Here is a 57,233-nt window from a genome sequence, read left to right as displayed (position 1 = left end):
GGCGTGATCTTCGAATCGATGAACCTTGCGTCGGTGTGGCGGCTGCCCGCGATCTTCGTCGCCGAAAACAACGGCTATGCGGAAGCGACGTCGTCGAGCTGGTCGGTCGCGACCGACAACATCGCGGATCGCGCGAACGGCTTCGGGATGCCGGGCGTGATCGTCGACGGCTTCGACTTCTTCGCGGTGCACGAAGCGCTCGGCGAAGCCGTGGAGCGCGCACGCAACGGCGGCGGCCCGACGCTCGTCGAGGTGAAGTTCACGCGCTATTTCGGTCACTTCGAAGGCGATGCGCAAACCTACCGCGCGCCGGGCGAGGTGCAGAAGCTGCGCGACGAGAAGGACTGCCTGAAGCATTTCGAAACGCGCGTCGTGCGCGCCGAGGCGCTGACGACGGCCGACCTGCGCGCGGTCGACGCGCAGGTGAAGGCGCTGATCGACGACGCGGTCGCGCAGGCGAAGGCCGCGCCGGTGCCGGATGCCGCCGACCTGCTGACCGACGTCTACGTGTCGTATCCGTGAGCGCGGCCTGACACCGCAACCGGCACGGCGAACCGAACATTCCAGGAGACAGACATGGCAAGGAAGATCACTTATTCGCAGGCGATCAACGAAGCGCTCGCGCAGGAAATGGCGCGCGACGACAGCGTGATCGTGATGGGCGAGGACAACGCGGGCGGCGCGGGTGCGCCGGGCGAGGACGACGCATGGGGCGGCGTGCTCGGCGTGACGAAAGGGCTGTTCCACAAGTTTCCGGGCCGCGTGCTCGATACGCCGCTGTCCGAGGGCGGCTACATCGGCGCGGCGGTAGGAGCTGCCGCATGCGGGATGCGGCCCGTCGCGGAGCTGATGTTCATCGATTTCATGGGCGTGTGCTTCGACCAGATCTTCAACCAGGCCGCGAAATTCCGCTACATGTTCGGCGGCAAGGCCGTGACGCCGGTCGTGATCCGCGCGATGTACGGCGCTGGCTTGCGCGCGGCCGCACAGCACTCGCAGATGCTCACGTCGCTGTTCACGCACATTCCGGGGCTGAAGGTCGTGTGCCCGGCGACGCCGTACGACGCAAAGGGGCTGCTGATCCAGGCGATCCGCGACAACGATCCCGTGATCTTCCTCGAGCACAAGCTGCTCTATACGCGTGAAGGCGACGTGCCGGAGGAATCCTATGCCATTCCGTTCGGCGAGGCGAACGTCGTGCGCGACGGTGACGACGTGACGATCGTCACGTACGGCCGGATGGTGCATCTCGCGACGGACGCGGCCGCGAAGCTCGCGAAGGACGGCATCCAGTGCGACGTGATCGACCTGCGCACGACGTCGCCGCTCGACGAGGAAACGATTCTCGAAAGCGCGGAGCGCACCGGGCGCGTGGTGGTCGTCGACGAAGCGAACCCGCGCTGCTCGATCGCGACCGACATCGCCGCGCTCGTCGCGCAGCGCGCGTTCCGGTCGCTCAAGGCGCCGATCGAGCTCGTCACCGCGCCGCATACGCCCACGCCGTTCGCGAGCGTGCTGGAAGACCTGTACATCCCGACCGCCGATGCGATTGCGCAGGCGGCCCTGAAGACGAGGAGCTGACACGATGTCGATTCACATGATCACGATGCCCAAGTGGGGGCTGTCGATGGAGCAGGGGCAGGTCAATGGCTGGCTGAAGGCGATCGGCGAACGCGTGACGAAGGGTGACGAAGTGCTCGACGTCGAGACCGACAAGATTTCGTCGGGCGTCGAATGCGCGTTCGACGGCACGCTGCGCCGACAGGTCGCGCAGGAGGGCGAGACGCTGCCGGTCGGCGCGCTGCTCGGCGTCGTCGCGGCAGCCGAGGCGAGCGAGGCCGACATCGATGCGGCAATCGCCGATTTCCAGCGCGATTTCGTACCTGCCGCGGCGTCCGAAGAAGCGGCGGGCCCGCAGCCCGAGAAGGCGCAGATCGGCGGCCGCACGATGCGCTTCCTGAAGCTCGGCGACGGCACGGGCACACCGGCCGTGCTGATCCACGGCTTCGGCGGCGACCTGAACAACTGGCTGTTCAATCACGCGGACCTCGCCGCGCACCGGCCGGTGTGGGCGCTCGACCTGCCTGGGCACGGCGAATCGGGCAAGGCGGTCGATACGGGCAGCCTCGACGAACTCGCCGATGCGGTGCTCGCGTTGCTCGACGCGCAGCACATCGAGCGCGCGCACCTGATCGGCCATTCGATGGGCGGCGCGGTTGCGATGGCCGCAGCCGAGCGCGCACCGCAACGCGTCGCGTCGCTGACGCTGATCGCGAGCGCGGGGCTCGGCACCGACATCAACCGTGCGTACATCGACGGTTTCGTCGCCGGCAACAGCCGCAACACGCTGAAGCCGCACCTCGGCGCGCTGTTCGCGGACAACGCGCTGGTGACGCGGCAGCTCGTCGAGGATCTCGTCAAGTACAAGCGGCTCGAGGGCGTGCAGGCCGCGCTGGAGAAGATCGCGAACGCCGCGTTCGACGGGGCGGCACAGCGGCGCGTGTTCCGCGACCGGCTCGCGACGCTCGCGCCGCGCACGCTCGTGATCTGGGGCGAGCACGACCAGGTGATCCCCGCGCAGCATGCGCAGGGCTTGCCCGACGGCGTGCGGGCCGAGGTGATCGCCGGCAGCGGGCACATGGTGCAGATGGAAGCGGCCGCCGACGTGAACCGCCTGATCGTCGCGTTTCTCGGAGACTGACGATGGCCGCCGCGCTCGAACGACCCAGCCTCACGGCGCTCGGCCAGCCGGGCGCGCGCAGCCGCGACAAGCTCGCGCGCATTCCGGTGCGCGTCGAGCCCGCGGCCGGCGCGGCGCTGCCGAAGCCGCCGTGGCTGCGCGCGCGGCCGATGATGAGCGCGGCGGTGGCCGACATGGCCGCCGTGCTGCGCGAGCATCGGCTGCATTCCGTCTGCGAGGAGGCGATGTGTCCGAACATCGGCGAATGCTTCGCGCAGCGCACCGCGACCTTCATGATCATGGGCGGCCTGTGCACGCGGCGCTGCCCGTTCTGCGATGTCGCGCACGGCCGCCCCGATCCGCTCGATCCCGACGAGCCCGCGCGGCTGGCCGGCGCGGCCGCGGCGCTCGGGCTGCGCTACGTCGTGATCACGTCGGTCGACCGCGACGACCTGCGCGACGGCGGCGCCGCGCATTTCGCCGCGTGCATCGCGGCGGTGCGCGCGAGCGTGCCCGGCATCGGCGTCGAAGTCCTGACGCCGGACTTCCGCGGTCGCGTGACGCGTGCGCTCGATGCGCTGTCTGCGGCCTGGCCGGACGTGTTCAACCACAACATCGAGACGGTGCCGTCGCTGTATCGCGCGGCGCGGCCGGGCGCCGACTATCGCGGTTCGCTTGAATTGCTCGCGCAGGCGAAGCAGGCACGGCCGGGGCTGGTGACGAAATCGGGGTTGATGCTCGGGCTCGGCGAGCGCGACGACGAACTGCGCGACACGTTGCGCGACCTGCGCGCGCACGACGTCGACGTGCTGACGCTCGGCCAGTACCTCGCGCCGTCGGCGCACCATTTGCCGGTGCGACGCTACGTGAGCCCGGAGGCGTTCGCCGCGTGGCGCGACGAGGCACTCGAACTCGGCTTCAGGGAAGTCGTCGCCGGCCCGCTCGTGCGGTCGTCGTATCACGCGGCCGACGTGCTGGAGGACGCGTAGCGGGCCGTGCGTCAGGCGGTGGCGGAGGTGGCGGAGGCGTGCGCGCGGCTCACGCGACGCAGGTACAGCACGAGCCCTGCGCCCGCGAGCATCAGGCTGACCGTGTTCGCGAACCAGAAGCCGCGCGCGCCCGTCAGCCACGCGGGGGCGATGCCGCCGACGTCGAAGCCGAGCACGTAGCCGCCGCTGAGGCCGACGCCCCACAGCGCGACGGCATAGATCACGGTCGGCACGACGGCCACCTTGTACGCACGCAGCACGAACGCCGACGTGACCTGCAGCGCATCGAAGCAGTGGTAGCACGCGACGATCGCGACGAGCGGCATCGCGGCCGCGGCGACGTCCGGGTTCGGCGTATAGCCGCCGATGATCAGTGGGCGCAGCGCGAACACGAGCACGCCGTAGGCGGCGGCCACGCCGCACGCGAACATCACGCTGTGCCGGCCGAGCAGCCGCGCTTCTTCCGGACGTCCGGCGCCGAGCGCGCGCGCGACCAGCGTCGATGCCGCCACGCCGATCGACAGCGGCGTCATGTACAGCACTGCGCCGATGTTGCCGGCGATCTGGTGACCGGCGAGCGACGTCGTGCCGAACTGCGCGATGAACAGCGCCATGCACGTGTACGACGTCACCTCGATCAGGTACGACAGGCCCATCGGCACGCCGAGTTTCAGGATCGCCTTCTGGCGTTCCCAGACGGGCCAGCAGAAGCGCGAGAAGATCGCGAGCGGCGCGAACACGTCGAGCTTCGCGAGCAGCGTGTAGCCGATCAGCGCGAGCGCCCAGTTGATCAGCGTGCTGGCGAGCCCGCAGCCCGGGCCGCCGAGGGCCGGTACGCCGAACCCGCCGAAGATGAACCACACGTTGAGCGGAAACTTGAGCAGCAGCGCGCCGATCTGCAGGATCATCGCGAGCCGCGGCTTGCCGGCTGCGTTGGTCAGTGCGTTGTAGATGCGGAAGACGAGGCTCGCGGGCAGCCCGTACGACAGGATGCGCAGGTAGTCGACGGTGCGGTCGTGCAGCGCGGCGGGCGCGTGCGCGACGCGCAGCAGCGGCTCGGGAAAGTGCAGCAGCAGGAAGCCGGGAATCGCGAGCAGCAGCGCGAGCCACAGCGCCTGGCGGACTTCCTCGCCGATTTCGGCATAGCGCCGCGCGCCGTACAGCTGCCCGGTGATCGGCTGCAGCGCGGACAGGATGCCCGTCAGGCCGATATAGATCGACACGTAGATCGACGAGCCGAGCCCGAGCGCGGCGAGATCGACGGCCGAGTAGCGGCCGACCATCGCGGTGTCGATCACGCCGAATGCGATGATCGCGAGCTGGCCGACGAGCACCGGCCACGCGAGACCGACGATCCGGCGGATGTCGCCGAACATCGTCAATCGGCCGCCTGGCGGCGCGGCGGGCGCTTCTTGACGGGCGTCTTCGGCCGTTCGATGCGCTCGTACAGGCGGAAGCGTTCGTCACGGTCGGCGACGCGGCGGCCTTCCCACACGAGACGCCACACGTATTGCGACATCGCGCTCGGCTCGCCGAAGTCGGCGCGGTCCTGGCGCAGGATCACGTCGCAGTCGCCGGAGAAATCGAAATGCATGTTGCCGAAGTACGCGAAGGTCGCGATCTGCGCATCGCCGAGCCGCACGGGCGAGATGCATTCGTAGTCGGACGGCAGGTGTACGGCGATCTGTTGCGCGACATCGCGATAGGTCCGGCCGTAGTTGACGATCGGCAGCCACAGCGTCATCAGCAGCACCCACATCAGCGTGGTGCCGGCGCCGGACAGCACGACGCTGCGCCACAACACCTTCGGCTGTCGCGAGATGCGCCAGCGCACGAGAAAGCACCAGCACACCGTGACGATCACCGCGCAGATGAACGACAGGATCTTGAAATGCGGCTCGTAGCCGGGCACGAGGCGCGCGAGGTTGCGTGCGAGCGGATGCGGGAAGCCGGTGAGCGACGCGAGCCAGACGAGCCACACGAAGGTGCCGAGGATCGTGAAACTCAGCACCGCGAACCAGTCGATCGCGTTGATCGCGCCGCGCTTGAGGGTCGGCAGCGCGAACGTCGCGAGCACCGCGAGCGGCGGCATCAGCAGCATGTACATGCGGTTCGACTGCTGGCTCTGCAGGATCACGAGTGCGACGAGCGGCACCGCAACCGACAGCGGAATCGCGATGTGCGCGCGGCGGCGCATGCCGGCCCAGCTCCACCAGGCCCAGATCGCGAGCGGCCACGCGGGCCACGTGAACAGCGGCAGGTTCTTCGCTGCATAGCCGAGCACGGCCGTCGGCGGGCCCGAAAAGCGCATCAGGCTGCCGTGGATCCACTGGTTGAAGAACCAGGCGGCGTCGTCGGGTGCCGCGACGAAGGCGGCGATCGGCCACAGTGCGAAGATCGCGGCCGCGAGCGGCACGCCGATCAGCGGCAGGCGCAGGTTGCGCATCTCGGGTGTGACGAGCCACAGCGCGGCCGTGCCGGCGAGCAGCGCGACGACCAGCACGGGATTGCCGGACAGCCCGACGAGGCCGATCGCGAGGCCCCACCACAGCGCGCCCTGCAGCGGCTTGTCGATGCCGCGCACGATCCCGTATACGAGCATCGCGATCCACGCGAACTGCGCGAGCTGCGGCGTCGTTTCATGGCCGCGTTCCGCGAGGCCGAAGCACGCGACCAGCACCAGCAGCGCGCCGTCGGCGAGCGTGCGGCCGTAGTCGCGCGGCTCCGGTTCGCCGCCGAATGCGTATTTGAACGGCTGGACCTCGGCGCGCCGGCCGAGCAGGTAGGCCGCGTACCAGACGAATGCGCACGCGACGCAGAACAGCACGCCCGTATCGACACGCGACGCGTTGCTGGCATCGACCCACGGGCCGAGGCCGCGGATCGACAGTGCGCCGAGCCAGTAGCCGAGCGGCCCGTCGGTCGTGATGAACTTGCCGACCAGGTTCGGCAGCAGCCAGTCGTGCCAGCCGCCCTTGGCCATCGTCCACATCACGCCGAAGCCCGCCGCGTCCTCGTTCTTCCACGGGTCGCGGCCGAACAGGCCGAACGCCGCGTAGACGAGGCAGAGCGTGAGCAGCAGCCAGCGCGGTAGCGCACGCGTGGCGGAGGCGGTGAGACGGACGACAGGCTTCATGCAGATGAGCGTTTTGTTATGGGCGGGCGTCCGGCGCGGTCGCGCGCGGACGAGCCGGTTTCGAGCATCCGGCATTGTAGACGCGCCGGCGCTGGCGCGTCAGGTCGATGCCCGGACGCCGGCCGGCCGTTTCCGGGCGAGCAGAGACAAAAAAGGGCAGCCTGGGCTGCCCTTTTGTGCGATACCGGTGCGTTGCAGCCACCGGATGCGGTGCGAAGCTTACTTCGCCTTGCCGTTGGCGCGGACGCCGAACTTGTTCTTGAACTTCTCGACACGGCCGGCCGTGTCCATGATCTTTTGCTGACCCGTGTAGAACGAGTGCGATTCCGACGACACTTCGATCTTGGCGAGCGGGTAGGTCTTGCCGTCGAGTTCGATGTTTTCGCGCGTCTGGATCGTCGAGCGCGTGATGAACTTGAAGCCGTTCGACATGTCTTGGAAGACGACTTCGCGGTAGTTCGGGTGGATGCCTTCTTTCATGGTCTTTCCTTGGTGAGAGCGGTAGCCAACCCGCCGCTTGCCGTACCGGTTGGCGCACATTGCGCAATACCGGAGGACGCCAAGCCCGGCGCGAGCCACTTGCCTAAGGTCGAAAAACGGCGATTATGCCAGAAAATCAGATGGTTGACGAATAATTTTCATGGTGCGTCGAGCGCGCCGGTACCGGCCGGATCCTGCCGGTAATAGCGCGCGAGCAGCCGGTACAGCTCCGGAAATTCGGACTCGAACGCTTTCGGCCGGACGAACAGCGCCTCGCTGCATACCGCGAAGAATTCCGACGGGTGGTCGGCCGCATACGGATCGATCAGCGAATCCCGCTCGAAGCGCGCCCACGCACGGTCCGGCACCGCGTCGACGCGTGCGCAGAACTGGTCGTACGCATGTTCGAACACGTCGGCCCACGCCTGCGCGTCGAGGTGCGGCGCGTGCCAGCGGCGAAACAGGGGCGGATAGCCGTCGGCGGCGCCGTTGACCATGTCGATCTTGTGCGCGAATTCGTGGATCACGACGTTGTACGCGTCCCGGCCGTCCGTCATCTGCGCGTCTTCCCACGACAGGATCACCGGGCCGCCTTCCCAGGCCTCGCCGCTCGCGTCCTGCTCGACCTCGTGGACGACGCCGTCCTCGTCCTGCACGGTCTTGCGGATCACGAATTCGCCCGGATACACGACGACGCCGACCCAGCCGTCGTACAGCGACAGGTCGAGATTCAGCACGGGGAGGCAGGCCTGCGCGGCGATCGCGACGATCATCTCGTCGGTCAGTTCGAGCCCGTGCGCGGTCGAGAACGACTTCTTCGCGACGAACAGGCTCGTCAGGTTGCGCAGCCGGCCGAGCGCGTCGGGCGCGAGCGCCGCGAGGAACGGCAGGCGCTCGACGGTGTCCTGCCACAGCGCGTCGGAGATCGGGTGGCTGCGCAGCGCGCGGTCGCGGCGACGGTCGTCGAGCCAGCGGGTGAGTTTCGAGAGCATGGAGACGGCGGACGATGATCCAAAGCCTGTCTTTTAACTCAATCGATCTCTTTTTGCCATGCTGCGAAGACGCCGCCGACGAGCGCGACGCCCGCCAGGAAGTAAAAGCCGTCGAGCGACGCGAGGAACGACGCCTGTTGTGCGACCATCCGCGCGATCGACGCGATCGCCAGGGCGTGCGCGTCGTTCAGCGCGTGACCGGCCGCGGCGTAGCTGCGCGTCAGCAGGTCGACGGTCTGCTGGAACAGCGGGTCGAACGCGTTCGCGCGCTCGACGAGCCGCGTCTGGTGCACGGCCACGCGATGCTGCTCGACGATGATCACCGACGACGTGGCGAACGAGATCGTCAGTTGCCGCACGATGTTCTTCAGCCGGTAGCCGTGCGTGTATTCGTCGATCGCGAAGATCCGGAACGTCAGGTTGGCGACCGGCAGCACGATGAAGAGTAGCAGCAGCCCGCGCAGCAGCAGCGGGACGATCAGCGCGGCTTCGCCGACCTGCGGCGTCATGCGCGTCATCCACAGCGCCGCCGTGACGGCAATCGCGAAGCCCGGCGCGACGAACCACTTCTTGTGCGTGACGAACTTCGCATAACGCAGGTATGCGAACAGCGCGGTGGCCGAAATCAGCGACATCGTGCCTACCAGGCGCCCGGCGTTCTCGACCGGGTAGCCGAGCCCGCTTTCGAGAAACCGCGACGTCAGGTAGCTGAAACCCGTCGACTCGTAGTAATAGAACATGTAGAGCAGCAGCCCGACCTGGAAGGTCCGCTCGCGAAACGCATGCAGCCGCACGAGCGGCGTCGGGTGGTGCCACTGGTGATAGGCGAACCCTGCGAGCGCGCCGATCCCCGCGATCGTCAGCAGGATCAGCATCGGCGAGCCGCTGTAGAGCTGGTAATGCACCTGTTGCAGCACGATCTGCAGCGCGCCTTGCGCGAGCGCGAACACGACATACGGCCAGAAGTGCCCGGAGCCGCGAGCATCGTCGGGCGTGCGGCCCGAGTCGGGCAGCGTGAGCAGCGCGAGGATCGCGAATGCGATGCCGGCCGGCGCCGTGCACGCAAACAGTGCGCGCCATGTCGAATGCGCGACGAGCAGCCCGCCGACGATCGGCGCGAGCGCGCTGCCGAGCAGGATCATGACCAGGAACGCGCGCGTCGCGGGCGGTCGTTCCTGCGGCTTGAAGCTGATCTGGATCAGGATCCGGCACGCACCCATCATCGGCCCGATGAAGTACCCCTGGAAGCCGCGCGCGAACGCGAGTTGCAGCGACGTATCGGCGAGCGCGGCCGCGATCGCGCCGAATGAGAACATCAGCATGCAGCTGGCGACGTAGCGGCGATGGCCGAGCCGGTCGACCCACCATTGCTGCTGCAGGATGCCGAGCACGGCCGTGATCGCATATGCGCTCGACGACCAGACGAGCTCGTCGGGCGACGCGTTGATGCCGCCCGCGATATAGCTGGCGAAGAACGAGAAGACCGCGTTGTCGAAGTAGTCGACGCCGGTGACGAGTGCGAGTGCCCACGGGAACAGGTCGGTGCGCAGGTTCGCACGGCTCCACAGCGGCGGGCGACCGGGCACCGCGTTCATTCGCGATCCTTGCGCGCGCGTCGCGCGCCGGCTTCGGCCTGTCGCTGCGCGATGAGCGTATCGGCGTTTTCGCCGGCAAGCCGCCGTTCGACGTAGTCGATGTCGTGCTGCAGCTCCTTGCGCAGCGCGACGGCTTCCTTCAGTTCGCGCTGGACGGCCGCGATCCGCCGGTCGAGCGTGTCGATCTGTTCGGCGAGCCCGGTGCGGATGTCGCGCAGCGACGCGTCCGAATAGCGGCGCCGGCCGTCGCCCGTTTCTTCCAGCGGGCGCTTCAGCATTTCGGTGATGCCGTGCAGCGAGAAGCCGAGCGCGCGTAGCCGCAGGATGCGCGCGAAGCGCTCGAGGTCGGCTTCGTCGTAGAGGCGGTAGCGGCCCTCGCTGCGCGACGGCGTGACGAGCCCGCGCTCTTCGTAATACTTCAGCGTGCGCGGCGTGACGCCGAGCCGCGACGCGGCGTCGCTCACGGTCAGCCGGGCGGTGGAGGCGTCGTTCGGCATCGGGAGGATGGCTCGGTCGGGGCGATGACGCGATTATAGATCAACCTGTACGTTCACGTTCAGGTTGGGGCCGAAAAACGGCCGCCGGGCAAGCTGCGCGGGCGGCCGTCTTGCGGGGCGGAGGCGATCAGCCGCCGCGGCGCATCAGGTCGAAGAACTCGGAATTGCTCTTCGTCTGGCGGATCTTGTCGAGCAGGAATTCCATGGCCTCGACTTCGTCCATGTCGTGGATGAACTTGCGCAGCACCCAGATCTTCTGAAGGATCTCGGGCTTGATCAGCATTTCTTCGCGACGCGTGCCCGACTTGTTCAGGTTGATCGACGGGTAGACGCGCTTTTCCGCGAGACGTCGCTCCAGGTGCACTTCCATGTTGCCGGTGCCCTTGAACTCTTCGTAGATCACGTCGTCCATGCGGCTGCCGGTCTCGATCAGCGCGGTGCCGATGATCGTCAGCGAACCGCCTTCCTCGATGTTGCGCGCCGCGCCGAAGAAGCGCTTCGGACGCTGCAGTGCGTTCGCGTCGACACCGCCCGTCAGCACCTTGCCCGACGCCGGGATCACGGTGTTGTACGCACGCGCGAGACGCGTGATCGAGTCGAGCAGGATCACGACGTCGTGCTTCATTTCGACGAGGCGCTTGGCCTTTTCGATCACCATTTCGGCGACCTGGACGTGGCGCGTGGCCGGTTCGTCGAACGTCGAGGCGATCACTTCGCCGGCGACCGAGCGCTGCATTTCGGTCACTTCTTCAGGGCGTTCGTCGATCAGCAGCACGAACAGGATGACATCCGGGTGGTTCTGCTTGATCGCGTGTGCGATGTGCTGGAGCATCACGGTCTTGCCCGACTTCGGCGACGCGACGAGCAGGCCGCGCTGGCCTTTGCCGATCGGCGCGATCATGTCGATAATGCGGCCCGTGACGTTCTCTTCGCCGCGCATTTCGCGTTCGAGCGACAGCGGCTTGTTCGGGTGCAGCGGCGTGAGGTTCTCGAACATGATCTTGTGTTTCGAGGCCTCGGGCGGCTGCCCGTTGACTTTGTCGACCTTCACCAGCGCGAAGTAGCGCTCGCCGTCCTTCGGCGTGCGGACTTCACCTTCGATGGTGTCGCCGGTGTGCAGGTTGAAGCGGCGGATCTGCGACGGGCTGATGTAGATGTCGTCGGTGCTCGCGAGGTACGACATTTCCGGCGAGCGCAGGAAACCGAAGCCGTCCGGCAGCACTTCGAGCGTGCCGTCGCCGAAGATCGTCTCTCCCGTCTTGGCGCGCTTTTTGAGGATGGCAAACATCAACTCCTGCTTGCGCAGGCGGTTCGCGTTTTCGATCTCCAGGCCATTGGCCATTTCGATCAGTTCGGAGACGTGCAGAGACTTGAGCTCGGATAAATGCATACGGAGAACCCGCCAGGGAGGAGAAGCGACGAAAGAAAATAAGGGAGGAGGGCGAGCGGAAGCGCTCAGAGACTTAAATGCGTCTTGTCGACGTTTTTTAATTCTAGCATAGGCCGATTCGCGCTTGAGCGAGCGATCGGCGGCTCGACGACGGACGTGTTGCCGGCTGACAACACGTCCGTGGAACTGCCGGTATTACAGGTGGCTGTCCAGGAATGCGGTGAGCTGCGACTTCGACAGCGCGCCGACCTTTTGCGCGGCGGCCGCGCCGTTCTTGAACAGGATCAGCGTCGGGATGCCGCGCACGCCGAACTTCGCGGGCGTGGCCTGGTTGTCATCGACGTTGATTTTCGCGATCTGCAGCTTGTCGCCGTAATCCTTCGCGACTTCGTCGAGGATCGGGGCGATCATCTTGCACGGGCCGCACCATTCGGCCCAGAAATCGACGAGCACGGGCTTGTCGGATTTGACGACGTCCTGTTCGAACGATGCGTCGCTGATGTGTTTGATCTGTTCGCTCATTGGGTCAATACCTCTTACGGTTCGGGGACTGCCTGCTTGCGCGTTGCAGCGTACCGGCCGCCGTAGGCTGCCGGCCGCTGCGGCAGGTCACTCCGCTCCGGAAAGGAGGGGCGTAAGCGCTGCGTGCCGCGGCTCGCGGGTCGTTCGGGCGTCATATTAGCCTAAATTGCTATCTGCTGCGGGCGGCGATAGTAGCCGCTACGCGAGTAGGGGTACGACGCGACGTTCGACCGTTGTGCCATGCAGGTGGAGGCCGGCCTGCAAATTACAAGGGGCGGGCACGCATGCGCGTCGCGCGAACGGGCGGCGCGCCGGTTTGTCCGGTGATATGCGCATTGATGCGAACAAACGGTCGCATTCGTCCGGAAGCGGTGATAGAATATGCCGTGACGGGCCTCCTCGCATGGTGGGGCGGTGAACCTGGTCAGGTCGGGAACGAAGCAGCCACAATCGTTTTCCGCCAGTGCCGAGGGTTGGGCTCGTCACCTTCCTTCTCGCCCCGTTCGTAGGGCGTTTTTTATTTCTGCATCACACTCCGCTCGACCCGCACCTTGCCCGTTCTCCGCACCGTTTCGCGTGTCGGCGCGACGCAGCGTTACTGATACAATTTCCCGATGACCTATCAAGTTCTCGCACGCAAGTGGCGTCCGAAGGATTTCGCTTCGCTCGTCGGCCAGGAGCACGTCGTCAGGGCGCTCACGCACGCGCTCGACGGCGGGCGTCTCCATCACGCCTATCTGTTTACCGGAACCCGCGGTGTCGGCAAGACGACGCTGTCGCGGATCTTCGCCAAGGCACTCAACTGTGAAACCGGCGTCACGTCGCAGCCGTGCGGCGTGTGTCGCGCCTGTCGCGAGATCGACGAGGGCCGTTTCGTCGATTACGTCGAGATGGATGCCGCGAGCAACCGCGGCGTCGACGAGATGGCCGCGCTGCTCGAGCGCGCGGTGTACGCGCCCGTCGATGCGCGCTTCAAGGTCTACATGATCGACGAAGTGCACATGCTGACGAACCACGCGTTCAACGCGATGCTGAAGACGCTCGAAGAGCCGCCGCCGCACGTCAAGTTCATCCTCGCGACGACCGATCCGCAGAAGATTCCTGTCACCGTGCTGTCGCGCTGCCTGCAGTTCAACCTGAAGCAGATGCCGGCCGGGCACATCGTGTCGCATCTCGAGCGGATCCTCGGCGAAGAGCGGATCACGTTCGAGCCGCAGGCGCTGCGGCTGCTCGCGCGCGCGGCGCAGGGCAGCATGCGCGATGCGCTGTCGCTCACCGACCAGGCGATCGCCTATTCGGCGAACGAAGTGACCGAGTCGGCCGTGTCGGGCATGCTCGGCGCGCTCGACCAGACTTACATGGTGCGCCTGCTCGACGCGCTCGCGGCCGGCAGCGGCCCCGAAATCCTCGCGATCGCCGACGAAATGTCGCTGCGCAGCCTGTCGTTCTCGACCGCGCTGCAGGATCTCGCGAGCCTGCTGCACCGGATCGCGTGGGCGCAGTTCGCCCCGGGATCGGTACTCGACGAGTGGCCGGAAGCAGCCGACCTGCGCCGCTTTGCGGAGACGCTGAGCCCCGAACAGGTGCAACTGTTCTATCAGATCGCGACGGTCGGCCGCGCGGAACTCGGTCTCGCGCCGGACGAGTACGCCGGTTTCACGATGACGCTGCTGCGGATGCTCGCGTTCGAGCCGGCCGTTGCCGCCGGCAGTGCGCCGGGCGGTCAGCCGTCCGTGCCGCGTGCCGTGCCGGCGCCGCGCGCTGCCGCGGCATCGGCCGCCGCGGCGAAGCCGGTAGCGGCTGCGCCCGTCGAGGCGGCGCGTCCGCAGGCGGCCGCACCGATCGCACCTGCCGTGCGTTCGGCGCCTGCCCGGCCCGACGACGAAGCCAGCCCGCCGGCCGCGAAGCCGGCTGCCGTTCAGGCGCCTGAGCCGGTGCCGGCTGACGCAACCGTCATTGAAACGACGCGGCCGGCAACGGATGGCGCGCAGCAAGCGGTGCCGACCGGCGATACGCCGGCTCCTGCCCGCAACGAACCCGAGCCGCCCGCGGCGGCTGCTGCGGTTGCGCCGCGAATCGAAGAACCTGCGGCACCGGCCGCACCGGTGCCGCGCGTTGCGCCGCCGGAGCCGGCTGCACGTCCGGCCGCGCGCGCCGGCGGCGCCGCTGCCGCGCTCGACGTGCTGCGCAATGCCGGGATGCGCGTGTCGTCCGATCGCGGGCGCGCAGGCGCGGCGCCGAAACCGGCGGCCCAGCCGGTCGCCGAGAAGCCGGCCGCACTGCGTCCCGCCGTGCAGGTGCCGGCGCCGCGTGCTGCGGCCCGTGCGCCGCAGGCTGCCGATTCGCGCCAGGCCTCGCCGCCGTGGGAAGACATTCCGCCCGACGACTACGTGCCGCTCAGCGCCGACGAAATGTTCGGCGGCTCCGACGACGGCTTCGTGCCGGTGTTCGACAGCGGTCCCGACGATGTGCGCGTGACGCCGAAGCCGGTGGAAGCGCGTGCGTCCGCACCGGTCGACTCGCGCCCATTGCCGCCCGCGATCGCGCTGGATCCGGTCGGTTTCGACGGCGAATGGCCGGCGCTGGCCGCGCGGTTGCCGCTGAAGGGCGTCGCGTACCAGCTCGCATTCAACAGCGAACTGACGGCCGTCGATGCGACCACGCTGAAGCTGTCGGTGCCAGTGCCGCAGTATGCGGACGCCGCGCAGGTGGCGAAGCTGAAGGCGGCGCTGGCCGACGCGCTCGGCAAGCCGGTCGAGGTGGCCGTCGAGGTCGGGCCTGCACGGCGCACCGCGGCGGCGCTCGATGCGGCCGCGCGCGCGGCGCGCCAGCGCGAGGCCGAGCAGGAGATTCACGGCGATCCGTTCGTCCAGCAGCTCGTGCGCGACTTCGGTGCGCGCATCGTCGAGGGTTCGGTCCGTCCGCTCGCCGATTCGGCGCCGGACGGCGTGCCGCCGACGCTGCATTGAACTGACCGCCCCGCGACAGGCACAATCACGCCCCGCACACTTTGGCCGGCACGCGCCGCGAGCCGGTTTTCACACGATCAAGAAGGAGTATTCCCATGTTGAAAGGCAACCTCGCCGGACTGATGAAGCAAGCGCAGCAAATGCAGGAAAACATGAAGAAGATGCAGGAGCAGCTTGCGCTGATCGAAGTCGAAGGGCAGTCGGGCGCCGGCCTCGTCAAGGTGACGATGACGTGCCGCAACGAAGTGCGCCGCGTCGCGATCGACCCGAGCCTGCTCGCGGACGACAAGGACATGCTCGAGGATCTCGTCGCCGCAGCGTTCAACGACGCCGTGCGCAAGGCCGAGGCGACGTCGCAGGAAAAGATGAGCGGCATGACCTCGGGCCTGCCGCTGCCCCCGGGCTTCAAGCTGCCGTTCTGAGCGCAGCGTCCTTGCCACTGTTTGCCGCCGTATGAAACAGCCGTCCGCCCTGTCCGCTCTCGTCGAAGCGTTGCGCGTGCTGCCCGGCGTCGGGCCGAAATCCGCGCAGCGCATGGCGGTCCACCTGATGCAGCACGACCGCGAGGGCGCGGAGCGGCTTGGCCGGTCGCTGCTGTTCGCGACCGAGCACCTGCAGCATTGCGAAAAGTGCAACACGTTCACCGAAGCGCAGATCTGCGAGGTCTGCAGCGACGAGGAGCGTGATCCGACGCTGCTGTGCGTCGTCGAGACGCCTGCCGACCAGATCATGCTCGAACAGACGATGACGTACCGCGGGCTGTATTTCGTGTTGATGGGGCGATTGAGCCCGCTCGACGGGATCGGCCCGAAGGAAATCCATTTCGACCGGCTCGTGCGGCGCGCGTCCGACGGTGTCGTCAAGGAGGTCGTGCTCGCGACCAACTTCACGAACGAGGGCGAAGCCACCGCGCATTACCTCGGCCAGACGCTGAAGGCGCGCGGCCTGGCGGTCACGCGCCTTGCGCGCGGCGTGCCGGTGGGCGGCGAACTCGAATACGTCGACGCGGGCACCATCGCCCGCGCGATGCTCGACCGCCGCACGATGTAAGCCGGGCGCCGCCGCTCGGCGGCGCCGTTCCTCATGCAAGGGAGACACATGAGCACCAGCCAGGGCCCGCTCGCGGGCGTCAAAGTGCTCGAATTCGGAACGCTGATCGCGGGGCCGTTCGCGTCGCGGCTGTTCGCCGAATTCGGCGCGGAAGTGATCAAGATCGAGGATCCGAACGGCGGCGACCCGCTGCGCAAGTGGCGCAAGCTCCACCCGGAGCAGGGCGGCACGTCGCTGTGGTGGTCCGTCCAGGCGCGCAACAAGAAATCGGTCACGCTGAACCTGAAAGCCGACGCCGGCAAGGCGATCGCGCGGCAGCTCGCGAGCGAGGCCGACATCGTGATCGAGAACTTCCGTCCCGGCCTGCTCGAGAAGCTCGGGCTCGGCTACGACGTGCTGTCGGCCGACAACCCGGGTCTCGTGATGGTGCGCCTGTCCGGCTACGGTCAGACGGGCCCGTATCGCGACCGGCCCGGCTTCGGCGCGATCGCCGAATCGATGGGCGGGCTGCGCCACATCACCGGCTATCCCGATCTGCCGCCGCCGCGCATCGGCATCTCGATCGGCGACTCGATCGCCGCGCTGCACGGCGTGATCGGCGCGCTGATGGCGCTGCATCACCGCAAGGTCAACGGCGGCGCAGGGCAGGTGGTCGACGTTGCACTGTATGAAGCCGTCTTCAACATGATGGAAAGCGTGGTGCCCGAATACGGCGTGTACGGGATGGTGCGCGAGCGCACCGGCGCGTCGCTGCCGGGTATCGTGCCGTCGAATACCTATGCGTGCCGCGACGGCAGCATCGTGATCGGCGGCAACAGCGACCCGATCTTCAAGCGGCTGATGAAGGCGATCGAGCGCGACGACCTCGCCGACGATCCCGCGCTCGCACAAAACGACGGGCGCGTGCCGCGCACGCAGGAGATCGACGACGCGATCGCCGCATGGCTCGCGCCGCGCACGATCGACGAGGCGCTGGTCGTGCTCAATGCGGCCGACGTGCCGGCCGGGCGCATCTACAGCGCCGCCGACATGTTCACCGATCCGCAGTTTGTCGCCCGGCAGATGATCCAGCGTTTCAAGCTGGCCGACGGTACCGACATTCCGCTGCCGAACATCACGCCGAAGCTGTCGGACACGCCGGGCGAAACGCGCTGGCTCGGGCCCGAACTCGGCGAGCATACGGACGAGGTGCTGCGCGGCCTCGGCTACGACGCGCAGGCGATTGCCGCGCTGCGCGAAGCGGGCGCCATCTGAGGGCAGCGCTCGCGGACCCGTCGCTTCGCGCCAGGTCCGCGACGCAGGCATCCGCCGACGGGGCCGCTTTCGACGCGGGAAGCCCGGCGCGGCATGGCGTTTTCCCGAGTGTGCAGAAGGCCGCCGCGCCATGCGGCGGCGCACCGTGCGCACCTGCGCGCACGCGTGCGTCCGCGCCCGCCGGACTGTCGCTCTCGCGCCATCTTTCCTCGGTTACAATCGCCGGATGCGAATCCTACTCAGCAACGACGACGGCTACCTCGCCCCCGGTCTCGCCGCGCTCAGCGAAGCGCTGCAGCCGCTGGGCGAGCTCACGGTGATCGCGCCCGAGCAGAACTGCAGCGGCGCGTCGAATTCCCTCACGCTGTCGCGGCCGCTGTCGGTGCAGCGTGCGGCGGGTACGGGTTTCTTCTACGTGAACGGCACGCCGACCGATTCGGTGCACGTCGCGTTGACGGGGATGACCGATGCGAAGCCGGATCTCGTCGTTTCCGGGATCAACAACGGCCAGAACATGGGCGAAGACACGCTCTATTCAGGGACAGTTGCGGCCGCCACCGAAGGCATCATGTTCGGCGTTCCGGCCATCGCATTCTCGCTGGCCGACAAGGGCTGGGCCCATCTGGCGGACGCCGCGCGCGTCGCCGCGGAGATCGCCGAGCACTACCTCGCGCATCCGCTGCCGGGCAACCCGCTGCTGAACGTCAATATTCCGAACCTGCCGTACGACGAGCTGAAGGGCTGGAAGGTCACGCGGCTCGGCAAGCGTCATCCGTCGCAGCCGGTGATTCGCCAGACCGACCCGCGCGGCGAGCCGATCTACTGGATCGGCGCGACGGGCGCGGCGCTCGATGCGAGCGACGGCACCGATTTCCACGCCGTCGCAAACGGTTTCGTGTCGATCACGCCGCTGCAGCTCGATCTCACGCATACGCAGATGCTGCCCGCGACGCGCGAATGGGCGCGCGCCGGAGGGCGGGCTTCATGAGCGGCGAGCGCGCGAAGCGGTTCCCGCTCGCGCTCGAAGATCTCAAGCGAGCGCCACGCAAATCGGAAGGTCGGGCCGGTGAACGCCATGCGGCGGTCGCGGTGTCGAAGGCTGCCGACAAGCCCGCTGCCGTGCTGAAACCGGTTGCGGTGAAGCCGGCCGTCGTGCGTGCGCCGCTACCCGGCAGCGTCGCCGCGAAGCCTGCAACTGCGCCGAAGCCGACGGCGCTTAAGCCCGCGATGCCGAAACCGGCTGCGCCGAGCGTCGCGCCGGCCGGCGCGTTCGCGCTCACGTCGGAACGCGTGCGCGAGCGGATGGTCGAACGACTGCGCGCGAACGGCGTGACCGACGCGCGCGTGCTGGACGCAATGGCCGCGGTGCCGCGCCACCTGTTCGTGGATCCGGGGCTCGCGACGCAGGCCTACGAGGATTCGGCGCTGCCGATCGGCCACCAGCAAACCATTTCCAAGCCGTCGGTTGTCGCGCGCATGATCGAGCTCGCGATGGCCGGCCGCACACTCGAGCGCGTCCTCGAGATCGGCACGGGTTGCGGCTATCAGGCCGCCGTGCTGAGCCACGTGGCACGCGACGTGTATTCGATTGAACGCATCAAGCCGCTCTATGAGCGCGCGAAGCTGAACCTGCGGCCGCTACGCGTGCCGAACATCCGTCTGCACTACGGCGACGGGCGTATCGGCCTGCCGTCCGCGGCCCCGTTCGACGCGATCGTGATCGCGGCGGCGGGGCTCGACGTGCCGCAGGCGCTGCTCGAGCAGCTCGCGATCGGCGGGCGGCTCGTCGCGCCGGTCGGCGCGCAGAGCGGGCAGCACCAGGTGCTCACGCTCGTCGAGCGCGTCGCGCACGCGCAATGGCGAGAGTCACGGCTTGATCGCGTTTTCTTTGTCCCTTTAAAATCCGGAGTGATTTGAAACCGATGAGTATGTTGCGCGCGATGCAAAACAACCGATCCAGGGAACCGCTCACGCTCGCCCAGCGCGCGATCTGTGTGGCTGCGTTCTCCACGCTACTGGCCGCCTGTGCGACGCGGCTCGACAACGCGCCTGTCGTCGATCGCTCCGGCTCGCTCGGCACGACCGGTACCGCGCAGCCCGCGGCGCCGCTGCCGCCGGCGCCGCCGGGTTACTACCGGGTGAAGCCGGGCGACACGCTGTACCGGATCGCACTCGAGAACGGGCAGAACTATCGCGACATCGCGGCGTGGAACAATCTGGCGAACCCGAATCAGATCGAAGTCGACCAGCTGCTGCGCGTTTCGCCGCAGGCCGGTGCCGCCGTCGCGGGTACGCAGGCCGCCGCGCCGATCGCGGGCGCCGCCGTAGCGACCGCGCCGCTGAGCAGCGGCCCTGCAACGCCGGCTGCCGGTACGTCGTCGTCGAGCGCGACGCCGCCTGCCGCGGCAGCCGCATCGAGCGATACGGCTGCCGCGCCGGGCGGCCCCGTGACGTTCGCCTGGCCTGCGCGCGGCCCTGTGCTGAACGGGTTCGACGACGCGAAGAACAAGGGTGTCAACATCGGCGGCACGGCCGGCGAAACCGTGAAGGCGGCGGCCGACGGTCGCGTCGTCTACTCCGGTAACGGCCTGCGCGGCTACGGCAACCTCATTATCATCAAACACGATGCAACTTACCTCACGGCGTATGCACACAATCGCGCTTTGATGGTAAAAGAGGGGGACGCGGTAACGAAGGGGCAGAAGATCGCCGAGATGGGTAACAGCGATGCCGACCGCGTGATGCTGCATTTCGAGGTTCGCCGGCAGGGTAAGCCTGTCGATCCGCTGAAGTATTTGCCGCCTCAATAACCGAGACGACCATGCCGAAATCGAAGCGCCACGAGCCGCAAGCCGAATCTGAGAAGATCAGTCGTGCCACGCAAGCATCGGTGGGGCGAACGGGTGCTTCGACGGACGACGAGGACGATATCGCGGACAACGAACGCGATATCGAGGCACGCGACTCGGAGGCCGACGGCGGCGACGACGAGCGCGAAGGCCGCTCGGAAGCGGTGCCCGACGTCGACGATTTCCGCACGATACTGCAGGCCGAGCTCACGGCCGACACGATCCAGCATTACCTGAACCGAATCAGCGTGAAGCCGTTGCTGACCGTCGAGGAGGAGCAGCGCTATTCCCGCCTGGCGAAGGCTGGCGAATTCGAGGCGCGGCAGGTGATGATCGAGCGCAACCTGCGTCTCGTCGTCAGTATCGCGAAGGGGTATCTGAACCGCGGCGTGCCGCTGCTCGACCTGATCGAGGAAGGCAACCTCGGCCTGATGCACGCGATCGAGAAGTTCGACCCGACGCGCGGGTTCCGTTTCTCGACCTATGCGACATGGTGGATCCGGCAGAGCATCGAGCGGGCGATCATGAACCAGGCCCGCACGGTGCGCTTGCCCGTGCACGTGATCCGCGAACTGAACCAGGTGTTGCGCGCGAAGCGCCACCTCGAAAAGAATTCGATGTCGACGGGCGAGGCGGCCGAGCGCCGCGAAGCCAGCATCGACGACATCGCCTATCTCACCGGCAAGACCGCCGAGGAAGTCACCGACATCCTCGCGCTCAACGAGCACACGGCGTCGCTCGACGCGCCGCTCGACCTCGATCCCGCGAGCAGCCTGCTCGACCTGCTGCCCGACGACCAGAGCCAGTCGCCCGACGCCGAGGTGCAGCACCGCGAGCTCGAAACGCTGACGCGCGCGTGGCTGTCGCGGCTGTCCGACAAGCATCGGCACGTGATCGAGCGCCGCTTCGGCCTGAATCACATCGAACCGGCGACGCTCGAGGAGCTCGCCGACGAGATGGGGCTCACGCGCGAGCGCGTGCGGCAGATCCAGCAGGAAGCGCTGGTGCGCCTCAAGCGGTTCTTTGCCTCCAACGGCGTGCGCAAGGACGCCGTTCTGTAACTGATGACACCGATTCTCGTTTTTGACATCGAGACGATTCCCGATGTCGACGGCATTCGCCGTCTGGAAGACCTGCCCGCGACGCTCGACGATGCCGCGGTGGCCGAACATGCGTTCGCCGCGCGCCGCGAGAAGACCGGCAGCGATTTCCTGCCGCATCACCTGCAGCAGATCGCGGCGATCTCGTGCGTGTTCCGCGACAACGCCGGTTTTCGCGTGCGTTCGCTCGGCACGCCGCAGGACAACGAAGCGACGCTGATCCAGTCGTTCTATCGCGTGATCGAGAAATACACGCCGCAGCTCGTGTCGTGGAACGGCGGCGGCTTCGATCTGCCGGTGCTGCACTACCGCGCGCTCGTGCACGGCATCCCCGCGACCCGTTACTGGGATCTCGGCGAGGACGACCGCGAATTCAAGTGGAACAACTACATCTCGCGCTATCACTCGCGGCATACCGACCTGATGGACGTGCTCGCGATGTACCAGGCGCGTGCGAACGCGCCGCTCGACGCGCTGGCGAAGCTGTGCGGCTTCCCGGGCAAGCTCGGGATGGACGGCAGCCAGGTGTGGCCGGCGTTCCGGGATGGCCGGATCGACGAAATCCGCAACTATTGCGAAACCGACGTCGTCAACACCTACCTGCTGTACTGCCGGTTCCAGTTGATGCGCGGCGGTCTGACGCCGAGCGAGTACGCGGACGAGATCCTGATCGTGAAGAACGCGCTCGCGCTGGAGCCGGCGCCGCACTGGGCCGAATACCTGGCCGGCTTCGACGTGTAACACGGGCAGCCCGCGCCGCAACCGGCGCGATCATGCCAGTTCGAGCAGCACCGGCTGGTGATCGGATGCGCGCACGTCGCTGTCGATCTCGCAATGCATGACGCGCGGCAGCAGCGTCTCGGTCACGAACACGAAGTCGCACGCGAGCGGCCCTTCCGACCATTGCGCCGTATCGTAGACGCCGGCTGTCGGTGGTGGCATGCGGCCCGGGTGTTGTGCGACCCACGTGTCGGCGAAGCGCGGCGCGTCCGCGATCGGGGCCAGGAAGCGCCGGTATGCGTCGCTGTCGAACGCACTGTTGAAGTCGCCGCAGACGATCGCATCGCGCGGCTGGCCGGTCGCGCTGAACGGTCCCTCGGTCGTCTCGGCGGGCGCCGGGCGTTCCGCGTGCGCGCAGGCCTCGCGATGGCGGTCGCGCAGTGCATCGACCTGCGCGAGCCGCTGGCGCGCCGAATAATATTCCAGATGGGTGGTCGCGACGCGCAGCGGGCCGAAGGGTGCCAGCAGTTCGACGTCGAGCGCGACGCGCGGCATCGACGGCGCACCGGCGTCGGCCGGCCACGGCAGCAGCTGGCGCAGTACGCGTCCGACCGGCAGCCGCGTCGCGATCGCATTGCCGAACTGGCGGCGCGGTGCGCCCCGTTCGATCGCCGGCAGGTCGGCGCCGATCGCTTCGACGATCGTGTGGCCGGGCAGCAGCGCCGCGAGTTCGGCGAACTGGTCGGGGCCGGGGCGGCCGGGCAGCGCGCCGAAGCCGCGCGTGACCTCCTGCAGGCACAGCACGTCGAATTCGCCGAGCCGCTGGATCGTCGAGACGGTACGGGACAGGTCGACGATGCCGTCCGCGTCCCGACCCCATTGAATATTCCAGTCGATCAGTCGCATGGTTGAATCTCCTGACGGATGGATGTCGGGCTTCAGGCTGGCGCCGACGCGTTCCGCGGCCTGGCGAGGCAGTCGGCCCCGTGAGCGGGCTGCGCAGCCGTTTCGACTCCACGCGGGGCCGTCCATCATCAAGTATCGGCGGTTGCGCCATCCAAAGCAGGCGATACGGGCCTGCGTCGTCTACAATCTCGCCTTCTTCAACGTTTGTCAGGAAAAGCTGGTGTCCGAAGCCGTCCCCACTTCTGCGCGCAAATCGAAAAATGCGCCCGTCGCGCCCGGGCCCGCCCCGGTTCTCGAGATCGAATCGCTCGACATGGAAGCGCGCGGTGTCGGCCGCACGATCACCGAGGACGGCGAGCCGGGCAAGGTCATCTTCGTCGAAGGCGCGCTGCCGGGCGAACGCGTGACCTATTCGAGCTACCGCCGCAAGCCGAGCTACGAGCAGGCGACGGTTGTCGACATCCTGCGCCCGAGCGTGATGCGCACGGAGCCGAAATGCAAGTTCTTCGGGACCTGCGGCGGCTGCTCGATGCAGCACCTCGACATGCGCGCGCAGGTGGCCGTCAAGCAGCGCGTGCTCGAGGACAACCTGTGGCACCTGGCGAAGCTGCGCGCGGAAACGATGTTCGCGCCGATCCACGGCCCGTCGTGGGGCTATCGCTATCGTGCGCGCCTGACCGTGCGCAACGTGGCGAAAAAGGGCGGCGTTCTGGTCGGCTTCCACGAGAAGAAGAGCAGCTATGTTGCCGACATGACGAGCTGCGAAGTGCTGCCGCCGCACGTGTCGGCGATGCTCGTGCCGCTGCGCCGGCTCGTTGAAGGGCTGTCGATCCGTGACCGGATGCCGCAGATCGAGCTGGCGGTCGGCTCGGAAGTCACCGCGCTCGTGCTGCGCGTGCTGGAGCCGATCAACGCGGACGACGAAGCGCTGCTGCGCGCGTTCGCCGACGAGCACAAGGTGCAGTTCTGGCTGCAGCCGAAGGGCCCGGACACGGTGACGCCGTTCTATCCGCTCGACGTGTCGCTCGACTACACGCTGCCGGAATTCGGCATCCGCATGCCGTTCAAGCCGACCGACTTCACGCAGGTCAACCACCAGATCAACCGCGTGCTGGTGGGGCGCGCGCTGCGCCTGCTCGCGCCGTCGCGCGACGACCGCGTGCTCGACCTGTTCTGCGGGATCGGCAACTTCACGCTGCCGCTCGCGCGGCTGTCGCGCGAAGTGATGGGCATCGAGGGCAGCGACACGCTGACGACGCGCGCGCTGGCGAATGCGCGCGAAAACGGTGTCGACGGCCACACGACGTTCGCGTGCCGGAACCTGTTCGAGGTGACGGGCGACGACCTCCGCGCGCTTGGCGCCTTCGACAAGTTCCTGATCGACCCGCCGCGCGAAGGCGCGCTCGCGGTGTCGAAGGCGCTGGCGGAGATCGCGCAGAGCGGCGAAGGCCCGCTGCCGAAGCGGATCGTCTACGTGTCGTGCAACCCGTCGACGCTCGCACGCGACGCGGGCCTGCTCGTGCACGAGGCCGGCTACCGGCTGAAGGGCGCCGGTGTCGTCAACATGTTCCCGAATACGTCGCACGTCGAATCGATCGCGCTGTTCGAGCGCGACTGAGCCGGGCCGCGGGCGTAAAAAAACCGGCCCGCGGGCCGGTTTTTTCATGATGCGCCGTGAACGTCAGTTGCGGTTGCCGCCGAAGATGCCGAGCAGGGCAAGCAGGTTCGTGAACACGTTGTACAGGTCGAGGTAGATCGCGAGCGTGGCCGAGATGTAGTTCGTCTCGCCGCCGTTCACGACGCGCTGGACGTCGAACAGCATGTAGGCCGAGAAGATCGCGATCGCGAGTACCGACACGGTGAGCATCAGCGCCGGCAGCTGCAGGAAGATGTTCGCGACCGACGCGAGCAGGATCACGATCACGCCCATGAACAGCCACTTGCCGAGACCCGAGAAATCGCGCTTGCTGACGGTGGCGATCGTCGCCATCGTGGCGAAGATGATGCCGGTGCCGCCGAACGCGAGCATGATCAGCGACGGGCCGTTGGAGAAGCCGAGGATGAAGCTCAGCAGCCGCGACAGCATCAGGCCCATGAAGAACGTGAAGCCGAGCAGCACGAACACGCCGGCCGCGCTGTTTTTCGTCCGCTCGATCGCGAACATGAAGCCGAACGCGATCGCGAAGAACGCGAGCAGGCTCATCATCGGGCTCGTGGCCGCGAACAGCGAGAAGCCCGTCGCGACGCCGACCCAGGCACCCAGCACGGTCGGCACCATCGACAGCGCGAGCAGCCAGTACGTGTTCCGCAGCACGCGGTTGCGAACCTCGGCGGTGCTGACGGAACCGCCGCGGCCGAAATTGTACGGATAGTCGTTCATGGTTTCTCCTAACATTGAACGCGTGAGCGTCCGGGGCCGGTTCGGCACACGCGGTGTGCGGCGCAGCAAACCGGAGCAGCTATGGCTAAGATACGTTCCGTGCCCGGAGGTTTCAATGGCCGGGCGGCACAAAACATAGGGATTCTGAACCTTTCACATGTGTAAGGGTTCAATCGCAATGATACACGGGATCGTGCTACAATAGCGGATTCATTTGAACCTGTAACTTCTTAATTTTTTGGAGTTTTTATGGCAATCGAGCGCACCCTGTCGATCATCAAGCCGGATGCGGTGGCAAAGAACGTGATCGGCCAGATCTACAGCCGTTTCGAAGGCGCCGGCCTGAAGATCGTCGCATCGCGCATGGCGCACCTGTCGCGTGCCGACGCAGAGAAGTTCTACGCGGTTCACGCAGCACGTCCGTTCTTCAAGGACCTCGTCGATTTCATGATCTCGGGCCCGGTGATGATCCAGGTTCTGGAAGGTGAAGGCGCGATCCTGAAGAACCGCGACCTGATGGGCGCAACGGATCCGAAGAAGGCAGAAAAGGGCACGATCCGCGCCGATTTCGCCGACAGCATCGACGCGAACGCGGTGCACGGCTCGGACGCTGCAGAAACGGCAGCGGTCGAAGTCGCGTTCTTCTTCCCGGAAATGAACGTTTACTCGCGTTAAGCCCTGGCTGACAGCAAGTAGGCAGGATTCAGCGCACGCGGCAAGGCAGCACATCATGACGAGCGAAACTTCCGTCAATCTTCTCGACTTCGATGCCGAGGGTCTTGTCGCGTACTGCGGCAGCCTCGGCGAGAAGCCGTTCCGCGCCAAGCAGTTGCAGCGCTGGATCCACCAGTACAACGCCGGCGATTTCGACGGCATGACCGATCTCGCGAAGTCCCTGAGAGAAAAGCTCAAGGGCCGTGCGTCGATCGTGATGCCCGATATCGCCAGCGATCACGTTTCCACCGACGGCACGCGCAAGTGGCTGATCGACGTCGGAAACGGCAATGCGGTCGAAACCGTGTTCATCCCGGAAGAGACGCGCGGCACGCTGTGCGTGTCGTCGCAGGCCGGATGTGCGGTCAACTGCCGCTTCTGCTCGACGGGCAAGCAGGGTTTTTCCCGCAACCTGTCGACAGCCGAAATCATCGGCCAGCTCCGCATGGCCGAATTTGCGTTGCGAGCGTCGCTGGGCCGCGCGCCCGGCCCGAACGGCAAGGCCGAACGGGTCGTCACCAACGTGGTGATGATGGGCATGGGCGAGCCGCTCCTGAATTACAGTGCGGTCGTACCCGCGATGCGGCTGATGCTCGACGACAACGCGTACGGCCTGTCGCGCCGTCGCGTCACGCTGTCCACGTCCGGCGTGGTGCCGATGATGGACCGCCTCGGTGCCGAGTTGCCGGTCGCGCTGGCCGTTTCGCTGCACGCGCCGAACGACGCGCTGCGCGACGAGCTGGTGCCGCTCAACAAGAAGTATCCGCTTCGCGAGCTGATGGCTGCATGCCAGCGCTATCTGAAAGTCGCGCCGCGCGACTTCATTACTTTCGAATACTGCATGCTGGACGGCGTCAACGACACCGAAGCGCATGCACGCGAACTGCTCGCCGTCACGCGCGACGTGCCGTGCAAGTTCAATCTGATCCCGTTCAATCCGTTTCCGGAATCGGGCCTCATCCGCTCGAAGCCCGAGCAGATCAAGCGCTTCGCCCAGGTCCTCATCGACGCGGGTGTCGTCACGACCGTGCGCAAGACGCGCGGCGACGACATCGATGCCGCGTGCGGCCAGCTGGCCGGCGCGGTGAAGGACCGCACGCGCCTGGCGGAACGAACGGGCGCAGCAGGAAAAATCATCGAAGTTCGGGCAGTTTGACGGGGGCACCTGGCCGGGGACGCCCGAACCCTTTGGCGGTGCAGCACGCGAATAGCGATCGGTCGCGGCGCCTCGGCGCCGCGCATGGTATGGACAGTTGCGGGTGCCGGCCGGCGGGAGCCGGAGGCGCTCGCCAGTGAAGAAGAATCGACGCGAGGACAAGGATGAGTGAGCCGCAGCCGACAAACGGCGCAGAGACGAATGCCGCGAAACCGGCACCGGCGGGACTGGAATCGCTGGCTGCGGTCGGCAGCCGGCTGGCGCAGCTTCGGGAGACGAAAGGCTGGTCGGTCGACGACGTGTCGGCGCGACTCAAGGTCGCACCGCAGAAGCTCCGGGCGCTCGAGGCCGGCGACATCAGCCATTTGCCCGGTGTGACGTTCGCGCTCGGTGTCGTGCGCAGCTACGCGAAGATGCTCGGCGTCGATCCGGAACCGTTCGCGCAGGCATTGCGCCGCGAGCGCGGGGTGCCGGAAGTCGACCTGTCGATGCCCGCGTCGTCGGGCACGGATCTGCCGCGCGGCCGCGTGTCGATTCCGCTGGGCGGCTCGTCGCGCCATCATCCTTGGCTGTGGGGAACGGCAATCGTCGTCGTCGCGGTGGTCGCCGTACTGATGTGGCACACTGGCGGCGATTCGTCGAGCCTGCTCGCGCGCTTCAAGGGCAACGACGCGGAGCACGCGTCGGCGGCGAGCGCGCCGGCTGCGTCGGCGGCGTCTGTCGAGGAAGCGGCCGCGAGCGGCGCGTCGACCGTCACCGCCAATGAGGTTCCGGCCCCCGCGGCGGCATCGGCGGCCCCGCCGCAGGCGATTGCATCCGCTGTCCCGGCGCCCGTGGCGCCGGTCGCGACGGCCGCTGCATCGCAGCCGGTCGCGGCCACGACGGCAGCAAGCGCCGCCGCGCCGGCCCAGCCGGCGAGCGTCGTGGTGGCGGCAGGCCAGTCGATGGTCGAACTGAAGGTCAAGCAGGATTGCTGGTTCAGCGTGCGCGACAAGAATGGCAAGGAGCTGTTCTCGGCGCTGGTGCGGGCCGGCGAGACGAAGCAGGTCGCCGGCGACGGGCCGTTCAAGGTCACGATCGGCAACAAGGCAGGCCTCGACGCAGTCGCGTTCGACGGAAAACCTGTCGATCCGGCAAAATATTCGGCAGCGCGGGGTAATGTGGCACGGTTCACGTTGCCCTGACGTCAAGCGCCGTGACGAAGGCCTGTCGTCGCTATCGGCAGGCCGTGAGGGCACGGCGCTTTTTCAATTCGTGCGCCGCGCCGCGGCGCATTCCGCGTAAATGGATCTATCGATGCAATCCGAAGCTCAATCCCCACGCAGCAGTCAGATTTGTTCAACCGAGCCGGTGTTCGGCGGGCATCAGCCGCGCCGCGTATCGCATGCGGTGGATGTCCGCTGGGGCGGGCAACTCGTGACGATCGGCGGCGACGCGCCGGTGCGCGTGCAGTCGATGACGAATACCGACACGGCCGACGCGATCGGCACGGCGATCCAGATCAAGGAACTCGCGAACGCGGGCTCCGAACTGGTGCGCATCACGGTCAACACGCCCGAGGCCGCGGCCGCCGTGCCGGCGATCCGCGAGCAGCTCGACCGGATGGGCGTGACCGTGCCGCTCGTCGGCGATTTCCATTACAACGGCCACTTGCTGCTGCGCGATTACCCGGGCTGCGCGGAGGCGCTGTCGAAATACCGGATCAACCCCGGCAACGTCGGCCAGGGCGCGAAGCGCGACACGCAGTTCGCACTGATGATCGAGGCCGCGGCCAAGTACGACAAGGCCGTGCGAATCGGCGTGAACTGGGGCAGTCTCGACCAGGACCTGCTCGCGCGCATGATGGACGAGAACGGTGCGCGTTCGCAGCCGTGGGGCGCGCAAAGCGTGATGTACGAGGCACTGATCCAGTCGGCGATCGGCTCGGCCGAACGTGCGGTCGAACTCGGTCTCGGCCGCGACCGCATCGTGCTGTCGTGCAAGGTCAGCGGCGTGCAGGACCTGATCGCCGTGTACCGCGAGCTCGGCCGCCGCTGCGGCTTCGCGCTGCACCTCGGGCTGACCGAGGCCGGCATGGGCTCGAAGGGCATCGTCGCGTCGACGGCCGCGCTCGGCGTGCTGCTGCAGGAAGGGATCGGCGACACGATCCGCATCTCGCTGACGCCGGAACCGGGCGCGCCGCGCACCGGCGAAGTGATCGTCGGCCAGGAAATCCTGCAGACGATGGGCCTGCGCTCGTTCGCGCCGATGGTGATCGCGTGCCCGGGCTGCGGCCGCACGACGAGCACGCTGTTCCAGGAACTCGCGATGCAGATCCAGACCTACCTGCGCGAGCAGATGCCGGTCTGGCGCAAGGAATATCCGGGCGTCGAGAAGATGAACGTCGCGGTGATGGGCTGCATCGTCAACGGCCCGGGCGAATCGAAGCACGCGAACATTGGCATCAGCCTGCCGGGTTCGGGCGAGAACCCGGCCGCGCCCGTCTTCATCGACGGCGAGAAGGTCAAGACGCTGCGCGGCGAGCGGATCGCCGAGGAATTCCAGCAGATCGTCAGCGACTACGTCGCACGCAATTACGGCCGCACCGAGGCCCTGAACTAATTCGTCCATACACAGAACGATGACTGAACAGAAACGCAAGATCGAGAAGCTCACGGGCGTCAAAGGCATGAACGACATCCTTCCGCAGGATGCCGGCCTGTGGGAATTCTTCGAAGCTACCGTGAAATCGCTGCTGCGCGCGTACGGCTACCAGAACATCCGCACGCCGATCGTCGAACACACGCAGCTTTTCACGCGCGGCATCGGTGAAGTCACCGACATCGTCGAGAAGGAGATGTACAGCTTCACCGACGCGCTGAACGGCGAAAACCTGACGATGCGCCCGGAAAACACCGCGGCCGTCGTGCGCGCATCGATCGAGCACAACATGCTGTACGACGGCCCGAAGCGCCTGTGGTACATCGGCCCGATGTTCCGTCACGAGCGTCCGCAGCGCGGCCGCTATCGCCAGTTCCACCAGGTCGGCGTCGAGGCGCTCGGCTTTGCCGGCCCCGATGCGGATGCCGAGATCATCATGATGTGCCAGCGCCTGTGGGACGACCTCGGCCTGACCGGCATCAAGCTCGAGATCAACTCGCTCGGCCTCGCTGAAGAACGCGCCGCGCACCGCGTCGAGCTGATCAAGTATCTCGAACAGTTCGCCGACGTGCTCGACGAGGACGCCAAGCGCCGCCTGTATACGAACCCGCTGCGCGTGCTCGACACGAAGAATCCGGCGCTGCAGGAGATCGCGCAGAACGCGCCGAAGCTGATCGACTTCCTCGGCGACGAGTCGCGCGCGCACTTCGAAGGGCTGCAGCGCCTGCTGCTCGCGAACAACATCCCGTTCAAGATCAACCCGCGTCTCGTGCGCGGCCTCGATTACTACAACCTGACCGTGTTCGAGTGGGTGACCGACAAGCTCGGCGCGCAGGGCACGGTTGCAGCCGGCGGCCGCTACGATCCGCTGATCGAGCAGCTCGGCGGCAAGCCGACCGCCGCGTGCGGCTGGGCGATGGGCATCGAGCGCATCCTCGAGCTGCTGAAGGAGGAGGATCTCGCGCCCGAGCAGGAAGGCGTCGACGTGTACGTCGTGCACCAGGGCGAGACCGCGCGCGAACAGGCGTTCATCGCGGCCGAGCGCCTGCGCGATACGGGCCTCGACGTGATCTTCCACTGCAGCGCCGACGGCGCGACGGCAAGCTTCAAGTCGCAGATGAAGCGGGCCGACGCGAGCGGCGCCGCGTTTGCGGTGATCTTCGGCGAAGAAGAGGTCGCGAACGGCACGGTGGGCGTGAAAGCGCTGCGCGGTGCGGGCGCGGACGGGGAAAAGAACGTTCAGCAGACCGTACCGGTCGAAAGCTTGACCGAATTCCTAATCAATGCGATGGTTGCATCCGCCGAAGACGGCGACGACTGATCGCGCTGGCATTCGCTCGACAAGAAAGGCTTGAACAGGAAGGAATCGCTCGCCGATGAGTTATCACGACGAACAAGAATCGATTGAAAGTCTCAAGGCGTGGTGGGCCCGCTGGGGCAACCTCACCACGTGGATCGTGCTCGCGGCGCTCGTCGTCGCGGCCGGTTTCAACGGCTGGAACTACTGGCAGCGCCGTCAGGCTGCCGAGGCGTCCGGGCTGTACGAGCAGGTCCAGAAGGCCGCCGCCGCGAACGACAAGGCGACGATGGCCCGTGCGGCCGCCGACATGGAAGACAAGTTCGGCAGCACGCCGTATGCGCAGATGACGGCGCTCGCGGCCGCGAAGACGCTGTACGCGGCCGGCGATGCGGCAGGCGCGAAGGCGCAGCTGCAATGGGCCGTCGATCACGCCAAGGACGACGAGTACAAGCAGATCGCGAAGCTGCGTCTCGCGTCGCTGCTGCTCGACGAAAAGGCGTACGACGCGGGCCTCACGCTGCTGTCGGGTACGCCGGTCGATGCATTCAAGGGCCTCGTGGCCGATCGCCGCGGCGATCTGCTGGCCGCGCAAGGCAAGACCGACGATGCGCGCGCCGCATACAAGCTCGCGCTCGACGGCCTGTCGAAGGACGACCAGTCTGCGCGCCAGCTCGTGCAGTTCAAGCTGGACGCGCTCGGCGGCTGAACCGCGGTCCCCTCAACCTCTTAACTTCTGCTTCGCTAACCGATGAATTTGCTGAAACGTTACGCTGTGCCCGTTGCCTGCGCGGCGGCTGTCCTCGCATTGGCGGCTTGCTCGTCGTCGAAGGACGCGCGTCGCGTGCCGACGCCGCTGACCGAGTTCAAGCCCGTCATGGACGTGCAACAGGTCTGGAAGGCGAGCGTCGGCAAGGGCGGACGCTACCTGTTCTCGCCGGTGGCCGTGGGCGACGCCGTCTATGCGGCGGGCGAAAACGGTTCGGTCGAGAAGATCGACGCGAAGACGGGCCAGACGCTTTGGCGTTCGAAGGTCGGTTCGGACCTGTCGGCCGGTGTCGGCAGCGACGGCAACCTGACTGCGGTCGGTGCGCTGAAGGGCGGCGTGTTCGTGCTGGGCCCGGACGGCAAGCAGCTGTGGAAGACCAGCGTGCAGGGCGAGATCTTCTCGCCGCCGCTCGTCGGCAACGGCCTCGTGATCGTCCGCACGATCGACGGCCAGGTGATCGCGTTCAACGCACAGACGGGCGAGCAGAAGTGGAACTACCGCAACCGCGCCGTGCCGCTGAACCTGCGCGTGTCGGCCGGCATGACGTTCGCGGGTGACGCGGCGGTGCTGGCGGGCTTCCCCGGCGGCGGTCTCGTCGCGATCAACCTGCAGACGGGCGAGCCGTTCTGGCAGACTCCGGTGTCGTTCCCGAAGGGCGTGACCGAGGTCGAGCGCATCAACGACGTCAGCGGTCCGCCGACGCTCGTGGGCGCGGAAGCGTGCGCGGTGACGTTCCAGGGTCAGCTCGGCTGTTTCGATGCGAACTCGGGCCGCCCGCTGTGGGAAAAGGCGTTCTCGAGCCGCAGCGGTCTTGCGCAGGACGATTCGGTGGTCGCCGGCGGCGACGACTGGTCGGTCGTGACGGCGTACGACGCGGCATCGGGCAACCAGCTGTGGCGCAACGACAAGCTGAAGAGCCGTGACGTCGGCGTGCCGTACCTGCTCGGGCATGCGGTCGTGATGGGCGATTACAAGGGCTTCGTGCACTTCCTGTCGCGCGAAGACGGCAGCTTCATCGCACGGATGAAGACCGACGGCAGCGCGATTACGGCGGCGCCGGTCCTCGCGGGCAATACGCTCGTCGTGCAGACGAAGGACGGTGGCCTGTACGGGTTCCGTCCGCGCTGACACGCAGAAATACGTGCGGCTGCGGTGCGGCGGGCTTGTCCCGCGCCCTGGCCGCGCAGCAAGAAGGCGGCCGGTGCTCCCGGCCGCTCGGTATTTGAAAGGCAGTTCGAGACGAAAGACGACGGCGCGCAACGCGCGCCGGGCGCGCGCATCCGGCGCGGCGCGAATTCGTGATATTTTCATTCAGCGCAGCCGCCCGCAGCAGCGGGCCTCCCGCTGCTGCGCTTCACCGTAGAAAACACAGATGAAACCGGTCATTGCCCTCGTTGGGCGCCCCAATGTGGGGAAATCCACGCTGTTCAACCGGCTCACGCGCTCGCGCGATGCGCTGGTCGCCGACCTGCCGGGCCTGACGCGCGATCGCCATTACGGCGAAGGGCGCGTCGGCGAACGGCCGTACCTGGTCGTCGATACGGGCGGCTTCGAACCCGTCGCGAAGGACGGCATCCTGCACGAGATGGCACGCCAGACGCGGCAGGCCGTCGAGGAAGCCGACATCGTCGTGTTCATCGTCGACGGCCGCAACGGGCTCGCGCCGCAGGACAAGTCGATCGCCGACTACCTGCGCAAGACCGGCCGGCCGATCTTCCTCGTCGTCAACAAGGCCGAGGGGATGAAGTACACGTCGGTCGCGGCCGACTTCTACGAACTCGGGCTCGGCGACCCGCGCGCGATCTCGGCCGCGCACGGCGACGGCGTGACCGACATGATCAACGAGGCGCTCGAGGTTGCGTACGCCGACCGTCCGGAGGAAGAGGACGAGAACGATCCGTCGCGCGGCATCAAGATCGCGATCGTCGGCCGTCCGAACGTCGGCAAGTCGACGCTCGTGAACGCGCTGATCGGCGAAGATCGCGTGATCGCGTTCGACATGCCGGGCACGACGCGCGATTCGATCTACGTCGACTTCGAGCGTAACGGCAAGAAATACACGCTGATCGACACGGCCGGCCTGCGCCGCCGCGGCAAGGTATTCGAGGCGATCGAGAAGTTCTCGGTCGTGAAGACGCTGCAGTCGATCTCCGATGCGAACGTCGTCATTCTTCTGCTGGATGCGCAGCAGGACATTTCCGACCAGGACGCGCACATCGCCGGCTTCGTCGTCGAGCAGGGCCGTGCGCTCGTGATCGGCGTCAACAAGTGGGATGGCCTCGACGAACACGCGCGCGACCGCGCGAAAGCGGATTTGACCCGCAAGCTGAAGTTCCTCGATTTCGCGAAGTCGCACTTCATTTCGGCCGCGAAGAAGACGGGCATCGGCGCGCTGATGCGCTCGGTCGACGACGCGTACGCGGCGGCGATGGCGAAGCTGCCGACGCCGAAGCTCACGCGCGCGCTGATCGAGGCCGTCGAATTCCAGCAGCCGCGCCGTCGCGGCCCGGTGCGCCCGAAGCTGCGCTACGCGCACCAGGGCGGCCAGAATCCGCCGCTGATCGTCATCCACGGCAACGCGCTCGACGCGGTCACGGAAACCTACAAGCGCTACCTCGAAAACCGGTTCCGCGAAACTTTCTCGCTGACCGGGACTCCATTGCGCATAGAGTTCCGTTCGTCGAACAATCCGTACGCGGACAAGGGCTGAAGCACGCCCCGCAAGGGATAGGCCGCAAGGCCTATGCCCCGGGCGGGGCAGGCAAAATCAGCTATAGTGTAGCGATTGGCGCCGGATCTCTTTTTCTTCCTCGCCAATCCAGATCAACCTGCAAAAAAAGATGGAGTACGCCATGAGCAACAAAGGGCAATTGTTACAAGACCCGTTTTTGAACGCACTGCGCAAAGAGCACGTTCCCGTTTCGATCTACCTCGTCAACGGCATCAAGCTCCAAGGGAACATTGAATCGTTCGACCAGTACGTCGTGTTGCTCCGTAATACGGTGACCCAGATGGTCTACAAGCACGCCATCTCGACGGTCGTGCCGGCGCGCCCGGTGAATTTCCACCCGGACGCGGAAGCCTCGTCCTAACCTATCGCAGCGGCCGGCATCCGGTCGCCGCGAGCGACCGATGCCAGCCGCCTTATCTTGACACCCGATAATTTGATCAACGCAGCGCTCGTCGGCATCGATTTCGGCAAGACCGATTTCGAAGCCAGCCTCGAAGAACTCAGTCTTCTCGCCTCCAGTGCGGGGGCCCGTCCCGCCGTCACCCTCACAGGTCGTCGCTCCAGTCCCGATGCCAAGATGTTCATCGGCAGCGGCAAAGCCGAAGAACTGCGGCTTGCGTGCGACGCGCACAACGTCGAAATCGTCATCTTCAACCACGCGCTCGCGCCGGCCCAGCAACGCAATCTGGAGCAGGCACTTAACAGGCGTGTGGTCGACCGCACGAGCCTCATCCTCGACATCTTCGCGCAGCGCGCCCGCAGCCACGAAGGCAAGCTGCAGGTCGAACTCGCGCAGCTGCAATACCTGTCGACGCGGCTCATTCGTGCGTGGACCCACCTTGAACGGCAGAAGGGCGGTATCGGCCTGCGCGGCCCCGGCGAAACGCAGCTCGAAACCGACCGCCGGCTGATCGGCGAGCGCATCAAGATGCTGAAGTCGCGGCTCGACCGGTTGCGCCGGCAGCACAGCACGCAGCGCCGGCAGCGCGCGCGCAGCGGCACGATGTCGGTGTCGCTCGTCGGCTATACGAACGCGGGCAAGTCGACGCTGTTCAATGCGCTGACGAAAGCGCAGGCCTACGCGGCCGACCAGCTGTTCGCCACGCTCGATACGACGTCGCGGCGCGTGTACCTCGGCGACGAGGTCGGCCAGATCGTCGTGTCGGATACGGTCGGGTTCATCCGCGAGCTGCCTCACCAGCTCGTCGCGGCATTTCGCGCGACGCTCGAGGAAACGATCCACGCGGATCTGCTGCTGCACGTGGTCGATGCGTCGAGCGCGGTCAGGCTCGAACAGATCGAGCAGGTCAACGGCGTGCTGCACGAGATTGGCGCGGACACGATCCGGCAGGTGCTGGTGTTCAACAAGATCGACGCCGTGCCCGAGCTGGCGGCCCGCGGCGACGCGGTCGAGCGGGACGAATATGGTAATATTTCGCGCGTCTTTTTGAGCGCGCGCACTGGTCAGGGTCTTGATACGTTGCGTGCCGCCATCGCCGAAATCGCCTCCGCGGAACACCTCTCCAGCGCGACGTTACCCAGCGACGCGCTCGACGGCGCACCCGCTGAACCACACGAAGACCACACGATTTCCGAACACGGGCGCTAACCGGTCCCGGCCGGTTCGCCGGCGTCTTATCTGGTGAACAAACTCTGGTGAACGAATACAACGAGCGGAGTACCTGGCGGCGGATGCGCGCCTTGCTGTCGATCAACGATCCCCGCTGGGGACGCGGCGAGGGCAATGGCAAAGACGGATCCCGTCCGCGAGCGAACGAATCGAAGCGTCCGCAAGGCGGCGACGGCGATGGTCCGCCCGATCTCGACGAGATGTGGCGCAACTTCAACCGGCGCCTGAGCGGCCTGTTCGGCGGCAAGGGCGGCAACGGCTTCCGGCCTGACAACGGCCGGGCCGCACGGGTCGGCGTCGGCATCGTGATCGGCGTGCTGGTCGCGGTCTACGCGGGCAGCGGGCTGTTCGTCGTGCAGGACGGCCAGACGGGCGTCGTGCTGCAGCTCGGCAAGCTGTCGGGCACGGTCGGCCAGGGCGTGCACTGGCGCGCGCCGTATCCGTTCGCGTCGCACGAGATCGTCGATACGTCGCAGGTCCGCTCGATCGAGATCGGCCGCAACAACGTCGTGCGTCTCGCGAATGTGAAGGAAGCCGCGATGCTGACGCGCGATGCCGACATCGTCGACGTGCGTTTCATCGTCCAGTACCGGATCCGTTCCGCCACCGATTACCTGTTCCGCAGCGTCGATCCCGAGCGCAGCGTCTCGCAGGCCGCGCAGGCGGCGGTGCGTGCGATCGTCGGCACGCGCAGCGCGGCCGACATGCTGAACCAGGACCGTGACGCGCTGCGCGAGCAGCTGTCCAGCGCGATCCAGCGCGATCTCGACCGTTACCAGTCGGGGCTCGAAGTGACGGCCGTCACGATGCAGAACGTCGCGGCGCCCGAGCAGACGCAGGCCGCCTACGCGGAAGTCGCGAAGGCACGCGACGAGCGCGAGGCCGCGAAGCGCGCCGCGCAGGCCTATGCAAGCGACCTGCTGCCGAAGGCGCAGGGCGATGCCGCGAAGCTCGTCGACGAAGCGAAGGCGTATGCCGATCGCGTGGTCACGCAAGCCGAGGGCGATGCCGACCGCTTCAAGCAGGTCTACGCGCAGTACTCGAAGGCGCCCGCGGTGATCCGCGAGCGGATGTACCTCGAGACGATGCAGGAAATCTATTCGAACGCGACGAAGGTATTCGTCGGCAACAAGGGCGGCAACAGCGTCGTGTATCTGCCGCTCGACAAGCTCGTCGAACAGGGGCGGCAAAATGCCGCGGCGTCCACCGGCGCGTCCGTGCCCGATGCGGCGTCGGCACCGGCCGCCGTCGCGCCGGCCGCCGCTGCAGCCGTGCCCGCAAGCGCGGCGCCAGCCGCCGCGGCGTCGGGCGTCGACGTGCTGCGATCGCGCGAAGCGTTTCGCAGCCGGTCGCGCGAAGACGATACGAAGTAACGGGGAGCGCAGAACATGAACCGAATCATTGCGCTCGTCGTCGCAATCGTGATCGTTGCCTTCGCGGCATCCTCGACGGTCCTGACCGTCGATCCGCGCCACGCGGCCGTGCTGTCGGGCCGCGACGGCGCACAGCCCGAACTCGCGGGCCCCGGCATCCACTTCAAGCTGCCGCCGCCGCTGCAGACGGCGACGCTGATCGACACGCGCCTGCAATCGCTCGAGTCGTCCGATCCGCTGCAGCTGGCAACCCAGGACAAGCACGACCTGCTCGTCGCGTATGCGGTGAAGTACCGGATCAGCGATCCGATGCAGTATTTCACGGCAACGGGCGGCGACCCGGCGGCGGCCGCCGAACGCCTGGGCGGCGTGCTGAAGAGCGCGCTCGGCGATGCGTTCGGCCAGCGCGCGCTTGACGACGCCCTGGGCGGCCAGCGCGCGATCGCCGATGCGGCACGCGATGCGGCCAGGGCAAAGGCGTCCGGCTTCGGCGTCGACGTGGTCGACGTCCAGCTGACGCGTGTCGACCTGCCGGCCGCCCAGACGGACGCCGTCTATCAACGGATGATCGGCGCGCTGCGCGATCAGGCAGCGCAGGTGCGTGCGCAAGGTGCGGCGGACGTCGAGCAGATCAAGGCCGACGCCGAACGCGAACAGCAGGCCGTGCTCGCGAATGCCTACAAGTCCGCGCAGACGATCAAGGGCGAAGGCGACGCCAAGGCCGCGACGATCGCCGCCGATGCGTTCGGCCGCGATCCGCAGTTCTATCAGTTCTACGCGAGCCTGCAGGCCTACCGGAATACGTTCAAGCGCAACGACATCATCGTCGTCGACCCCGACAGCGAGTTCTTCCGCTTCATGCGCAGCCCGACGGGCGGTGCCGCACCGGCGGCACCTGCTCCCCGCAAACATTGACCTTGGGGCGCCGCGTCGAGCGGCGCCGTCGCTCGCATGGACCTGGCTGGCTCGTTGTTGCTCGCAGTAGCGCTGATGTTGATCATCGAGGGGGCGTTCCCCTTCGTGTTTCCCGTCGCCTGGCGCGACACGTTTCGTAGAATAGCCGAGCGGCCGCCGCATCATATCCGGATCGGCGGGCTGATCGTGATGGTGCTCGGGCTCGTGCTGCTGCTGCTCGCGACCTGACCGGGGACCTGATCCGGACGGCGCATCCGCCGTTCGTCCCGCCCGATTCCGAAGTTCCGATTCAACTCGCGGCGCGCGTGGCGCGCGCCGTTTCCCGTCGTAGGACCGTACCGATGTCGACCTGGTTACTTCCCGAGAATATCGCCGACGTGCTGCCGTCGGAAGCGCGCAAGATCGAGGAGCTGCGCCGCAGGCTGCTCGACCGCTTCCGTTCGTACGGCTATGAAATGGTGATGCCGCCGCTGCTCGAGTATCTCGAGTCGCTGCTGACGAGCGGCGGCACCGACCTGCGCCTGCGCACCTTCAAGCTGGTCGACCAGCTGTCGGGCCGTACGCTCGGCCTGCGTGCCGACATCACGCCGCAGGTGGCACGGATCGACGCGCACCTGTTGAACCGTCAGGGCGTGACGCGCCTCTGCTACGCGGGCCACGTGATGCATACGCGTCCGCGCGGGCTGCACGCGACGCGCGAGCAGATCCAGATCGGCGCCGAAATTTACGGTCATGCCGGGCTGGAAGCCGATCTCGAGATCCAGCAGCTGATGCTCGACGCGCTGCACCTCGCGGGCCTGTCGCGCATCCGTCTCGACCTCGGCCACGCGGGCGTGCTCGCGGCGCTGCTGGCGCGCGACGCGCAGGCCGCCGAGCGCGGCGAGTCGCTGTACGACGCGCTGTCGGGCAAGGACGTGCCGCTGCTGAACGAACTCACCGACGATCTCGGCGCCGATACGCGCGCCGCGCTGCGCGCGCTGCCGAGCCTTTACGGCGATGCGAGCGTGCTCGCCGAGGCGCGTGCGCGCCTGCCGGTGCTGCCCGAAATCACGCAGGCGCTCGACGATCTGGCGCAGCTCGCGGCGCAGGCGAAGGGCGCGGAAGTGGCGATCGACCTCGCCGACCTGCGCGGTTATGCGTACCACAGCGGCGCGATGTTCAGCGCGTACATCGACGGCGTGCCGAACGCGATCGCGCGCGGCGGCCGTTACGACCACGTCGGGCAGGCGTACGGCCGTGCGCGGCCGGCCACGGGCTTCTCGCTCGACCTGCGCGAACTCGCGCGGATCTCGCCGGTCGAGGCGCGCGGCACCGCGATTCTCGCACCGTGGGCGCAGGACGACGCGCTGGGCGCGGCCGTCGCCGCGCTGCGCGATGCGGGCGAAGTCGTGATCCAGGCGCTGCCGGGCCACGACCACGTGCTCGACGAGTTCGCATGCGACCGTTCGCTCGTCGAGCGCAACGGCGCATGGGTGGTCGAACCCCGATAAAGAGGCGTTCGCGGGCCGTGCTTCGGCGTGCATATCGTTGAAGCGAAACGGAAAAATTCGGAATCGCCCGCGAACATAGGTAGAATACGTTTTTAACCAGCTAACGAATCAACATGTCTGCCAGCGCAGTGAACGTGACTCCCGGGCGCAATGTCGTCGTCGTGGGAACGCAATGGGGTGATGAAGGCAAGGGCAAGATCGTCGACTGGCTGACGGACCACGCTCAGGGCGTCGTGCGTTTCCAGGGCGGTCACAACGCCGGCCACACCCTCATCATCGGCGGCAAGAAAACGATCTTGCGCCTCATTCCGTCGGGCATCATGCGTGAAGGCGTCGCCTGCTACATCGGCAACGGCGTCGTCCTGTCCCCCGAAGCACTGTTCAAGGAAATCGGCGAGCTCGAAGAAGCCGGCGTGAACGTGCGCGACCGTCTGTTCATCTCCGAAGCCACGACGCTGATCCTGCCGTACCACATCGCGATCGACCAGGCGCGCGAAGCGCGCAAGGGCGCGGGCAAGATCGGCACGACGGGCCGCGGCATCGGCCCTGCGTACGAAGACAAGGTCGGCCGCCGCGCGCTGCGCGTGCAGGACCTGTTCGACGCGAAGACCTTCGCCGACCGCCTGCGCGAAAACCTCGATTTCCACAATTTCGTGCTGACCCAGTACCTGGGCGGCGCAGCCGTCGATTTCCAGGCCACGCTCGACACGATGCTCGGCTATGCCGACCGCCTGAAGCCGATGGTGGCCGACGTGTCGCGCCGTCTGTACGACGCGAACAACGCGGGCCAGAACCTGCTGTTCGAAGGCGCGCAAGGCACGCTGCTCGACATCGATCACGGCACCTATCCGTTCGTCACGTCGAGCAACTGCGTCGCGGGTGCGGCGTCGGCCGGCGCGGGCGTCGGTCCGCAGAAGCTCAACTACATCCTCGGCATCACGAAGGCGTATTGCACGCGCGTCGGTTCGGGTCCGTTCCCGAGCGAACTGTACGATGCGGACAATCCGCAGCGTCAGGACCAGGTCGGCGTCACGCTGGCGAACGTCGGCAAGGAATTCGGTTCGGTCACCGGCCGTCCGCGCCGCACGGGCTGGCTCGACGCAGCCGCGCTGCGCCGCTCGATCCAGATCAACGGCGTGTCGGGCCTGTGCATGACGAAGCTCGACGTGCTCGACGGTCTCGACGAAGTCAAGCTGTGCGTCGGCTACAAGATCGACGGCAAGGATGTGGACATCCTGCCGCGCGGCGCGGCCGACGTAGCCCGTTGCGAGCCCGTTTACGAAACGTTCCCCGGCTGGAAGGAAAGCACGGTCGGCATCAAGACGTGGGATGCGCTGCCGGCGAACGCGCAGGCATACCTGTCCCGCGTCCAGGACGTGGCTGGCGTGCCGGTCGACATGGTGTCGACGGGTCCGGACCGCGACGAAACGATCCTGCTCCGCCATCCGTTCAAGGTGTAATTCCAGATGACGCAGCAAATCACGATGACGGCGGCAGACTTGATGACCGATCCGCGCAACGACGACAAGAACCTGTGGGTAGGCTGGGACGAGTATCACCGTCTGATCGAGCTGCTCGCGCTCCAGGTGCACGCGTCGGGCTGGAAGTTCGACCAGATCCTGTGCCTCGCGCGCGGCGGCCTGCGCGTCGGCGACCAGCTGTCGCGCATCTACGACGTGCCGCTCGCGATCCTCGCGACGAGTTCGTACCGCGAAGCGGCCGGCACCGAGCAGGGTGAGCTCGACATCGCACAGTACATCACGATGACGCGCGGCAACCTCGCGGGCAACGTGCTGCTGGTCGACGATCTCGTCGATTCGGGCGTCACGCTCGCGCGCGTGCAGGAGCACCTGAAGGAGCGTTACCCGTCCGTGACGGCCGTGCGCTCGGCCGTGCTCTGGTACAAGGGTTGCTCGAAGGTCAAGCCCGACTATCACACGCAGTTCCTGCCGACGAATCCGTGGATTCATCAGCCGTTCGAGGAGTGGGACACGGTTCGTCCGCACAACCTCGAGGCATGGATCAAGCGCGGTCGCGCGCAGCGCGACGGTTCGGGCGCGTAAGCGCCTGGCCGATCGAAGGAAAGCCTTGTACGGCGCCGCTCGCGGCGCCGTTTTCCATTGGCGCGCCGGGTGCGCCGGGCGGTGCGTCCGGAGGATCGGGTAGGCAGACGGCGCGGCCCCGGCTATGATGGCAGCCCTGCCACAGCTCGCGCAGGATTGCATGCGCAGCGTGGATCACGTGGTTCCACGGCAACAGAGCAGGACGGCGTTTCACGGGGGCGCGAGTAGAATAGCGCTCGTTTTGTCCGACCCGGACCCGATTATTACGCTTCATATGAACGACACGATCCACGCGACCGACGCCGCACACGCGCCGCATTCGACGCAACAACACTCGATGCGGGCGCTAGCGATAGCAGCCATCGGCGTCGTGTTCGGCGACATCGGCACCAGCCCGCTGTATTCGCTGAAGGAGGCGTTCAGCCCCGCACACGGCATTCCACTCACCGAAGGGTCGATTCTCGGCGTGATCTCGCTGCTGTTCTGGGCAATCATCCTGGTGGTCGGCATCAAGTACCTGCTGTTCGTGATGCGGGCCGACAACAACGGCGAAGGCGGCGTGCTCGCGCTGATGGCGCTGTCGCTGCGGCCGCTCGACTCGAAGACCCGCGTCGCGGGTGCGCTGATGGCGCTCGGGATCTTCGGCGCGTGCATGTTCTACGGCGATGCGGTGATCACGCCGGCGATCTCGGTGATGTCGGCGGTCGAAGGTCTCGAAATCGCGACGCCGCACCTGTCCCATCTCGTGCTGCCGATCACGATCGTGATCCTGATCGCGCTGTTCTGGATCCAGCGCCACGGCACCGCACTGGTCGGCAAGCTGTTCGGCCCGATCATGGTGCTGTGGTTCGTCGTGATCGCGGCGCTCGGCGTGTACCACATCGTTCGCGTGCCGGGCATCATCGCGGCCATCAATCCGTATTACGCGGCGTCGTTCATGGCCGATCACCTGCTGCAGGCCTACGTCGTGCTCGGCTCGGTCGTGCTGGTGCTGACCGGTGCGGAAGCGCTCTACGCGGACATGGGCCACTTTGGTGCGAAGCCGATCCGGATCGCCGCGTACGGGCTCGTGATGCCGTCGCTCGTGCTGAACTACTTCGGCCAGGGCGCGCTGCTGATCCAGAACCCGAAAGCGATCGAAAACCCGTTCTTCCTGCTGGCGCCCGAATGGGGGCTGCTGCCGCTCGTCGTGCTGTCGACGGTCGCGACCGTGATCGCGTCGCAGGCCGTGATCTCGGGCGCCTATTCGCTGACGTCGCAGGCGATCCAGCTCGGCTACGTGCCGCGCATGAAGGTGCTGCACACGTCCGAACTCGCGATCGGCCAGATCTACGTGCCGGTCGTGAACTGGCTGCTGCTGGCCGTGATCCTCTGCATCGTGATTGGCTTCAAGAGCTCCGACAACCTCGCGGCCGCGTACGGCATCGCGGTGACGGCGACGATGGTGATCACGACCGTGCTCGCGTGCGTCGTGATGGTGAAGGTGTGGAACTGGAACCGGCTGCTGGTCGGCGCGATCATCGCGGTGTTCCTCGCGGTCGACCTCGGCTTCTTCGGCGCGAACCTGCTGAAGGTCGCGCAGGGCGGCTGGCTGCCGCTCGGCATCGGCGCGCTGCTGTTCTTCCTGCTGATGACCTGGTACAAGGGGCGCCACATCGTCAAGGAGCGCACGGCGGCCGACGGTATTCCGCTCGAGCCGTTCCTGCAGGGGCTGCTCGCGCATCCGCCGCATCGCGTGTCGGGCACCGCGATCTACCTGACCGGCAACGACAGGCTCGTGCCCGTCAGCCTGCTGCACAACCTGAAGCACAACAAGGTGCTGCACGAGCGGACCATTTTCCTGACGTTCGTCACGCGCGACATTCCCTACGTGCGCGACGACCGGCGCCAGACCGCGCGCGATGCGGGCGGCGGGCTGTACATCGTCAAGGCCGAGTACGGCTTCAACGAGACGCCGGACGTGAAGGCCGTGCTCGAGGAATTCGGCCGGACGCACGACATGACGTTCGAGCTGATGGACACGTCGTTCTTCCTCGCGCGCGAAACCGTCGTACCGACGCATCTGCCCGGGATGTCGATCTGGCGCGAGCGCGTGTTCGCGTGGATGCACCAGAACGCCGCGAAGCCGACCGACTTCTTCTCGATTCCGGCGAACCGCGTCGTCGAGCTCGGCACGAAGATCGAGATCTGACCGGGCGCGGCGCGCAGGCTGTTCAGCCGCGCGCCGCGTTCTCCGACAGCGCGATCAGGCTGCGATCGTTCGCATCGCCCGCCGCGAACGCAGCCGCATAGCGCTGCGTATCCCGCGCCACCCAATCCAGATAGCCGCGTATCCAGTACCGGTAGCCGTCGACGAGTCCGCGCACGCGCGTGTCGGCATGCTGCACGAGCGCATCGGCGCACTGGACGAACTCGCCGATCTCGGCGCGCACGCGGGCGGCCGTATAGTCGATGCCGGCCTGCAGCGAATGACCGCGCGACGCGTGAACCATCACCATGTTCCGGAACTGGCCAGGCTGGCGTGCTTCGATCCCGATACTCTGGATGTCGTTGCTCCAGGACACGATATGGTTTGCGTGGCGGCCCAGCGCCTGGATCTCCGGCCGGTGAAACGTATCGGGCGGGACTGCGCCGGAATTGGCCACGTCCGCCAGTGCCAGGCACGGATTCATGCCGCTCGTGTGGCGCCGGATCGTTTCGTACTGCGGCACGGCGGCCGGTTCGGCCTTCTGGTGGCCGATGATCTGCAATCCGGCCGTGGTGGCCCACAGGCGCATGCCTTGCGCGAAGCGTGCGAAATGCTCGGCCGACAGGCGCGCGCGCAGCCGTTGGCATACATCGAGCCACGCGCGTTCGCCGTACACCGGTTCGGGGCCCGTACATCCGTAGTCGAGGACGTCGATCATCGCGGTCAGGTTGCGCAGCGTATCGGCGCCGACCGGCTCCACGCGATCGACGAACAGGTCGTCGGCGAGAAAGAACCACACGAAATAATCGGCAAGCGCCTGCAGCAGAGGCGGATCGGCGTTCGGGTAACAGCGTGAGGCGAGCCAGCCGTAACGGGTGCGTACGACGCGCTCCCGATGGGCGTCGGACACGAGCAGGCCGTATGCGTCGGCCCATTCGAGCATGCGCGATTCGATTCGCTCGACGTGTGGCGAACAGGCGCCGGCCCACGGCACCTCGAAAACGGGAATGCGCAATGCGGCCAGTTCGATTTCCAGATCATCTGCTTTCATGATTCCCCGATCCATTTTGGCGAATATGCGCCGGCTTACCGGCCGGCGCATATTCCGGATGTCATGTCTCGCAAATCGACTTCAGAGCGTGGCAATCAAAGACGGGAGGCTTGAAACGCGCGGCGCGTGTGATCGTCGCGGGGAATCCTGTTGTCGGGCGGAAAATTCGCTTCGGTTATCGAAGACGTTGCAATACCGTACTCGAATTTATTTTATGTGCGGGATTCAAGGCGTCAAGAAAATGCATGCTGCAGTGCAAATTGTTTAATTCGCCGACTGGAAGCAGGGTAATGGTGACGAAAACGCACCTATCCGGGTTGCATCGCGATTTTCGGAACCGCGCGTCGATGCAATAAGAAAAGCCCGCCTTTCAGCGGGCTTTTCTCTCTGTCGACGGTTGTCGCGTGCTCAGCGCTTCAGCTTCGCGAACGCCGCGGCCATGGCGCCGGCCGGTTCCGGCTCGCGCGAGCGCTGCGGGCGGGCCGCGCCGCGTCCTCCATTGCCGCGATCCTGGCTGCCGCGCGACGACATGCCGGGCGCTGCCGCGTCGTCGTCGAGGCGCATCGTCAGCGCAATGCGCTGGCGCTTCACGTCGACGTCGAGCACCTTCACCTTGACGACCTGGCCGGCCTTCACGACTTCGTGCGGGTCCTTGATGAATTTCGTCGACATCGCGGACACGTGGACGAGGCCGTCCTGGTGAACGCCGATATCCACGAACGCACCGAACGCGGCGACGTTCGTCACGACGCCTTCGAGCGTCATGCCCGGCACGAGATCCGACACCTTCTCGACGCCTTCGCGGAACGTCGCGGTCTTGAATTCCGGACGCGGATCGCGGCCCGGTTTCTCCAGTTCGGACAGGATGTCGCGCACGGTCGGCAGGCCGAAACGTTCGTCAACAAATTCCGTCGGGGACAGGCCCGCCAGCGCTTCGCGGTTGCCGAGCACGTCGTCGATGCGCTTGTTGATCTTCGCGAGCATCCGTTCGACGACCGGATAGGCTTCCGGGTGCACCGACGAGCGGTCGAGCGGGTTCTCGCCGCCGTTGATGCGCAGGAAGCCGGCGGCCTGTTCGAAGGTCTTGTCGCCGAGGCGCGGCACCTTGCGCAGATGCTCGCGCGACGGGAACGGGCCGTTCGCGTCGCGGTAGTCGACGATATTGCGCGCGAGCGTCGCGTTCAAGCCCGACACGCGCGCCAGCAGCGGGGCCGATGCCGTGTTCGCGTCGACACCGACCGCGTTCACGCAATCCTCGACGACCGCGTCGAGCGAGCGCGCGAGTTCGCGCTGGTTCACGTCGTGCTGGTACTGGCCGACGCCGATCGCCTTCGGCTCGATCTTCACGAGCTCGGCGAGCGGGTCCTGCAGGCGGCGTGCGATCGACACGGCGCCGCGCAGCGATACGTCGAGCTCGGGGAATTCCTTCGCCGCGAGCTCGGATGCCGAGTAGACCGACGCGCCGGCTTCCGACACGACGATCTTCTGCAGGCGCAGTTCGGGGTGCTTCGCGATCAGTTCGCTCGCGAGCTTGTCGGTTTCGCGCGACGCGGTGCCGTTGCCGATGCTGATGAGTTCGGCCTGCGTCTGCGCGGCGATGCGTGCGAGCTTCGCGATCGAGCCGTCCCAGTCGCGGCGCGGCTCGTGCGGGTAGATCGTGTCGGTGGCGAGCACCTTGCCGGTGCGGTCGACGACCGCGACCTTCACGCCCGTGCGCAGGCCGGGGTCGAGACCGATCACGGCCTTCGGGCCGGCCGGCGCAGCCAGCAGCAGGTCGTTCAGGTTGCGCGCGAACACGCGGATCGCTTCGGTTTCGGCCGTTTCGCGCAGCTGCGTGAGCAGTTCGTTCTCGATATGCGGCTGCACCTTCACGCGCCAGCACCAGCGGCAGACGTCGGACAGCCATTTGTCGGCCGGGCGGTTCTGGTTCGCAATGCCGAAATGGCGCGCGATCATCGCCTCGCCGGGGTGCGGCACCTGCGCGTCGAGCTCTTCGCCGAGGCCGAGCTTGACCGTCAGCACGCCGGCGTTACGGCCGCGGAACAGCGCGAGCGCGCGGTGCGACGGCACGGTCTTGATCGTTTCCGCGTAGTCGTAATAGTCGCGGAATTTCTCGCCTTCCTCGCTTTCCTTGCCCTCGACGACGGCCGACGACACGACGCCCTGATTGTGCAGGTAGTCGCGCAGCTTGCCGAGCAGCTCGGCCGTCTCGCCGAACTGTTCGGACAGGATGTCGCGCGCGCCGTCGAGCGCGGCCTTCACGTCGGCGACGCCCTTGTCGGCGTCGACGTACGCGGCCGCCTCGGCCTGCGGATCGAGCAGCGGGTTCGCAAGCAGCGCCTGCGCGAGCGGCTCGAGGCCGGCCTCGCGGGCGATCTGCGCGCGCGTGCGGCGCTTCGGCTTGTAAGGCAGATAAAGGTCTTCGAGCACCTGCTTGCTGTCGGCCGCATCGATCGCGGCACGCAGCTCGTCCGTCAGCTTGCCTTGTTCGTCGATGCTCGACAGGATTGCCGCGCGGCGATCCTCGAGCTCGCGCAGATACAGGAGGCGTTCCTCGAGGTTGCGCAGCTGCGTGTCGTCCAGGTTGCCGGTCACTTCCTTGCGGTACCGGGCAATGAACGGAACGGTCGAGCCTTCGTCGAGGAGTTGCACGGCCGCCGCGACCTGGCGCGGCTGGACGGACAGTTCGGTGGCGATGCGCTGTACGATCTTGAGTGCTACGGTTTCCGTCATGTCGTGGATGATCTGCCTGCTGAAATCGCGGCGCGGGCCGGCAGGCCCGAAGCGGCGGGCTGCATGGCGGGCCCGACGGGCCAGATGCCGCGGGTGAGTGAAGCGGGGCATTTTGCCATAAATGGCGGAGCGTCCAGCCGGGGGTGATAGAATTTGACACATGTCCCGCAGCTTTCCTACGACGTTGCCAACTTCCCGAATTTCTCTCGTCGCGCTCGGCGCAGCGCTCGCCGCGGCTTTGTCTGCCGGGCCTTCCGGCGCGTTCGCGCAGGCCCCGGCCACCGCGCCGGACGCCGTCGCGGCCGCGCCCGTCGCAGCCTCTGCCGCACCGGATTTCGACGCCCGTCAAAAAGTGCTCAATCAACGCACCGCGGAAAACGATTATCGTTATGCGGTGGCCGAGCACGATTGCTACAGCAAATTCTTCGTCAATCACTGTCTCGGCAAGGCGCGCGACCTGATGCGCGACGAGCGCGCGAGCATCCGTCAGGAGCAACTCGCGCTCAACGACGAGCAGCGTGCGGTGCGCGCGCAGCAGCGCGACCAGCAGCAGGCGCTGAAGCAGGCGCAGAACGCGGCGGAGGCGCCGCAGCGCGCGGCGAACGACGCGGCGAACGCCGCTGCGTTCCGCGACAAGCAGGAGCAGAATGCACTGAAGCAGGCGCAGCGCGGCGCGGAAGGGCCGCAACGCGCGGCGAGCAAGCAGGCATACGACCAGAAGCAGGCCGACTTCCAGCACAAGCTCGACCAGGCGCACCAGCAGGCGGCGCAGAAGGCGCAAGAGCGGGCGGACAACGCCACGCGCTACGAGCAGAAGCAGAAGGAAGCCGCGCAGCACAAGGCCGATGTCGAGCGGCGTCAGCAGGAAGCGGCCGAGAAGGCCAGGCAGCAACAGCAACAGCAGGGGCAGTAACGTGTTGGATTGATCGGGATCAGTCTCGGGCGCGTCGGCACGCCAGCCGCCGCGCTGCTTCGATGAGGAGGCAACTATGCAAAACCGTCACACGGAACAGCAGCAGGAATTGCACAACCGTTTGGCTGCATTGCAGGAGCAGCACCAGCAGCTCGCTCGGGAGATCGAGCTGAAGGAAGGACACTCCGACATCGACGACATCACGCTGCACCGGCTGAAGAAGGAAAAGCTGGCAGCCAAGGACAAAATCATTCTGCTGCAATCGCAGCTCGAACCGGATAAGCGCGCCTGAGCGCGGCCTGGCAAGCGCCGGCGCCGCCCGGGCGCTGGACACAGGAACGCTTGCCTTGAATTCACCGCTTGAAGCCACCCCCGATGCCCGGCGTGACGCGACGTCCGCCGGGCGCGCTCGTGCGCCCGAAGGCACCTTCGAGCTGAGCCGCAAGCGCGTCGACGAACTCGACACGATCTTCGGTGAAGGCGGGTTGCTGGCGCGCGCGCTCGACGGCTACCGGCCGCGTACCTCGCAGATCGAGATGGCGCGCGCGGTCGCGTCCGCGATGGAAGCGTCCGCGCGCCGGATGCCCGAACCCGAGATCTTCGAAACCCGCAAGCGTCCGGCGCGCCGCCTCGGCGACGCCGACAAGGCGGCCGAGCCGGGTGCCGACGGCGCCACGCCAGCCGAATCCGACAACGACGCGGCCGACAACACGCTGATCGTCGAAGCAGGCACGGGTACCGGCAAGACCTATGCGTATCTGGTGCCCGCGATGCTGTGGGGCGGCAAGGTGATCGTGTCGACCGGCACGAAACACCTGCAGGACCAGCTGTTCCAGCGCGACATCCCGACCGTGCGCAACGCGCTCGCGGTGCCGGTGTCGGTGGCGATGCTCAAGGGGCGCGCCAACTACCTGTGCCATTACTACCTGCAACGCACGGCCGACAACGGCCGCCTGCCATCGCGGCAGGACACCGCGTATCTGCAGGAGATCGTCCGCTTCGCGAAGATCACGAAGAGCGGCGACAAGGCCGAGCTCGCGAGCGTGCCGGAAACGGCACCCGTGTGGTCGATGGTCACGTCGACGCGCGACAACTGCCTCGGCCAGGAATGCCCGCATTACAAGGAATGCTTCGTGATGCAGGCGCGGCGCGAGGCGCAGCAGGCCGACGTCGTCGTCGTCAACCATCACCTGTTCTTCGCGGACATCATGCTGCGCGACACCGGGATGGCCGAACTGCTGCCGAACGCGAACACGGTCATCTTCGACGAAGCGCACCAGCTGCCGGAGACGGCGACGCTGTTCTTCGGCGAGACGCTGTCGACCACGCAGATCCTCGAACTCGCACGCGACACGGTCGCCGAAGGCCTGGGCCATGCGCGCGATGCGGTCGAGTGGGTGAAGCTCGGCGGCGATCTCGAACGGGCGGCGCGCGACTTGCGCCTCGCGTTCGCGAACGACCAGATCGTCCGCATGTCGCTCGCGCAGCTCGGCGACGATCACCCGATGTTCGGCGCGCTCGACGCGCTCGACGTGGCGCTCGACGCGCTCGCGTCGGCGCTCGCGAGCCAGGCGGAACGCGCGGAATCGCTCGGTGCGTGCCTGCGGCGCGCCCGCGAGCTGCAGGACCTGCTGGCCGGCTGGGTCGCACCCGGCGCGGCGGAGGCGGCCGCGAAGGCCGACGCGGCAGCGGCCGGCGACAAGGCGACTGCCGACGGCGATCCGAATGAGAAGGTGCGCTGGGTCGAGGTGTTCGCGCATACCGTGCAGCTGCATGAAACGCCGCTGTCGGTCGCGCCGATCTTTGCGAAGCAGCGCGCGGGCGTCCCGCGTGCCTGGGTGTTCACGTCGGCCACGCTGTCGGTGCGCGGCGATTTCACGCACTACGCGGCGCAGATGGGCCTCAGCTCGCGTCGCTCGATGACGCTCGCGAGCCCGTTCGACTACCAGTCGCAAGGGCTGCTGTACGTACCGCGCAACCTACCGCAACCGTCGTCGCCGGCGTTTACCGATGCCGTCTTCGATGCCGCGCTGCCGGCGATCGAGGCGTCCGGCGGCGGCGTGTTCATGCTGTGCACGACGCTGCGCGCGGTCGACCGGATCGCGTCGAAGTTGCGCGATGTCATCGAATCGCGCGGCTGGAACACGCCGCTGCTCGTGCAGGGTGATGCGAGCCGCACCGAGCTGCTCGACCGTTTCCGCGCGTACGGCAATGCGATCCTTGTCGGCAGCCAGAGTTTCTGGGAAGGCGTCGACGTACGCGGCGACGCGCTGTCGCTCGTCGTGATCGACAAGCTGCCGTTCGCCCCGCCGGACGATCCGGTGCTGGCCGCGCGTCTCGACGCGCTGACGAAGAAGGGCCTGAGCCCGTTCGCCGTCCACCAGCTGCCGCAGGCCGTGATCACGCTGAAGCAGGGCGCGGGCCGGCTGATTCGCGCGGAGACGGATCGCGGCGTGCTGATGATCTGCGATACGCGGCTCGTCGACAAGCCCTACGGGCGCCGGATCTGGCAGAGCCTGCCGCCGTTCAAGCGCACGCGCGAGATCGCGGTCGTGCAGGACTTCTTCGACGAGCATCGCTCGGAAAAGCGCGTGTGACGATACGCGCGGCTTCAGCCGCGCGAGCACCGGCGGCGCCTGATGGCGGCGCCAATGAAAAACCCGGCTCGATGGCCGGGTTTTTTGTGTGCGCAAAGGGCGTTGCGTCGCGTGCTCGTCAGGTCAGAACTGCCACCACGACTTCTTCGCGCCGGGGCGCGAATGGCCCGTGACGTACGGGCTGTCGGGGAACGTGCCCGCGAGCACGCGCTTCGTGTCTTCGGCGAGTTCCGGCTGGTTCAGCTTGTTGTACGACAGGATCATGATGTGCAGCGCGTCTTCGATCGCCGGCGCACCCTTGTAATCCTTGATCGCGAGCTGCGCGCGGTTGATCGCCGCCACGTAGGCGCCGCGACGGTAGTAGTAGTCGGCCGCGTGCACTTCGTGCGATGCCAGCGCGTTGACGATGTAGCGCATCCGCGCTGCCGCGTCGGGCGCGTACTTGCTCTTCGGGAAGCGGTCGACGACGACCTTGAACGCATCGTACGACTCGCGCAGCGCCTGCGGATCGCGTTCGCTCATGTCCTGGCCGGAGAAGCGCCCGAACAGGCCGAGATCGTCGTTGAAGTGGATCATCCCCTTCAGGTAGTACGCGTACGGGATATCCGGATGATCGGGGTGGAGCTGGATGAAGCGATCGACGGCCTGGTCGGCGGCGGCCGCTTCGTTGTCCTTCCAGTTGCAGTATGCAACGTTGATCTGTGCCTGCTGCGCGAAATGACCGAACGGATCGCGGCCTTGCAGCGATTCGAAATATTTCGCGCACTTGCCCCAGTCGCCGCCGGACAGTGCGTCCTGGGCCTCTGAGTATAATTTGTTATTCGACCAGGTAGCCGTCTCGTCCTGCTTCTGCGGCAAGCCGTGGCAGCCGGCGATGAGGGCCGCGGCCGCTACCGCCGCAGCTCGGGCGGCGACGGTTCTGGCCGTGCGTTTGGTCGAATTCATCATGCTCGCATGTCCTAGCTTCAAGTCTCGGTGACCCAGTCTAAATGACCCGTTCAAGTTCGCAGAATGCCCAGCCGGGCACACCAAATCGCGAAGATTATAGCCCAAGCGATCGGCCCGCCGACGCTGCGTCGGGGGATTCCCTCGATGACGATCTGACCGGCGACGCCATGCAGCCGCCCGTCGTGCCGTCCGCGGCGCTCGACGAGGCGCCGCGCGTCGTCGAAGTGCCGCTGTCGCTCGCGGGGGAACGCCTCGACAAGGCGCTTGCCCAGCTGTTCCCCGAATTCTCCCGCAGCCGCCTGCAGAGCTGGATCGAGGCGCAGCGCGTGCTGGTCGACGGCGCGCCGGCGAAGATCCGCCAGCCGGTGCCGCTCGGCGCGAGGATCGAGCTCGTGCCCGACCTGCTGCCCGAGCAGCTCGCGTTCACGCCGGAGCCCGTGCCGCTCGACGTGATCTACGAGGACGACGCGCTCGTCGTGATCAACAAGCCGGCCGGCCTCGTCGTGCATCCGGCCGCCGGCAACTGGAGCGGCACGATCCTCAACGGGCTGCTGCATCGCTACGGCGACGCGGCGGCCGGCCTGCCGCGCGCGGGCATCGTCCACCGGCTCGACAAGGAAACGTCCGGCCTGATGGTGGTGGCCCGCACGCTGGCCGCGCAGACGGACCTCGTGCGCCAGCTGCAGGCCCGCACGGTGAAGCGCCGCTACTTCGCGCTCGTGTGGGGCACGATGCCCGAGGAAGGCACGATCGACGCGCCGATCGGCCGCGATCCGCGCGAGCGCACGCGCATGGCCGTCGTCACGGGCGCGTCGGGCAAGCCCGCGCGCACGCATTTCCGCACGGTTGACACATGTCTGTGGCAACGTCAGCCGGTTTCGGCAATCCAGTGCGATCTCGAAACCGGCCGCACGCACCAGATCCGCGTGCACTGCGCGCACGCCGGGCACCCGCTGCTCGGCGATCCCGTCTACGGGCGGGCGCGCGGCAAGCGCTCGGTCACGCCGCTGCCGGACGGGTTCGCACGACAGGCGCTGCATGCATGGCGGCTCGGCCTCGTGCATCCGGTCACGGGCAAGGCGATGCAATGGCGCTGCCCGCTGCCGGACGACATGAACGCGCTCGTCGCGGCGCTCGGCTTCGGGCAGGGCGACGAGGAATTCGACGATGACGACGGTGTCTACGACGATGACGATTTCGGCGGCGAGTATCACGATGAAGAGCCGTACCTGGACGACGATGAGGAGGAGTGAGTGCCGATGACGAACCTGGCGCCGTTGACGTGGCAGGACTGCGTGCAGCCCGACTGGCAGGTGTCGCCGCGCGTGCGTGCGCTGATCACGACGCGCGACGGCGGCGTGAGCGAAGGCCCGTACGGGCGCTGGCAGGACGGGGACGCGTTGCCGGGCGGGATGAATCTCGGCCTGCATACCGGTGACGAGCCGGCCCATGTCGCCGCGAATCGCACGCGTTTGCTCGCCCTCGCCGGCCAGTCGAGCGCCGCCTGGCTCGAGCAGGTTCACGGCGCGGAAATCGTCCGCGCGGACGAGGTGATCGCGGCGGCACCCGCGGCCGCGGCGCCGGTGCAGGCCGACGCGAGCGTCACGGACCGGGCCGGTGCAGTGTGCGTCGTGATGGTCGCGGATTGCCTGCCTGTGCTGCTGTGCGACGCGCAGGGCCGTGCGGTCGGCGCCGCGCATGCGGGCTGGCGCGGGCTCGCGGCCGGTATCGTCGAACGGACCGCGGCACGCGTCGCGGCGCTGGCCGGCGGCGCGACGGACACGCTGCGTGCGTACCTCGGGCCGGCGATCGGCCCGCAGGCGTTCGAGGTCGGCGCGGATGTGCGCGACGCGTTTCTCGACACGGCTCCGCAGTCGGAGCATGATGAAACCCGGCTCGCGTTCGTCGCGATCGACGGCGCGCACGGCAAGTTTCTCGCCGATCTCTACGTGCTTGCGCGCCTGCGTCTCGCGCGTGCGGGCGTGGCGCACGTGAGCGGCGGGACGGCCTGTACGGTCACCGAACGTGCACGCTTCTATTCGTACCGCCGCGATCGCGTTACGGGCCGCATGGCGGCGGCGATCTGGCTGGCCGATTGACGGCATGTGCATGCCCGTGGGCTTTGCTGCATCTTGAAATCGGGTTATCTCGATATTTAGACGGCAATGCGGCGCGGCATGCGCAACTGAATGAAAAATCCCGGAGTCAAGCCAAACAAAATGTTTTATGTTTCGTCGGAAGCCTTGTCCCGCCTGTTGCGCGCGGATTATCTCCGTGCGGAAATGTTCAGTGGTTTGACTTGGCGCTTCACATGGGGAAAACGATAATGATAAAAATACCGCACTGCGGCAGAATCTGGAGACGCCTCTCCAGAGCATGACGGCCCGGCTCGCAGCCGGCACGCCGCGCGCGAGCAGGATTTCACGATTGACGCTCACGAATCACCGGTAAGGCAGGTAATGACAGCATCGAAAAATTCGTCGACGTCCGCTCAGGCGGGCACTTCCTCGGGCAGCACCGGTTTCGATCCGGCCGCCCAGCCGATGCAGCAGATGTTCGAGTCGTGGCTGAACGCGTGGCGCGGTTTTGCAGATCCGGCGCGCGCCGCGACTGCGTCGGCCACCGTCAATCCGTTCGCGACATTCCAGTTCCCGGCTTCGTTCCCATTCCAGATGCCGTCGATGCCCGATCTCGGTGGCCTCGCGGGTCTTGGCGGCATGGCGTCGCCGTTCGCGGGGCTGAAGCTGCCGGTTGCCGCGATTCCGCCCGAACGGCTCCAGGCGCTGCAGGCCGACTACGCGCGCGATTGCATGACGCTGATGCAGCAGGCCGCTGCCGCGAAGCTCGAATCCCCCGAACTGAAGGACCGCCGCTTCAGCGGCGATGCGTGGAAATCGTCGCCCGCGCATGCGTTCGCGGCTGCGTGGTATCTGCTCAACGCGCGCTATCTGCAGGAACTGGCCGATTCGCTGCAGACCGATCCGAAGACGCGCGAGCGCATCCGCTTCACGGTCCAGCAATGGACGGCGGCCGCCGCGCCGAGCAACTTCCTCGCACTCAATCCCGACGCGCAGAAATCGATTCTCGAAACGCAGGGCGAAAGCCTGCGGCAGGGGATGATGAACCTGCTCGGCGACCTGCAGCGCGGCAAGATTTCGCAGACCGACGAATCGCAGTTCGTGGTCGGCAAGAACCTCGGGTGTACTGAAGGTGCGGTCGTCTACGAGAACGACCTGATCCAGCTGATCCAGTACGCGCCGAAGACGGACAAGGTGTTCGAGCGGCCGCTGCTGATCGTCCCGCCGTGCATCAACAAGTTCTACATCCTCGACCTGCAGCCCGAGAATTCGCTCGTCGCGCATGCACTGTCGAACGGTCATCAGGTGTTCCTCGTGTCGTGGCGCAATGCGGACGCTTCGGTCGCGCACAAGACGTGGGACGACTACATGAACGAAGGGCTGCTCGCGGCGATCGACGCCGTGCAGCAGGTGAGCGGCCGCGAGCAGATCAATACGCTCGGCTTCTGCGTCGGCGGCACGATGCTCGCGACCGCGCTCGCGGTGCTCGCCGCACGCGGCGAACATCCGGCCGCGTCGATGACGCTGCTTACCGCGATGCTCGACTTCAGCGATACCGGCATCCTCGACGTGTTCGTCGACGAGGCGCACGTGCAGATGCGCGAGCAGACCATCGGCGGCAAGAACGGCACGCAACCGGGGCTGATGCGCGGCGTCGAGTTCGCGAACACGTTCTCGTTCCTGCGTCCGAACGACCTCGTGTGGAACTACGTCGTCGACAACTACCTGAAGGGCCGCACGCCCGCGCCGTTCGACCTGCTGTACTGGAACAGCGATTCGACGAGCCTGCCGGGCCCGATGTACGCGTGGTACCTGCGCAATACCTATCTCGAGAACAAGCTGCGCGAACCGGGCGCGCTGACCGTGTGCGGCGACGCCGTCGACCTGTCGCTGATCGACGTACCGACCTTCATCTACGGTTCGCGCGAGGATCACATCGTGCCGTGGCAGACGGCCTACGCATCGACGTCGATCCTGTCGGGCCCGCTGAAATTCGTGCTCGGCGCGTCGGGGCACATCGCGGGCGTGATTAATCCGCCGGCGAAGAAGAAACGCAGCTACTGGATCAACGACGACCTGCCCGAATCCGCGGACGACTGGTTCGCCGGTGCCACCGAGCAGCCGGGCAGCTGGTGGACGACGTGGGTCGAATGGCTCGACCAGTACGGTGGCCGCAAGGTGGCGCCGCCCGCCGAGGCCGGTTCCGCGCAGTTCCCGGTGATCGAGCCGGCGCCGGGACGCTACGTGTTGCAGCGCGATTGACGAAAGCCGGACAGCGGCGCACGCTGTCCGGTGCACCGCAGTTTTTTTAACAGGGCCGGTAACGATGCGCCGTGTCGTGCGGGCCTGGAGGAAAGGGAAATGACGGACGTAGTGATCGTATCGGCCGCGCGAACCGCGGTCGGCAAATTCGGTGGCTCGCTTGCGAAGGTCGCGGC

General features: G+C 66.8%; 51 protein-coding genes and 1 other RNA gene (1 of these 52 running past the window's edge). 38 read left to right on the top strand and 14 right to left on the bottom strand.

Going from position 1 to position 57,233, the window contains the following annotated elements; all coding sequences use genetic code 11:
- The 4 genes in view from DIE03_RS11380 to lipA are tightly spaced (at most 54 nt apart) and all read left to right on the top strand, a layout consistent with a single transcriptional unit that may run on beyond the window.
- Window positions 1–522, top strand: partial view of a thiamine pyrophosphate-dependent dehydrogenase E1 component subunit alpha gene (locus DIE03_RS11380; protein WP_124450287.1) — the 3' portion only. Its footprint begins 462 nt before the window's first position; 522 of the gene's 984 nt are visible here — the last part of the coding sequence; its start codon lies off the left edge, out of view; the stop codon is at window positions 520–522.
- Between the two features lie 54 nt (window positions 523–576).
- A complete protein-coding gene (locus DIE03_RS11375) occupies window positions 577–1,581 on the top strand; it encodes an alpha-ketoacid dehydrogenase subunit beta (protein WP_124450285.1) in 1,005 nt (334 codons plus the stop codon).
- Window positions 1,582–1,585: 4 nt separating this feature from the next.
- Entirely contained in the window at window positions 1,586–2,701 is a 1,116-nt protein-coding gene (locus tag DIE03_RS11370; protein WP_124450283.1) for an acetoin dehydrogenase dihydrolipoyllysine-residue acetyltransferase subunit, read from the top strand.
- 2 nt (window positions 2,702–2,703) lie between these two features.
- Complete coding sequence (lipA, locus tag DIE03_RS11365; protein ID WP_124450281.1) at window positions 2,704–3,669, top strand: lipoyl synthase; 966 nt, start codon at window positions 2,704–2,706, stop codon at window positions 3,667–3,669.
- Between the two features lie 11 nt (window positions 3,670–3,680).
- On the opposite strand, the gene DIE03_RS11360 is transcribed toward lipA, so the two are convergent.
- From DIE03_RS11360 to trxA, 8 genes are all read right to left on the bottom strand, one after another.
- Complete coding sequence (locus DIE03_RS11360; protein ID WP_124450279.1) at window positions 3,681–5,045, bottom strand: MATE family efflux transporter; 1,365 nt, start codon at window positions 5,043–5,045, stop codon at window positions 3,681–3,683.
- Between the two features lie 2 nt (window positions 5,046–5,047).
- Window positions 5,048–6,880: a glycosyltransferase family 39 protein gene (locus tag DIE03_RS11355; protein ID WP_124450277.1), complete on the bottom strand. Its 1,833-nt coding sequence runs from the start codon at window positions 6,878–6,880 to the stop codon at window positions 5,048–5,050.
- 144 nt (window positions 6,881–7,024) lie between these two features.
- A complete protein-coding gene (locus DIE03_RS11345; protein WP_059233999.1) occupies window positions 7,025–7,285 on the bottom strand; it encodes a type B 50S ribosomal protein L31 in 261 nt (86 codons plus the stop codon).
- A 158-nt stretch (window positions 7,286–7,443) separates the two neighbouring features.
- A complete protein-coding gene (locus DIE03_RS11340; RefSeq protein ID WP_124450275.1) occupies window positions 7,444–8,277 on the bottom strand; it encodes a zinc-dependent peptidase in 834 nt (277 codons plus the stop codon).
- A gap of 38 nt (window positions 8,278–8,315) precedes the next feature.
- Window positions 8,316–9,872, bottom strand: a complete 1,557-nt coding sequence (locus DIE03_RS11335) for an MFS transporter (RefSeq protein WP_124450273.1) — start codon at window positions 9,870–9,872, stop codon at window positions 8,316–8,318.
- Window positions 9,869–10,369, bottom strand: coding sequence for a MerR family transcriptional regulator (locus DIE03_RS11330; protein WP_124450271.1), 501 nt, complete (start codon window positions 10,367–10,369; stop codon window positions 9,869–9,871). The genes DIE03_RS11335 and DIE03_RS11330 overlap by 4 nt, the downstream gene beginning before the upstream one ends.
- Before the next feature lie 127 nt (window positions 10,370–10,496).
- Window positions 10,497–11,759 carry a transcription termination factor Rho gene (gene rho, locus DIE03_RS11325; protein ID WP_006478662.1) on the bottom strand — a complete coding sequence of 421 codons (1,263 nt, stop codon included), beginning with the start codon at window positions 11,757–11,759 and terminating at the stop codon, window positions 10,497–10,499.
- 195 nt (window positions 11,760–11,954) lie between these two features.
- Window positions 11,955–12,281: a thioredoxin TrxA gene (gene trxA / locus DIE03_RS11320; RefSeq protein ID WP_006402348.1), complete on the bottom strand. Its 327-nt coding sequence runs from the start codon at window positions 12,279–12,281 to the stop codon at window positions 11,955–11,957.
- Between the two features lie 388 nt (window positions 12,282–12,669).
- Here trxA and ffs point away from each other — a divergent pair.
- From ffs to DIE03_RS11270, 10 genes are all read left to right on the top strand, one after another.
- An RNA gene (ffs, locus tag DIE03_RS11315) (signal recognition particle sRNA small type) lies at window positions 12,670–12,768 on the top strand.
- 127 nt (window positions 12,769–12,895) lie between these two features.
- Window positions 12,896–15,250: a DNA polymerase III subunit gamma/tau gene (locus DIE03_RS11310; protein ID WP_124450269.1), complete on the top strand. Its 2,355-nt coding sequence runs from the start codon at window positions 12,896–12,898 to the stop codon at window positions 15,248–15,250.
- A 95-nt stretch (window positions 15,251–15,345) separates the two neighbouring features.
- Window positions 15,346–15,672, top strand: coding sequence for a YbaB/EbfC family nucleoid-associated protein (locus DIE03_RS11305; RefSeq protein WP_014896896.1), 327 nt, complete (start codon window positions 15,346–15,348; stop codon window positions 15,670–15,672).
- 31 nt (window positions 15,673–15,703) lie between these two features.
- Window positions 15,704–16,300 (top strand): recombination mediator RecR, encoded by a 597-nt coding sequence (recR, locus tag DIE03_RS11300; protein ID WP_006478665.1) that lies wholly within the window; start codon window positions 15,704–15,706, stop codon window positions 16,298–16,300.
- A 48-nt stretch (window positions 16,301–16,348) separates the two neighbouring features.
- A complete protein-coding gene (locus DIE03_RS11295; RefSeq protein ID WP_006496407.1) occupies window positions 16,349–17,554 on the top strand; it encodes a CaiB/BaiF CoA-transferase family protein in 1,206 nt (401 codons plus the stop codon).
- A gap of 226 nt (window positions 17,555–17,780) precedes the next feature.
- Window positions 17,781–18,542, top strand: coding sequence for a 5'/3'-nucleotidase SurE (gene surE, locus DIE03_RS11290; protein ID WP_124450267.1), 762 nt, complete (start codon window positions 17,781–17,783; stop codon window positions 18,540–18,542).
- Window positions 18,539–19,471, top strand: a complete 933-nt coding sequence (locus DIE03_RS11285; RefSeq protein ID WP_124450265.1) for a protein-L-isoaspartate(D-aspartate) O-methyltransferase — start codon at window positions 18,539–18,541, stop codon at window positions 19,469–19,471. The genes surE and DIE03_RS11285 overlap by 4 nt, the downstream gene beginning before the upstream one ends.
- A 5-nt stretch (window positions 19,472–19,476) precedes the next feature.
- The gene (locus tag DIE03_RS11280; protein ID WP_124450263.1) at window positions 19,477–20,364 is read left to right on the top strand and encodes a peptidoglycan DD-metalloendopeptidase family protein; all 888 of its coding nucleotides are present in this window, start codon (window positions 19,477–19,479) and stop codon (window positions 20,362–20,364) included.
- A gap of 11 nt (window positions 20,365–20,375) precedes the next feature.
- Window positions 20,376–21,464: an RNA polymerase sigma factor RpoS gene (gene rpoS, locus DIE03_RS11275; protein ID WP_124450261.1), complete on the top strand. Its 1,089-nt coding sequence runs from the start codon at window positions 20,376–20,378 to the stop codon at window positions 21,462–21,464.
- Window positions 21,465–21,467: 3 nt separating this feature from the next.
- A complete protein-coding gene (locus DIE03_RS11270) occupies window positions 21,468–22,244 on the top strand; it encodes a 3'-5' exonuclease (protein ID WP_124450259.1) in 777 nt (258 codons plus the stop codon).
- A 30-nt stretch (window positions 22,245–22,274) separates the two neighbouring features.
- Here the strand turns inward: DIE03_RS11270 and DIE03_RS11265 are convergent, their stop codons facing one another.
- Window positions 22,275–23,129 carry an endonuclease/exonuclease/phosphatase family protein gene (locus DIE03_RS11265; RefSeq protein WP_124450256.1) on the bottom strand — a complete coding sequence of 285 codons (855 nt, stop codon included), beginning with the start codon at window positions 23,127–23,129 and terminating at the stop codon, window positions 22,275–22,277.
- 220 nt (window positions 23,130–23,349) lie between these two features.
- Here DIE03_RS11265 and rlmD point away from each other — a divergent pair, with 220 nt between their 5' ends.
- On the top strand, window positions 23,350–24,747 hold the full coding sequence (rlmD, locus tag DIE03_RS11260; protein ID WP_124450254.1) for a 23S rRNA (uracil(1939)-C(5))-methyltransferase RlmD: 1,398 nt from the start codon (window positions 23,350–23,352) through the stop codon (window positions 24,745–24,747).
- A gap of 63 nt (window positions 24,748–24,810) precedes the next feature.
- Here rlmD and DIE03_RS11255 read toward each other — a convergent pair whose 3' ends face one another.
- Window positions 24,811–25,509, bottom strand: coding sequence for a Bax inhibitor-1/YccA family protein (locus DIE03_RS11255; RefSeq protein WP_006484459.1), 699 nt, complete (start codon window positions 25,507–25,509; stop codon window positions 24,811–24,813).
- Window positions 25,510–25,758: 249 nt separating this feature from the next.
- On the opposite strand from DIE03_RS11255, the gene ndk reads away from it, so the two are divergent.
- The 17 genes from ndk to DIE03_RS11160 all read left to right on the top strand — a co-directional run bounded on the left by ndk (window position 25,759) and on the right by DIE03_RS11160 (window position 44,478).
- Window positions 25,759–26,184 (top strand): nucleoside-diphosphate kinase, encoded by a 426-nt coding sequence (gene ndk / locus DIE03_RS11250; protein ID WP_011352265.1) that lies wholly within the window; start codon window positions 25,759–25,761, stop codon window positions 26,182–26,184.
- Between the two features lie 55 nt (window positions 26,185–26,239).
- Window positions 26,240–27,379 (top strand): 23S rRNA (adenine(2503)-C(2))-methyltransferase RlmN, encoded by a 1,140-nt coding sequence (gene rlmN / locus DIE03_RS11245; protein ID WP_011549686.1) that lies wholly within the window; start codon window positions 26,240–26,242, stop codon window positions 27,377–27,379.
- A gap of 164 nt (window positions 27,380–27,543) precedes the next feature.
- Complete coding sequence (locus DIE03_RS11240; RefSeq protein ID WP_124450252.1) at window positions 27,544–28,563, top strand: helix-turn-helix domain-containing protein; 1,020 nt, start codon at window positions 27,544–27,546, stop codon at window positions 28,561–28,563.
- A gap of 112 nt (window positions 28,564–28,675) precedes the next feature.
- A complete protein-coding gene (gene ispG, locus DIE03_RS11235) occupies window positions 28,676–29,980 on the top strand; it encodes a flavodoxin-dependent (E)-4-hydroxy-3-methylbut-2-enyl-diphosphate synthase (RefSeq protein WP_006754905.1) in 1,305 nt (434 codons plus the stop codon).
- A 19-nt stretch (window positions 29,981–29,999) separates the two neighbouring features.
- Window positions 30,000–31,340 (top strand): histidine--tRNA ligase, encoded by a 1,341-nt coding sequence (gene hisS / locus DIE03_RS11230; RefSeq protein ID WP_124450250.1) that lies wholly within the window; start codon window positions 30,000–30,002, stop codon window positions 31,338–31,340.
- Between the two features lie 55 nt (window positions 31,341–31,395).
- Window positions 31,396–32,025, top strand: coding sequence for a tetratricopeptide repeat protein (locus DIE03_RS11225; protein WP_124450247.1), 630 nt, complete (start codon window positions 31,396–31,398; stop codon window positions 32,023–32,025).
- A gap of 42 nt (window positions 32,026–32,067) precedes the next feature.
- A complete protein-coding gene (bamB, locus tag DIE03_RS11220) occupies window positions 32,068–33,213 on the top strand; it encodes an outer membrane protein assembly factor BamB (protein ID WP_124450244.1) in 1,146 nt (381 codons plus the stop codon).
- Window positions 33,214–33,457: 244 nt separating this feature from the next.
- Window positions 33,458–34,795 carry a ribosome biogenesis GTPase Der gene (gene der / locus DIE03_RS11210; RefSeq protein WP_059234015.1) on the top strand — a complete coding sequence of 446 codons (1,338 nt, stop codon included), beginning with the start codon at window positions 33,458–33,460 and terminating at the stop codon, window positions 34,793–34,795.
- 142 nt (window positions 34,796–34,937) lie between these two features.
- A complete protein-coding gene (gene hfq, locus DIE03_RS11205) occupies window positions 34,938–35,177 on the top strand; it encodes an RNA chaperone Hfq (protein WP_006399927.1) in 240 nt (79 codons plus the stop codon).
- A 72-nt stretch (window positions 35,178–35,249) separates the two neighbouring features.
- Window positions 35,250–36,425: a GTPase HflX gene (gene hflX, locus DIE03_RS11200; protein WP_185658145.1), complete on the top strand. Its 1,176-nt coding sequence runs from the start codon at window positions 35,250–35,252 to the stop codon at window positions 36,423–36,425.
- A 47-nt stretch (window positions 36,426–36,472) separates the two neighbouring features.
- Window positions 36,473–37,819, top strand: a complete 1,347-nt coding sequence (gene hflK, locus DIE03_RS11195) for an FtsH protease activity modulator HflK (protein WP_124450240.1) — start codon at window positions 36,473–36,475, stop codon at window positions 37,817–37,819.
- A gap of 15 nt (window positions 37,820–37,834) precedes the next feature.
- Window positions 37,835–38,734, top strand: coding sequence for a protease modulator HflC (gene hflC, locus DIE03_RS11190; protein WP_124450238.1), 900 nt, complete (start codon window positions 37,835–37,837; stop codon window positions 38,732–38,734).
- A gap of 36 nt (window positions 38,735–38,770) precedes the next feature.
- Window positions 38,771–38,962, top strand: a complete 192-nt coding sequence (locus DIE03_RS11185) for a DUF2065 domain-containing protein (RefSeq protein ID WP_006478685.1) — start codon at window positions 38,771–38,773, stop codon at window positions 38,960–38,962.
- Between the two features lie 113 nt (window positions 38,963–39,075).
- Complete coding sequence (locus DIE03_RS11180; RefSeq protein ID WP_124450236.1) at window positions 39,076–40,224, top strand: ATP phosphoribosyltransferase regulatory subunit; 1,149 nt, start codon at window positions 39,076–39,078, stop codon at window positions 40,222–40,224.
- 113 nt (window positions 40,225–40,337) lie between these two features.
- On the top strand, window positions 40,338–41,684 hold the full coding sequence (locus DIE03_RS11175) for an adenylosuccinate synthase (RefSeq protein WP_124450234.1): 1,347 nt from the start codon (window positions 40,338–40,340) through the stop codon (window positions 41,682–41,684).
- A gap of 6 nt (window positions 41,685–41,690) precedes the next feature.
- Complete coding sequence (locus DIE03_RS11170; protein WP_006485899.1) at window positions 41,691–42,287, top strand: phosphoribosyltransferase; 597 nt, start codon at window positions 41,691–41,693, stop codon at window positions 42,285–42,287.
- 274 nt (window positions 42,288–42,561) lie between these two features.
- A complete protein-coding gene (locus tag DIE03_RS11160) occupies window positions 42,562–44,478 on the top strand; it encodes a potassium transporter Kup (RefSeq protein ID WP_124450232.1) in 1,917 nt (638 codons plus the stop codon).
- Window positions 44,479–44,500: 22 nt separating this feature from the next.
- On the opposite strand, the gene DIE03_RS11155 is transcribed toward DIE03_RS11160, so the two are convergent.
- Both DIE03_RS11155 and DIE03_RS11150 read right to left on the bottom strand, forming a co-directional pair.
- Window positions 44,501–45,526 carry a terpene synthase family protein gene (locus DIE03_RS11155; protein ID WP_124450230.1) on the bottom strand — a complete coding sequence of 342 codons (1,026 nt, stop codon included), beginning with the start codon at window positions 45,524–45,526 and terminating at the stop codon, window positions 44,501–44,503.
- 408 nt (window positions 45,527–45,934) lie between these two features.
- Window positions 45,935–48,259 (bottom strand): Tex family protein, encoded by a 2,325-nt coding sequence (locus tag DIE03_RS11150; RefSeq protein ID WP_124450228.1) that lies wholly within the window; start codon window positions 48,257–48,259, stop codon window positions 45,935–45,937.
- Between the two features lie 160 nt (window positions 48,260–48,419).
- Between DIE03_RS11150 and DIE03_RS11145 the strand changes: the two genes are divergently transcribed.
- The 3 genes from DIE03_RS11145 to DIE03_RS11135 all read left to right on the top strand — a co-directional run bounded on the left by DIE03_RS11145 (window position 48,420) and on the right by DIE03_RS11135 (window position 51,769).
- Window positions 48,420–49,172 (top strand): hypothetical protein, encoded by a 753-nt coding sequence (locus tag DIE03_RS11145; protein ID WP_124450226.1) that lies wholly within the window; start codon window positions 48,420–48,422, stop codon window positions 49,170–49,172.
- Between the two features lie 76 nt (window positions 49,173–49,248).
- On the top strand, window positions 49,249–49,464 hold the full coding sequence (locus tag DIE03_RS11140) for a YdcH family protein (RefSeq protein WP_006478692.1): 216 nt from the start codon (window positions 49,249–49,251) through the stop codon (window positions 49,462–49,464).
- 55 nt (window positions 49,465–49,519) lie between these two features.
- On the top strand, window positions 49,520–51,769 hold the full coding sequence (locus DIE03_RS11135) for an ATP-dependent DNA helicase (protein WP_124450224.1): 2,250 nt from the start codon (window positions 49,520–49,522) through the stop codon (window positions 51,767–51,769).
- Between the two features lie 123 nt (window positions 51,770–51,892).
- On the opposite strand, the gene DIE03_RS11130 is transcribed toward DIE03_RS11135, so the two are convergent.
- The gene (locus tag DIE03_RS11130) at window positions 51,893–52,717 is read right to left on the bottom strand and encodes an outer membrane protein assembly factor BamD (protein WP_124450222.1); all 825 of its coding nucleotides are present in this window, start codon (window positions 52,715–52,717) and stop codon (window positions 51,893–51,895) included.
- A gap of 41 nt (window positions 52,718–52,758) precedes the next feature.
- Here DIE03_RS11130 and DIE03_RS11125 point away from each other — a divergent pair, with 41 nt between their 5' ends.
- The 3 genes from DIE03_RS11125 to phaC all read left to right on the top strand — a co-directional run bounded on the left by DIE03_RS11125 (window position 52,759) and on the right by phaC (window position 57,057).
- On the top strand, window positions 52,759–53,970 hold the full coding sequence (locus tag DIE03_RS11125; protein ID WP_124450220.1) for an RluA family pseudouridine synthase: 1,212 nt from the start codon (window positions 52,759–52,761) through the stop codon (window positions 53,968–53,970).
- Between the two features lie 6 nt (window positions 53,971–53,976).
- Window positions 53,977–54,816: a peptidoglycan editing factor PgeF gene (gene pgeF / locus DIE03_RS11120; protein WP_124450218.1), complete on the top strand. Its 840-nt coding sequence runs from the start codon at window positions 53,977–53,979 to the stop codon at window positions 54,814–54,816.
- Window positions 54,817–55,176: 360 nt separating this feature from the next.
- Complete coding sequence (gene phaC / locus DIE03_RS11115) at window positions 55,177–57,057, top strand: class I poly(R)-hydroxyalkanoic acid synthase (RefSeq protein WP_124450216.1); 1,881 nt, start codon at window positions 55,177–55,179, stop codon at window positions 57,055–57,057.
- Here the strand turns inward: phaC and DIE03_RS38545 are convergent.
- Window positions 57,036–57,233 (bottom strand): hypothetical protein (locus DIE03_RS38545; RefSeq protein ID WP_219817247.1); only part of this gene is annotated, 198 nt, incomplete at its 5' end. The two genes, phaC and DIE03_RS38545, sit on opposite strands and share 22 nt — an antisense overlap.

The sequence above is a fragment of the Burkholderia sp. Bp8992 genome (assembly GCF_003853705.1).
Classification (GTDB): domain Bacteria; phylum Pseudomonadota; class Gammaproteobacteria; order Burkholderiales; family Burkholderiaceae; genus Burkholderia.
The sequence above is the reverse complement of the archived record's forward strand: the minus strand, read 5'-3'. Positions and strand labels throughout refer to the sequence as shown.

Excerpts from the sequence above, each read along its gene's own strand:
- DIE03_RS11375 (WP_124450285.1), top strand. The coding sequence starts at position 577 with ATGGCAAGGAAGATCACTTATTCGCAGGCGATCAACGAAGCGCTCGCG.
- DIE03_RS11370 (WP_124450283.1), top strand. The coding sequence starts at position 1,586 with ATGTCGATTCACATGATCACGATGCCCAAGTGGGGGCTGTCGATGGAG.
- lipA (WP_124450281.1), top strand. The coding sequence starts at position 2,704 with ATGGCCGCCGCGCTCGAACGACCCAGCCTCACGGCGCTCGGCCAGCCG.
- DIE03_RS11360 (WP_124450279.1), bottom strand. The coding sequence starts at position 5,045 with ATGTTCGGCGACATCCGCCGGATCGTCGGTCTCGCGTGGCCGGTGCTC.
- DIE03_RS11355 (WP_124450277.1), bottom strand. The coding sequence starts at position 6,880 with ATGCCGGATGCTCGAAACCGGCTCGTCCGCGCGCGACCGCGCCGGACG.
- DIE03_RS11345 (WP_059233999.1), bottom strand. The coding sequence starts at position 7,285 with ATGAAAGAAGGCATCCACCCGAACTACCGCGAAGTCGTCTTCCAAGAC.
- DIE03_RS11340 (WP_124450275.1), bottom strand. The coding sequence starts at position 8,277 with ATGCTCTCGAAACTCACCCGCTGGCTCGACGACCGTCGCCGCGACCGC.
- DIE03_RS11335 (WP_124450273.1), bottom strand. The coding sequence starts at position 9,872 with ATGAACGCGGTGCCCGGTCGCCCGCCGCTGTGGAGCCGTGCGAACCTG.
- DIE03_RS11330 (WP_124450271.1), bottom strand. The coding sequence starts at position 10,369 with ATGCCGAACGACGCCTCCACCGCCCGGCTGACCGTGAGCGACGCCGCG.
- rho (WP_006478662.1), bottom strand. The coding sequence starts at position 11,759 with ATGCATTTATCCGAGCTCAAGTCTCTGCACGTCTCCGAACTGATCGAA.
- trxA (WP_006402348.1), bottom strand. The coding sequence starts at position 12,281 with ATGAGCGAACAGATCAAACACATCAGCGACGCATCGTTCGAACAGGAC.
- DIE03_RS11310 (WP_124450269.1), top strand. The coding sequence starts at position 12,896 with ATGACCTATCAAGTTCTCGCACGCAAGTGGCGTCCGAAGGATTTCGCT.
- DIE03_RS11305 (WP_014896896.1), top strand. The coding sequence starts at position 15,346 with ATGTTGAAAGGCAACCTCGCCGGACTGATGAAGCAAGCGCAGCAAATG.
- recR (WP_006478665.1), top strand. The coding sequence starts at position 15,704 with ATGAAACAGCCGTCCGCCCTGTCCGCTCTCGTCGAAGCGTTGCGCGTG.
- DIE03_RS11295 (WP_006496407.1), top strand. The coding sequence starts at position 16,349 with ATGAGCACCAGCCAGGGCCCGCTCGCGGGCGTCAAAGTGCTCGAATTC.
- surE (WP_124450267.1), top strand. The coding sequence starts at position 17,781 with ATGCGAATCCTACTCAGCAACGACGACGGCTACCTCGCCCCCGGTCTC.
- DIE03_RS11285 (WP_124450265.1), top strand. The coding sequence starts at position 18,539 with ATGAGCGGCGAGCGCGCGAAGCGGTTCCCGCTCGCGCTCGAAGATCTC.
- DIE03_RS11280 (WP_124450263.1), top strand. The coding sequence starts at position 19,477 with ATGAGTATGTTGCGCGCGATGCAAAACAACCGATCCAGGGAACCGCTC.
- rpoS (WP_124450261.1), top strand. The coding sequence starts at position 20,376 with ATGCCGAAATCGAAGCGCCACGAGCCGCAAGCCGAATCTGAGAAGATC.
- DIE03_RS11270 (WP_124450259.1), top strand. The coding sequence starts at position 21,468 with ATGACACCGATTCTCGTTTTTGACATCGAGACGATTCCCGATGTCGAC.
- DIE03_RS11265 (WP_124450256.1), bottom strand. The coding sequence starts at position 23,129 with ATGCGACTGATCGACTGGAATATTCAATGGGGTCGGGACGCGGACGGC.
- DIE03_RS11255 (WP_006484459.1), bottom strand. The coding sequence starts at position 25,509 with ATGAACGACTATCCGTACAATTTCGGCCGCGGCGGTTCCGTCAGCACC.
- ndk (WP_011352265.1), top strand. The coding sequence starts at position 25,759 with ATGGCAATCGAGCGCACCCTGTCGATCATCAAGCCGGATGCGGTGGCA.
- rlmN (WP_011549686.1), top strand. The coding sequence starts at position 26,240 with ATGACGAGCGAAACTTCCGTCAATCTTCTCGACTTCGATGCCGAGGGT.
- DIE03_RS11240 (WP_124450252.1), top strand. The coding sequence starts at position 27,544 with ATGAGTGAGCCGCAGCCGACAAACGGCGCAGAGACGAATGCCGCGAAA.
- ispG (WP_006754905.1), top strand. The coding sequence starts at position 28,676 with ATGCAATCCGAAGCTCAATCCCCACGCAGCAGTCAGATTTGTTCAACC.
- hisS (WP_124450250.1), top strand. The coding sequence starts at position 30,000 with ATGACTGAACAGAAACGCAAGATCGAGAAGCTCACGGGCGTCAAAGGC.
- DIE03_RS11225 (WP_124450247.1), top strand. The coding sequence starts at position 31,396 with ATGAGTTATCACGACGAACAAGAATCGATTGAAAGTCTCAAGGCGTGG.
- bamB (WP_124450244.1), top strand. The coding sequence starts at position 32,068 with ATGAATTTGCTGAAACGTTACGCTGTGCCCGTTGCCTGCGCGGCGGCT.
- der (WP_059234015.1), top strand. The coding sequence starts at position 33,458 with ATGAAACCGGTCATTGCCCTCGTTGGGCGCCCCAATGTGGGGAAATCC.
- hfq (WP_006399927.1), top strand. The coding sequence starts at position 34,938 with ATGAGCAACAAAGGGCAATTGTTACAAGACCCGTTTTTGAACGCACTG.
- hflC (WP_124450238.1), top strand. The coding sequence starts at position 37,835 with ATGAACCGAATCATTGCGCTCGTCGTCGCAATCGTGATCGTTGCCTTC.
- DIE03_RS11185 (WP_006478685.1), top strand. The coding sequence starts at position 38,771 with ATGGACCTGGCTGGCTCGTTGTTGCTCGCAGTAGCGCTGATGTTGATC.
- DIE03_RS11180 (WP_124450236.1), top strand. The coding sequence starts at position 39,076 with ATGTCGACCTGGTTACTTCCCGAGAATATCGCCGACGTGCTGCCGTCG.
- DIE03_RS11175 (WP_124450234.1), top strand. The coding sequence starts at position 40,338 with ATGTCTGCCAGCGCAGTGAACGTGACTCCCGGGCGCAATGTCGTCGTC.
- DIE03_RS11170 (WP_006485899.1), top strand. The coding sequence starts at position 41,691 with ATGACGCAGCAAATCACGATGACGGCGGCAGACTTGATGACCGATCCG.
- DIE03_RS11160 (WP_124450232.1), top strand. The coding sequence starts at position 42,562 with ATGAACGACACGATCCACGCGACCGACGCCGCACACGCGCCGCATTCG.
- DIE03_RS11155 (WP_124450230.1), bottom strand. The coding sequence starts at position 45,526 with ATGAAAGCAGATGATCTGGAAATCGAACTGGCCGCATTGCGCATTCCC.
- DIE03_RS11150 (WP_124450228.1), bottom strand. The coding sequence starts at position 48,259 with ATGACGGAAACCGTAGCACTCAAGATCGTACAGCGCATCGCCACCGAA.
- DIE03_RS11145 (WP_124450226.1), top strand. The coding sequence starts at position 48,420 with ATGTCCCGCAGCTTTCCTACGACGTTGCCAACTTCCCGAATTTCTCTC.
- DIE03_RS11140 (WP_006478692.1), top strand. The coding sequence starts at position 49,249 with ATGCAAAACCGTCACACGGAACAGCAGCAGGAATTGCACAACCGTTTG.
- DIE03_RS11130 (WP_124450222.1), bottom strand. The coding sequence starts at position 52,717 with ATGATGAATTCGACCAAACGCACGGCCAGAACCGTCGCCGCCCGAGCT.
- DIE03_RS11125 (WP_124450220.1), top strand. The coding sequence starts at position 52,759 with ATGACCCGTTCAAGTTCGCAGAATGCCCAGCCGGGCACACCAAATCGC.
- pgeF (WP_124450218.1), top strand. The coding sequence starts at position 53,977 with ATGACGAACCTGGCGCCGTTGACGTGGCAGGACTGCGTGCAGCCCGAC.
- phaC (WP_124450216.1), top strand. The coding sequence starts at position 55,177 with ATGACAGCATCGAAAAATTCGTCGACGTCCGCTCAGGCGGGCACTTCC.